Source organism: Paenibacillus ferrarius (assembly GCF_002027705.1).
Taxonomy (GTDB): Bacteria; Bacillota; Bacilli; order Paenibacillales; family NBRC-103111; genus Paenibacillus_E; species Paenibacillus_E ferrarius.
This window is the reverse complement of the sequence record NZ_MBTG01000003.1, coordinates 115344-170829: the sequence shown is the minus strand read 5'-3', so window position 1 is coordinate 170829 and position 55486 is coordinate 115344. Positions and strand designations below refer to the sequence as shown.

The window sequence follows — 55486 nt, the reverse complement described above, 5'->3', positions numbered from 1 at the left end:
GCTTGCCGGCAGGAATTTCAACCTGGCTTTTCTCAAGCGGCTTGCGATACTGCTCGACAACAATCATTTTATCTCCGAGAAGCGGGATGACAGCAACAGCGCCTGGATGCTTTACAATTTCACGTGTTGCCATCTCCCCATTAGGCAAACGGACATGGTCCACTTGCAGCGAAATAACTTTCCCTTTGAAAATTTGTTCAGACGTTACGGTTACTTCTTCGAATTTATTGTGTAATGACATTACTAACACCTCATCCTGATTAATTGGTCTATCTTGTCCCATTCGCGCATATCGTTCATTATATCAAAATTTAACCTGAAAAGAGGAAATTGGATATGAAGAGCTATGTTACCGATCGCCAAATTAGGCTTGTAGGCAAAGCTTGGGAAGTCAAACGCCAACTGCAGCTGATGCTCCAGCAAGGCGGAAACCAAATTACTCTTGTCGATTATGTAACTGATATACATACTCAGCAGCCGCACAAACGGCTTGGAAATAAGCGGGGTCCTGAAATAATCCCCTTCCCATCGAGGTAATGAATTCCGGGTATTCCCCGAGAGCCTTATCTATCTCCTCTTGGGCAATAGCCGGCATATAGACAACTTGATGCCGCTTAAGACTTTGCGCCTGCTCTTGGACGAGTGCATATTCTTCTCCCAGCAGGCGCGGCAAGGGGACGATCGCAGGGCAGCTGGCAGCTATTTGCAGCGCTGTTAGCGTATGATGGCTTATGCCTCGATGCCGTGACCGTGAATCTGCGAAGGAGATGCGCGGAATTACAATTGGCGTCCCGCCAAGGGCATGAACGGCGTTAACAAGCTCTCCTGTTTCTATCCCCGAATAACCATAGAGAGTTCCCGTGCCAACGATTCCCGGACCCATCGAAACGATACTAAGATCAGCTTTGCCAACATGTTTCGCTGCGACTAATGCGCTGAACTTATTCACAGCCTCTATTTTACCCCCATAAGCTTGACCATAAGTAATCGTAGTCTCCAGCCACCCAAGCGCCTCAAGAAGCGCCGCATGATGACTCCAAGCGAGCGGCAGCGCGCCTCCATCCGACATGATGTAAGCTACCTTCCTTGCCTCCTCAATGCCATCCTTTAACTCTCGGTAACGCAGCCAACACATAGCAATAGGCAGCATGCTGTGCAATTCTCCCAGCAATACAGGCATTCCCGATAGATGCTTTTGCTCCAAAAAAGTGGCATGATAGCTGCTTTGCGGTTCTTCGACGGCTAACACACTCCGCTGCATAGGGGTGTATTTGAGCTTCATGATATGCCCTTCCACTGTTGCTGGCACGCACTGGAGACCAGCTCGCCAGCCGCGTGCACCGATAACCAAATGATAACCTCCAGAGCCTAGCCCCAGATTCATCGCCGTTACATTCAAATCAACCACCTCACCAGCCGCCAATAGCGGGGCACTGTCCGTGTAATGCACCGCGCGTTCAAGCTCCCCGCTTCGCATCCGGACACGAACGATCTGCACGCCTTCACGAACCGCTTCAACGCTTTCTACCGTCCCTATATCTCTTCTCAACATTGTGGCAATCCCCCCGCTTGGACGCATCTTACTCGAAGCATATGTGGACTGCCGCAGTTTTACCCCTTTTCAAAGCAAAAAACCTCAATTCCACCTAAGTAGAAAATGAGGTTTTCAGTTCATTTATTAGACGTTTGCCGCTTCTTTGACAAGGGCAACAAGCAATTCAGCCGTTTTGACCAGATCGCTGATGGCGATGTGTTCTTTGGTTGTATGAATTTCGTGATAACCAACAGCCAAATTCACCGTAGGAATGCCCATGCCATTGAAGATGTTAGCATCGCTTCCACCACCGGAGTGGAAAGTCCGAGCTGTCAGTCCAAGCGTCGCGAGCGCTCTGCTCGTCAGCTGCACGATTGGCGCTGAATCGTCATGCATGTAGGATGCATACACGATATCCGCATGAAATTCACAAGTTGTGCCCGCATCTGCCGCAGCGGATTCACAAGCTTGCTTCATCGCAGCAATTTGCGCCTCCAGCTTATGCTGAACGATACTGCGAGCTTCTGCTTCCATTTTCACTTTATCGCAGACCACGTTCAAGGGACCTACACCGGAGAAACTGCCGATATTCGCTGTTGTTTCACTGTCGATACGTCCCAGCGACATGCGGGACACCGCTTTACTGGCAACTTGGATGGCACTGATGCCATCTTCCGGATTCACGCCGGCATGCGCAGATTTGCCATGGAAAATAATTTCAATTTCCGCACGGCCAGGAGCAGCCGTTGCGATGTCTCCGATACTGCCGTTGGAATCAAGCGCAAAGCCAAACTCCGCTTCCATCACGCTGCGATCCATGGCGCGAGCGCCTTTCAGACCGCTTTCTTCGCCAGCGGTAATAACGAATTGAATGCGGCCATGCGGAATATTGTTTTCCTTCAACACTTGGATGCCTTCAAGCATCGCGGCAATACCTGCTTTGTCATCGCTGCCCAGAATCGTGGTCCCGTTGCTGCGAATATAGCCATCTTCACCAATTTGCGGCTTGATCCCCTTGCCTGGTGCTACGGTATCCATGTGAGAGGTAAAGAAGATCGTTGGAATCGCAGCATTGCTGTCCGTCGCTTCCAATGTACAAATCAGGTTTCCGGAGCCGTGACCACTTTTGGCCATGGAATCATCTTCCACCACGTGTAAGCCTAAACGACTGAACTTCTCTTTCAGAACGACACAGATGTCTTGCTCGAAGCGGGTCTCGCTGTCAACTTGCACAAGTGCTATAAATTCTTCCACTAAACGGTTTTGTTGAATCATGTACTTTCCTCCGATACTTACTTTGAGTTACAATATAACGGTACAAGCTTTTACGACAAAGGAGTGAGTATTCATTGTTACAAAATAAACGCTGGTTTAAAGTCGTGATCTATATTATGTTGATCGTCATGGTATTATCAAGCCTATTGTTTACTGCGGGATTATTTTTTACTTCTTAATTTTAATAAATCTTCGTATCCGCATTATAACTTTCTAGATTTTCTTTCACTCGCTGCAGGAACCTTCCGCAAATGACACCATCGAGAATTCGGTGATCCAGTGATAAACAGAGGTTGACCATCGAGCGAACGGCAATCATATCTTGAATAACGACAGGCTTCTTCACAATCGATTCAAAGGTCACAATCGCTGCTTGCGGATAATTGATGATCGGATAAGACAGAATCGAACCAAAGGAGCCTGTATTATTTACCGTAAACGTTCCGCCCACCATATCGTTCAGCGATAATTTCCCCGCGCGTGTTTTCTTCGTTAATTCATCAATCTCTCTAGCCAAACCTGCGATATTTTTCTGATCCGCTTTTTTGATCACCGGCGTCATGACGGAATCTTCCGTTCCGACAGACAAGGAAATGTTAATATCGCGCTTCACGATAATTTTATCAACAGCCCATACCGAGTTGATGATCGGATAATCTTTGATCGCATTCACAACGGCTTTCAGCATGAAGGCCAAATACGTCAAATTAATGCCCTCGCGGCGCATAAACTCATCCTTCACCTTATTCCGCAGAACGACAAGATTCGTAACATCGACTTCAATCATGGTCCAAGCATGTGGAATTTCGGTTACGCTTTGACGCATACGGGATGCAATCGCATTCCGGATTGGCGTTACATCAATGAAATGCTCATTACGCGAGTCGAGCGAATGACCTTCCGCCTCGATCAGCGGAGTCTGGGGATTCGCCGACAGATGAATCCCTGAGCTGCGTACAGGCATGTTCGCAGCTTGAGGCTGTTCCGCAGCGATCGCAGAGGAAACTGCCGCTTGCTGCTGCGGTTGTACAGCAGCAGGCTGAGCTGGGGCAGCATTAGCGCCGCCGGAGCCGATGAATTGTTCAACATCCTTGCGCGTAATGCGTCCGCCAAGTCCTGTTCCTGCAACACGCGCCAAGTCAACACCGTTGTCTTGCGCGATACGCTGCACAGCCGGCGAGTAACGGCCGCGCATGCTTTGGTCCGTATCGGCGGACAGCGCAGTTCCCACTGGGCTAACAGCTTCTGTATGTGAGACAGCCGACGCATCTACCTTCTCTTCAATCAAACAAATCGCTTCGCCGACAGCCGCGGTTTCACCGTCTCCGACGATGATTTTCACCAGCTTGCCTTCAATGGGGGAAGGCATTTCAGTATTTACTTTTTCTGTGAAAAGCTCACAAAGAACGTCATATTGCTCGATATAATCGCCAGGCTTTTTCAGCCATTTGCCGATGGTCGCCGAGACGAGACTTTCCGCCAGATGCGGAACAGTAACCTCTGTCAGACGGCTGTTGGTTTGATTCATAGGTGTACCTCCTAAGTTCAGGAACTGATCAATGATAGAAATAAGCGGTTGGAATTAGACCTTTATACGATTTAGAATATAGCAAGCTGACGCATAGCATCCTTCAGCTTATCTGCATTGAGCAGGAAGAACTTCTCCATCGGAGGGTTGCTGCCCACTGCCGGGACGTCAGGACCGCATAGTCTTGCGATCGGCGCATCAAGCTCGAAGAAGATTTCTTCGGCAATGATGGCAGAAACTTCAGCGCCTACTCCGCCTGTTTTGTTATCTTCATGGGCAATCAGCACCTTGCCTGTCTTCCTCACCGCTTCCAGAATCGCCTCTTTATCGAGTGGCTGCAGCGTGCGCAGATCAAGCACGTGTGCGGAAATGCCTTCCTTGGCGAGCTCCTCCGCTGCTTGCAGCGCGTAGTTGACGACCATCCCATAAGCGATTACGGTGATGTCCGTTCCTTGGCGCTTCACGTCAGCCTTGCCGATCGGAACGATATAATCGTCGTCAGGCACGTCAGCAGAAAGCGCCAAATAACATTTCTTGTGCTCGAAGTAGAGCACGGGGTCAGCATCACGGATAGCCGCTTTCAGCAGCCCTTTGGCATCGTAAGGGTTGGAAGGCGCTACGATCTTCACACCTGGCGTGCCGAAGAAAACAGACTCTGGACATTGGGAATGATACAAAGCCCCTGCTCCTGTCGCCCCGTAAGGCGCACGAATGACAATCGGGCACGTCCAGTCATTATTAGAGCGATAGCGGATTTTCGCGGCTTCGCTCAGAATTTGATTCGTTGCCGGGAAAATGAAATCGGCGAACTGAATCTCGGCAATTGGCTTCATCCCATACATCGCTGCGCCAATGGCTACCCCTACAATTGCCGACTCCGCCAGCGGAGTGTCAAGCACGCGGTCTTCGCCGAATAGGTCGCGAAGTCCTTTGGTTGTGTTCAAGACTCCGCCTTTCCCTACGTCTTCTCCTAGAACGAAGACATTATCATCAAGCTTCATTTCCTCCTGCATCGCAGAGCGGATTGCTTCCAAATAAGTAATAACTGCCATAATTAGTTGCCATCTCCTTCTGCGTAAACGTGGAGAAGCGTATCTTCCGGCTTCGGATAAGGCGCAAGATCCGCATACTTTGTCGCTTCATTGATCTCTTGCTTTTGAAGTTCCTGAAGCTCGCTATCCAGCTCATCATTCCAAAGTCCGCATTCCATCAAATATTCTTTGAATTTCACGATCCCGTCTTTCTGACGGTTCTGTTCAACTTCTTCTTTGGTGCGGTAGAGCATATCATCATCCGATGTCGAATGCGGCATAAGACGGTACGATACCATCTCGATCAGCGTTGGACCTTCGCCGCGAACGGCCCGCTCTCTTGCTTCTTTCGTCACACGGTACATTTCCAGAACATCGCTCCCATCGACTTGAATGCCAGGGAAGCCATAGCCTAATGCACGATCCGAAATTTTGCCTGCCACTTGTTTATGTAGGGGAACGGAAATCGCATATTGATTATTTTCGCAAACGAAAATAACCGGCAGCTTGTGAACCCCTGCAAAGTTACAGCCTTCATGGAAGTCTCCTTGGTTGCTGGAGCCTTCTCCAAAAGAAACGAACGTGACGAAATCCTGCTTCTTCATCTTGGCCGCCAGCGCAATGCCTGCGGCGTGAGGAACTTGCGTCGTTACCGGAGAGGAACCCGTGACGATATGATTTTTCTTATCGCCAAAATGTCCAGCCATTTGCCGTCCACCGCTGTTCACATCTTCTGCTTTGCAGAATACGGCAAGCATAAGATCCTTCACGGTCATGCCAACGGAAAGAACGAAAGCATAATCACGGTAATAAGGAAGGAAATAATCCTTTTGCGCTTCCATCGCGAAAGCCATCCCTACTTGACCAGCATATTGCCCCATACCGGACACATGGAAAGGGATTTTCCCTGCGCGCTGCAGCATAAAAGCCCGCTCATCATATTTCTGAGCAAGGTTCATCACTTTATACATACGAATGACTTCATCATCTGATAAATCTAATTGTTGGTGCTTATAAAGTTGACTAACGGACATGGAGTTTGCCTCCTTAAGAAATTTTAATGACCAAAACTTAATACCTGGTCCTAAGACTTGACTCTATAAGCTTATTATAAACGCAAATGTTTATGATTACAATTTTTATCCGCTAATTGCAATCCCATCCACGGCGAGCATCGCTTCGCCTAAAGCTTCCGATAATGTTGGATGTGGATGAATCGTTTGGCCAACTTCCCATGGTGTCGCATTCAGCACTTGCGCCAAAGCAGCTTCCGTAATGCTGTTTGTCACACTTGGCCCAATCATATGAACACCTAGAATATCGTTCGTTTCACTGTCTGCTATGACTTTAACAAATCCATCCGTATCTCCATAAACGAGAGCTTTCCCTATCGCTTTAAAGCTGAACTTGCCAATTTTGAGTTTATGTCCTTGCTCTATAGCTTGCTGCTCCGTCCATCCGACGCTGGCAATTTCAGGTCTTGTGTACGTACATTTGGCGACAAGATGAGCTTGCAGCTCATGAGGGGTTTGACCGGCAATATGTTCTGCCGCCAGAATTCCTTCATGTCCGGCCATATGGGCTAACATCAGTCCGCCAATCACATCGCCAACTGCATAAATATGAGATTCCGTCGTTTGCATGAAGGCATTTACACGAATGACACCTTTATCAATCTTGACGTCGGTATTCTCGAGTCCAATTCCTTCAACATTCGCCATACGGCCAACAGAAACAAGCACCTTGTCAGCTTTTAATTCAATGATTTCCCCTTGCTTGTCCGCTTGCAGGGTAACAGCACCTTCTTCAATCTTCACCGAATCCGCAAGAACCTTAGCACCTGTGACTAGGTTAATGCCACGCTTCTTGAATAAGCGTTCCAGCTCCTTCGAAATATCTGCGTCTTCCAACGCAACCAACCGCTTGTCAAGCTCTACTATGGTCACCTCTACGCCGAAATCACGCAGCATGGATGCCCATTCCACCCCGATGACACCGCCGCCTACGATAATAATTGACTTCGGCAGCTCGTCCATTCGCAGCGCATCTTCACTTGTCAGAATGTGCGTGCCGTCAATCGCAAGACCTGGCAGGCTGCGCGGTCTGGAGCCGGTAGCAATGATCAAATTGCTCGAGAGAAGCGTTTCGATATCTCCGTCTTCTTTCTCAACAGAAACAGCGCCGCTGCGCGGAGAAAAGATCGAAGGTCCAATAATCCGGCCATTGCCTGCATGCACCGTGATTTTATTTTTCTTCATCAGAAATTGCAAGCCTTGGTGCAGTTGATCCACAATGCGCTGCTTGCGTGCCAGAACACGATCAAAATTCAGTTCAACGGATTGTGCCGTGATCCCGTATTCCTCACTTTTTTGCATGGTTGCATAAACTTCTGCACTGCGCAGCAATGCCTTGCTTGGAATACAGCCTTGATGCAAACAGGTGCCACCCAGTTTCTCTCTTTCCACAATTGCTACTGTCTTGCCAAGCTGTGCAGCCCTGATTGCAGCGGTGTAGCCACCAATTCCTCCGCCTAAGACAACGACATCATATCTATGTTCACTCATTCGTAATTCCTCCTTATTTGGCATTCGCTTTCCACATATGTAACCATTACTCTCTATTATATTACCCTTTTTTGACTTCGAAATCATAGTCTTATTTGTGAAATAGACACACTAACAGATTCAGAGTATGATGATAGAAATAACATGAGACCAAACAGTAAGGAGCAGCTATGAGAGCCCCATTTTATCGATTTATTGCCATTTTACTCCTCGTTATTCCTGGTTTGACAGCCACTTATGGGTTTCTAGCCATGAAAGATGCTTTTTTTGCCCAGTTTAATCTGGATGGTCACTTCCTTTGGGGGAAATTTTTTCTAGGCTTGATTTTATTTCTATTAGGCGTTGCTTTTATCGGCGGCTGGACCTTTTTTCGCGACCGCAAACGCAATTATCTTGCACCGCGTTTTAAACCCAAACGCCGCAAATAGACCGAACCTTCAAGTCCGGCCTAATCGGTCTAACCAATTCAAGAAACGGTTCCGCTCAATAAGTTTCGTCAGGGAGCTTGCCTCGGCAAGCTGATGCAGGAAGATGAGTCCTATCATCATCACACATTGCGCCAGCCATGGAAAAGATAGAATCACCCCGTAGCCAAGGGTAAAACCGAGCAAATTAGCGCCCGCATCACCCAGCATCCCGCGTCCTCCAATATCGGATTTGTACAATAGCAGCGCACCTATACAAACAGGCATCGCTGGCAGCAAGCCAATCATCGGGATCGTCATCCCGAGCAAACCAACAACCACGACCAATAAAGCAATGCCCACATACACTTTTAACGAACGTCCCGGCCTAACATCCATTAAGTTCAGGGCGTTCGTCATCAGAGCGAGCAAAAGAAGCTGCACCCCCATCTGCCAGATGGGGGTTTCTCCGTTTCGGAGCGAAATCACAAGCCAGATTGCAGCAGCTAGTGTCCCTATTGCTTTGACCGCCCCCATAGACACGGTTTTACTTTCAATCCAGTACTTGAAGTGACCTCTTAGCCCTTTTACCGTTTTGCTGCCAATGACATCATCCGTCCACCCAAGCAAGAAAATGATCGTCGCCGCCAGCGCATACGTGCGATTAGTTGCTTCCCAATCAGGCAGTTGACTTCCTAAATTGCCTAAATTGGCTGACCACATCCACTTATTACTCTGCAGCACCCAAGCTGCCACCTGCAGCATCAGCTCCTGAAGCCACAGAAGCAGCCAAAGCACGATCCCCATCCCTCTTGGAATCATCAGGCCAGCATAATTGGGTTCCAGTTGCCCATGAGCCGTCAGAAACCTGTATACGTGCGGCAGCAGCCATCGCCCTGCGGCAGCAAGCACAATCAGATCGAGGATTGATCCGATGAGACCCATACCCGCTTCCTCCCCTTCCAGCGAGCCAGCAGCGTGAACCCTACCGCGGCGAACTGCTTGCCGCGGTGAAGGAAGCCGTGCCAATCCCGCCCCGTTTCCCGGTGCGTGATGGGCACGTTCAGCTCCACAATGCGCAGGCCGCTGCGCGCCGCATCAATGGTCAGCGCGACTTCGACGCCGAAGCCGCGAGCGAACTTCCCCAGCTCCCGCAGCCGATCAGCGCGCACCGCGCGCTGTCCGGACAAGGGAGCTTCGGTTGCGTAGCCGCTGAGCCGGTAAATGCCGCGGCGGGCTAAGCCCTTCACCAAGCCGAAGCCAGCTTTGCCGCCGGACGGCGGCAGCTTCGCTATCGCCATGTCCGCTTCGCGCCGCAGCAGCGGCTCGATGAGGACGAACGCCTCTGCCGCCGTAGCCCGCAGATCGGCGTCCAGAAAGAGCAGCAGGTCGCCGCGCGCCTTGGCGACGCCAGACTGCAGCGCCGCTCCTTTGCCGCGGCGCCGCGAATGCTTCACCAGCTTGTCCACCCATGGCCAAGCCGCTTCATACGTGTTGTCCCGACTCCCGTCATCCACGACAATCACTTCAATCCTGAGTTTTTCTCGCGAAGCAACATTCACTTGCCTCTGGATATGCTCCAGCGTTTCCTCAATGACATCCGCTTCATTCCAGGCCGGAATAATAATCGATACGAAAGGTTTCATCAGTCTCCCCCTAAACGCCACACGACATGGGCGATGCGTCCCAAAATCCAGTGCATTTGCAAAAAACCAATCGCAATAAAGAAGAGCGAGAGCACTATGGTCGTAACTGCTTCTCTTCTCCAGAAATGAGGCTTCTTATATAGAACCCCAATACTTTTAATATCCACCAGTCTGGCTCCAATCTTCATTCTCACCAGCAGCGTGCTGCCCATTCCCTCTCGGCCTTTTTCCAGAAAATCAATCATGTGCGTGTGCGCTCCCACCGTAACCAACCACTGCGCTCCATGCTCATTGGCTAACAACAAGGCAGCGTCTTCACTTGTGCCAAAACAGGGCAATACGTGAGCAAACAGTCCGAGTGAATTCGTGCGGACGAGTCCCGGAGATGTACCATCAGGGTAAGCATGCACAACGATTTCCGCTCCGCAAAGCAGCGCTTCATCCGTCACACTATCCATATCGCCCACAATGAAATGTGGCTGATAGCCTAATTCAAGCAGCGCGTCAGCTCCCCCATCAACTCCGATAAGAATAGGTTTGACTTCAGCAATGAATGCTTTGGCAGCCAGTAGGTCCTTCTTGTAGCCTTTTCCTCTGGAAACAATAAGCACATGTTTCTCTGTCATCTCGGTTTGCAGCGGCAACAATGGCAGCGGCTCCAGAACAGCTTTTTTTTCACGCATCGCATAGGTCAAGGAATTTTCAATAAATTGCTCAAGCAGTTGACTTGATTGCGCATGCGCGAGCTGCTGGAAATGGAGCCATTTCTCCTTGGTGAAAGACGCGCAGGCCATATGAAAGTGACCTATCCGAACCTCATTTTCGTATATAGCTATTTCCGAGTTCGCTGTAAAAATATCGAACATCGAGCTGTCTACTTCCCAAATCGGAATTTGCGCCTGCAGCAGCATGAGCGGTCCTTGGGTCGGATAGGCGCCGCTCATCGTCGTCAGGCAATTAATAACAGCTTTTACTTTATGGTCAATAAGCTCTTGAGCCACGACTTCATCCAGGTCGCGATGCTGAAGAACGACGATTCTACCAGGCGGTAAATCACGCAGCAATACTTTCGTAATCGCGCCTACGCTTATCTTTCCTTTGCAAAGAGGCAGCGGTTTTGAAGTAAACAAAGACAGTGAGGACCAGTTCATGGCAGACCGACTTCCCTTTCGTTGCAGGATGCCGTTATTTTAACCTTAACTACAAACTTCTATGTATAAATTGCCAATTAGATGGCAACTATTGGGTTATATTCTTATGGAAAGGAGATCACGATCCATGGAGCTAAACATGAGCGCAGACGAGGTTTTAGGCCAAATTGTACAGCTTCACAACACCGGGGAATCACTAGCCAAAAAGAATGTGAAGAAGCTGCACCCTGATCTAATGAAAAACGCCCTCTATTACTATCCAAGTTGGGAACATGCCTTGCAGAAGACAGGAGTAGACAACATCGCTCACTAAACATACATAGCTTCCGCAGCAAAAAGAGCTCCGATTGGGATATCCCATCCGGGGCTCTTAGCCATTTATTTATTCCATTCAGCGCTCTATTCGCACTCTATTCCTCGATAACTTCCCATTCCACCTGCACCATCCGATCCATCCATGTCCGAATGTTGACTTCAATCGCACTTTCGATTTCTTCATCCGTCATTTCACCAAGCTTCTGCTCAGCAATCTCAAGCACGTCCTGCTTGACTGTTTCACCGTTGATGGCCAATTGAACTTGAATACGCATAGCATTTCCCCCTAAGCCAACTAAAATAACAACTGATTTTAAGCAATCTTTCCATTGCTGCCGCTGCATTAATTGTTTAAAATAAAGTAGATATAGCGTAAAACAAAACGTATAAGAAGAAAAGAGGTAATCACATGTCCCGAACTCAAGCACAGAAACAAAGGCAGCGCTGTTTACGCGAAGGCAAGCTTGATCCATCCCTTCAACGGCTGCACTGGCATGGTTTAAATCCGGTCTCCAAAGCTACACCTACTTTGAAGGAACTGCAAGCCAAACAACAGCATAAGCACAAATCAAGGAATTTGAACCATTCGCATGGGGACGATTCCTTTTTTCATGAGGATTTAAGTGCTTGAATGACAATTCCATGCTCGCTTGCATAGTGAATTAAAGCTTCAATTTCATCGGGACGAAACGTATATTTGCAATCAAACCCATTAAAAAACAACTTCCATTCTGTCACATAACCATCATCCCCTACAGCTAACTGTGCTACATACAAGGAGTCAGGCTCATCTTCGAATTGAAGTCCTATATGGACCTGCACCATTTCTTCCAAAATTTCCTGTTCACAATAGTCCATGATCACGTTATAGGACCTCCTATTGAATAAAATCTTTTTTATTTATATAATATACTAACGCGCCCAAGCGAACAAAGACATGGGCATGCAAGTTTATGCTTAAGCTGACGTAACAAGTTTTGCTGAAGCAAAACTCTTAGGAGGAATTTCATATGGCATATGATCCGCAAGTAGTAGATGCAACAATCGTTAGTGACAATAAAAAAAATGGCCTTTTCGAGGTCGTCGTTTCGTTGAAAGACCGCAATAAATGCCGTCTGTTCTTCGAGAGAGATTCCGAAACAGGCATCGGCAAAGTAACTGATTTGAATAGACTGATGAAAGAACCTTGCCCGATTTGCCGCAAAGATTACCTTTGCAACTGTCTTGACCGCTACAAACAATCCATTGCGGACCAAGCTTTGACTTTCATAAAATAATGCCTCACGCAAACCGAAACCCCCTAGCTGACTAGCTAAGGGGTTTCATTGTTAATTGCGCTTTCGTTGATAGTTTACACACGCTTCCAGCCAAGCGCTCACGATATGGGGATTAGATGCAAAATGCAAATGGGTATAGCCAGCAACCAAATTACTGAGCAAGTACCCCTCCGCTTTGGTTCCCAACCTGCCTTTGGATTGAAAGGCCGCCTGCCCGTCTGCCTGCTCATTCAGTTGAATGGTCGAATAATGAAATTCATGACCGCGGGCTTGTGCGCCGGACGAAAGCAAGAAATTCCCCTCAGCTCCTGTAACCTCCCGATATCCTAACGCAGCCAGCTTCTTCTGCATCGTGACTTTACCTGGAACGATGCCAACCATCGGATAGTCATTTCCGGCCGTATCGGCAATCGACTCCGTCAGATACATATAACCTCCGCACTCCGCAAGGGTAGGAATGCCGTCAAGAATTCGGTTTCTGACAGATGACTTAACGCTTTCATCCGCTGCAAGTCGTTCCGCAAACTCTTCGGGAAACCCGCCGCCGATATATAACCCGTCCGCTTCAAGCGGAACTGCTTCACCTGCCAGTGGAGAAAAGTAAATGCACTCTGCCCCGCTTGCTTCTAACAGCTCCAAATTTTCGGGATAATAGAAATGAAAGGCTGCATCTTTGGCAATCGCGATTTTGACACGCTTTGATTGTGGACGATCTCCAGCTGAGAATAAGTGCGACCCACTTTCGATCGGTTCAGCCACCGCAGCTTCAAGCAGCCGATCCAGATCTATATGACCAGCTACCTTATCTGCTAATTGGTCAAAAAATGGCTGCAGCTCTCCACGCCCAATGGAGGGAACAAGACCCAAATGCCGTTCAGGGAGCTCCATGCCGGCATCGTTTGGCAAGTAGCCGAACACAGGAATTCCGCATTCCTGTTCAATCGCTAGTTTCACCATCTTATAATGCCCCTCGCTGCCTGCCCGGTTAGCAATTACGCCAACAATCCGATCGCCTTGACCAAACTGCTGAAACCCTCGCACGATCGCGGCAACACTTCTTGCCATGCTCGCAATATTGACAACAAGGATAACCGGCGCTCCAAGAAGTCGCCCGATATCTGCTGTGCTTCCTTCATCGGACAAGGGGTCCTTGCCATCAAACATGCCCATGACGCCTTCGATTAGCGAAATATCAGCGCCGCTGCTGCCGCGTTGAAATATTTCTTTCACCGCTTCACGCGGGACCATCCAAGAATCCAAATTGCGGGAAGGTCTTCCTGTCACAGCTGTATGATATGTTGGATCAATATAATCCGGGCCGCATTTAAACCCTTGAACAGCAAGTCCTCGCTTCTGTAAAGCAGCCATAATACCAATCGTCAACGTTGTCTTCCCGACACCGCTGCCTGTACCGGCAACTACAAGCCTGCGATCCATTACAAGCCACCTCGCTCATCCTCTTTGGCAGCACCAAATTCGAGCAAGCCTACAGAAATGGTGACATTCCCTGTTTTTTTCTTAATTAAAGCCAGCTTATTATGGCCGGTGTATAACTTCACAGCCGGTTCACTCACACCATAAGCTCCTGTGAACTTAAATACTATTTCAGAAGGTGCTTCTACGCTTACTGTGTTCAGCATCTCGGGCGTGTAATAGTTGAACTCCCAGCCATATTTACGCGTCACCTCAAGCAAGCCTGCTTCATCCTGCTTCAAATCAATGGTGCAGACGGCTTTAACACTACGTATTGAAAAAGACAGCTCATCCAGTGTCTCACGAATAACTTGTTCAATTTCCTCGGCAGAAGTTCCGCGATTGCATCCGATACCTAACACGATCACTTTAGGTCGATACAAGACGCCGTTCGTGAGAATACTCATCTCTTCCTGCTGGAGCAGACGATGCGTGACGAGCAGCACCGCATTGGGGCTGCTAGCCCGTCCTTCTTCAACAGAGCTGAATTTCTGTATATTCGGCGGGATCGGCCGGTCATGCGTCCACCAGTTAGGCTCGCCTGATTCTTGGATCACCGCAATCTTTTCTTCATTCACAACTGCCGCGCTGACCGGTGTCAGCTTATCGGCTGATTCCCATACCCATCCGAAACGACGGCCAAAGAGATCGACAGGAATCGTTTTTTGGACATCGGAAGCTGTTGTGATGACGGCTTTGGCGTTAATCGCTGCGGCAACTTCATGCGTTAACTCATTGGCTCCGCCCAAATGACCGGAGAGAACACTTATAACGTGCTCCCCATTATCGTCAATCACAACAACCCCTGGATCTTTCTTCTTATCCTTGAGCAAGGGGGCAATCATTCGAACAACTGCACCCAGCGAAATAATGATGATAAGTCCTTGATAAGCAGGGAAAAGAGCAGGAAACAACATGCGCACACTACCCTCAAACAGTTGAATTGAGCGCTGCTCTTCATCACCTTTGGTAAACTTGCTCATGTAATAAACATCCGTGCCGCTCATCTGCTCATTCAGCTTGCGCGCAATTTCAACACCATGCTTCGTGATAGCCACAACCGCATAATCATTCTGTTGACGAATTTCCGGGACTACTCCCTCTTTGAGGCTTATCGTCATGGTTTAACACCTCTGCGGAAGCGGTGTGTGAATGATTTGTCGTACAATTTGGAGCGATACTCTTCTTTCCCATGAATTTCCGGGTCCAGCGCCCATCCCGCCAGAATCATCGCATGAGAGCGAATACCATGTGTTCGCATATCTGCTTCTAGTTGTCCTACTGTGGTGCGAACAATAAGCTGATCCGGCCATGTAGCACGCTGTACGACTGCAACAGGCGTATCTTCACTCCATCCCGCTTCCATAAACTCGCTCACTACCTTCTTGATCAGGGTCGCACTCAAGAACAAAGCGATCGTACAATGATGTGCGGCAAGATCGCGCAATTTCTCAAGCTCAGGAACCGGCGTACGTCCTTCGGCACGCGTTAGGATCACTGTCTGAGTTAGATCGGGGATGGTTAATTCCGCGCCAACAGCCGCGGCAGAGGCGAAAACAGAACTGACGCCGGGAATAATCTCATATCCAATATCTTCTTTACGCAGCAAAGCAATCTGCTCCATCGTAGCACCGAACATAGCCGGATCACCCGTATGAACACGAACAACCATTTTGCCTTGCTTCAAGCGATCGACAATGATTGCGACCATTTCTGTCAAATCCATGCCCGAGCTTTTCAGCACTTCCGCCTCAGGCTTTGCTTTGGCAATCAGCTCCTCATTCACAAGCGAATCCGTGTACATGACAACGTCCGCTTCCTGAAGCAGCTTCAAGCCTTTCACCGTAATTAAATCGGGATCGCCAGGACCCGCGCCAATAATATAAAGTTTCATCTATTTTCTCACCACCATCAAAGTTAAATATTCCAATTCCCGTCCTTGCAGCTCGTCCACATTCCGCCAAATCTCTTCCTCGGATGAAGTTACTTTGGTTAACACAGAGGCTTTGTTCACAAGGTTAAGATCACGAAGAACGGACAGCATTAAATCAATGACTTTTGCTACTTTAATAAACACGACACAATCATGCTCTTCAATCGCTTTACGCATCTTGCCATAGTCATCCATCGCCGGAACGATGGCAATTTGTTCATCACCATCCGCCAGCGGGATCCCTAAGCGAGAAGCTGAGGCGTTAATAGACGATATGCCAGGAATAGAAACAGCCTTGACTTCCGGATGACGTTCGTTCATGAGGCGCATCAAATGGATGTAGGTGCTGTAAATCATGGGATCGCCTTCCGTTACAAAAGCAACATCTTTCCCCTGTATCAAATGCGCATAGACACTTTCAACCGTTTTCGTCCACTGCATTTCGAGCGCTTCTTTATCCCTAGTCATCGGAAACGTTAGGCCCATCATCTCTTTTTGCTCTGTATTCACATAAAGCTCAGTAATGGCCAAAGCATAGCTTTTCGCGCCGCGTTTCTTTCTTGGATATGCGATAACCGGGCACTCTTTTAACAACCTGAACGCTTTCACTGTAATCAATTCCGGGTCACCAGGACCAACACCCAAACCATAAAGTGTTCCAAGTTTACTCATCGCTGCTTTCTCCCTCGCTATCTGCCTGCTTGCGCTCTGCGGTAATGATGTAGATGGGGTTCAGGGCATCAAATCGTTTCATATGTAAGATCGGTTTGCTGCGCGAAACCTGGACAAGCGAGATTTGCGTCGTGAAGCCAACTTTGGCAAATGTTTTATCCGCTTCATAAAGCGTCTCTATTGTTGCAGCGTTCAGAACAATACGGCCGTTTGGTTTCAACCTGGAAGCACAAACCGCCAGCAATTCTTCCATTTCTCCGCCACTTCCACCGATAAAGATGGCATCCGGATCTGCGAAGCCTTCCAAGCCCTTCGGCGCTCTGCTGTGTACAGCCGTTAAATCCACGCGGAATTTCGCGCTGTTTTCCAGGCAGTTGCGAAGATCGTCTTCGTTTTTCTCGATGGCAAATACAGCGCCTTCACGGGCAATCCGAGCCGCCTCAATGGCAACAGAGCCTGTACACGTGCCAATATCCCAGACAACGCTATCCGCGCGAAGACCTAGTTGGCTAATGCTTAGGACGCGTATCTCTTTTTTCGTAATAAGCCCCTTATCTGGCTTGCGTTGGGCAAATTGATCATCTTCGATGCCTAGCGGCCATACAGGACCTGTTGATTGTCTTTTCAAGATCACAACATTTAGTGGGGAAAACGAAGCTTCGCGCAGCTGCTCCAGTTCATACCAACCGCATCGTTCTTCGTCTCCCTCCAAGTTCTCCGCAACGAAAGCCCGGTATTCCGTCATGCCATAAGAAAGCAAATACGACGCAATGGCGCTGGGAGAATTGGTTTCATCCGTGAGGAGCGCTATCTTGTCTTTACCGTCAATCCGCTGTGCCAAGCCCTTGATACTGCGACCATGTACACTCGTGATATACGCGTCGTGCCAGCTTTCCCCCATGCGGGCAAACGCCAATTGAATCGAGCTGACAGCTGGGTAAAACTGTACGCCTTCCAGCTTCTTCGCCACATAACCGCCTATGCCATAAAACAGCGGGTCGCCCGACGCCAAAATAACGACCGAGCGTTCCTCCGCCTGAAGTTTTTGTATAAGCTCAGGCAAGCTGCCTTTAATCACGATTTTCTCCCCGGAAAAGTTCGGGAAAAAAGCCAGGTTGCGCTCACCGCCAACCAAAACGTCACATTCGTTGATCCACTTGCTATATAAAGGGATTAGGCTCCCTTGACCGTTATCTCCGATTCCTATCACTTTCACATTTGTACTCATTCGTATCCCATCTCTCCATTCCCACTGCTTTTCACCATGGCCGATTTCCCCAAAAGCTCGGCTTTCATTGAAATAATGACCGTTTCTATGCGATCGAACCCGTCTCGACCTACCTCTTCAAGTCCAGCCAAATTGCAGCGCTCGCACAATCGTTCAAAATATCGCAAATAGCCTTGCGCAGCCATCATATCCCCAACCTGCGAGGCCGTGTTCGCACCTCTTACTTCTGCAACAAGCTCATCTGGCGCCTCTGATTCAATCGCCACTTGGGCAAGAAATTCGAAATCCACAGCTGCCGACTTCGAATGTACCATCATGACGCCTTGGGCCACTTTCGAAAATTTCCCCATCATGCCAACGAGAGTAATTTTGCGAATGCCTTGGCGCTGCGCTTGCGTTAAAGCAAATCCAACAAAATCCCCCATCTCGATGAAGGCTTCCTCCGGAAGTTCCGGATACATTTGAATACCGTAAATTTCCGTCCGGCCGCCGGTCGACAGCACCAGCTGCTCGCAGCCGCATTTCACCGCAACGCGGATCGCCTGCGCGACGCTCGCCTTGTAGGCGGCGGTCGAGAATGGCACTACGGTGCCGCGAGTGCCCAGAATCGAGATCCCGCCGAGGATGCCTAGACGCCCATTGAGCGTCTTCTTGGCGATCTCTTCGCCGGCGGGAACAGAAACGAGCACGTCTACACCGTGCTCGATCTCGTATTGGTCAAGCACCTCTTGCACGGTTTCGCGGATCATTTTCCGCGGGACCGGATTAATCGCAGCTTGACCGACTTCTACCGGCAGGCCGGGCTTCGTCACGCGCCCCACGCCAACGCCGCCATCTATGCCGACGCCGGGCTCGGCACGGAAGCTCACGCGCACGATAATTTCCGCACCGTGCGTCGCATCGGGATCATCGCCACCGTCCTTAATCACGGTGGCCTCACCCCACAGCGGCGTAAAGTTGCAGCTGTGGAGGACAAATTCGACCGTTTCCCCGATGGGGATACGGATGTGCACGAGCGTTTGCGGCGCTTGCTCGATGAGCGCCAGCAGAGCAGCCTTCGCTCCTGCGGTTGCGCAGGAGCCGGTGGTATAGCCGTGACGCAGCGGCTTGTCCGGTACTTCCTGCATAGGCGCTACTCCTTACGCGCCGCCATGATCGACAGCGCATTGACTGCCGCCACGGCAACAGGACTGCCGCCCTTACGGCCAATATTCGTGATAAACGGAATATCCAGCTTGGCCAATTCGTCCTTGGACTCCGCTGCGGATACGAATCCTACCGGCACGCCGACGATCAGCCCAGGTTTGGCAATTCCTTCTTTGACAAGACGAATTAATTCCAGCAATGCCGTAGGTGCATTTCCAATCGCATAGATGGCTCCGTCCGCTTCTTTGATCGCTTTGCGAATGGAGATAATGGCCCGCGTCGTATTTAAGCGCTTCGCTTCCTCCATCACATCTTTATCGGAGATATACACTCTGACATCGCCGCCGAATTGCTCAATACGAGGCTTGCTGATACCGACTTGGACCATTTGAACGTCGGCCACAACAATTTTACCTGCGCGAATCGCAGCAATACCTGCCTCAATGGCTCGCGGATGAAAAACGAGACTGCGTCCCAATTCAAAGTCCGCGGATGCGTGAATAACCCGTTGAACAACCGGATATTGCTCCGCTGTAAAGGGATGCTCGCCCAGTTCCTCTGTAATCATTTCAAAGCTTTTCTCTTCAATTTCCTGTGGTTGAACGGTTAGTGGTTTAAATTCTGTATGAAAATCCATGCGAGTTAGTCCTCCTTTTGAGTACGATCATTAATAAATTGAATGACACCGTTGAAATCCGAATACAGCGTTCCATATTCAAGCTCAGGTCTGCCGATTACAATGCTCGGTATGCCCATCTCCAAAGCTGCTTCCAGTTTCTCATCCACAGCTCCGACTTTTCCGCTTTCTTTGGTGATCATCAAAGTCACTTTGTAGTGATCATAGAGTGCTTTATTCAACTCTTTGGAGAATGGTCCCTGCATAGCGATAATATTTTTTTGCTCGATCCCTAGCTCTTCACACTTCTCCATATTGTCCTGACGAGGCAGCATCCGAGCAATAAGTCTAGTATCCGGAAGTCCGATCAGACGATCAGCAAAGATTTTTAATGTTTTGCTGCCAGTTGTGAGCATAATATTCCCACGTTTATCAGCTGCCAGCTCAGCAGCTTGTTTATAGTCGTCTACCGTTGTGACAAGAGCGCCTTGCTCAATCGACAAGCTTTGACGTTCGAAGCGCACATAGGGGACGACAGCAAGCTTAGCAGCGGCCATAGCATTCTTCGAAGCTTCTTCCGCAAAAGGATGTGTCGCATCAACAACAATGCGAATCCCCTTTTGTTCGATGAGCTGTTTCATGTCTTCAGACGTCAAGCGTCCTGTCAGGACAGGCAAGCTTTCTGTCTCCATGCTCTTCGCAGCACTTTCCGTTACGACCGTGGTCAATACTTCATAACCCGCTGCACGAATTCCCAAAGCCAGCTCCCTGGCATCGCTTGTACCTGCAAGTACGAGAATCATCATTTGCCGCCTCCAGTGTGAGCGTGGTCGTGGTCATGATGGTGATCGTGATTGTGGTCATGGTCGTGTCCATGATCGTGGTGATGATCGTGGTCGTGGTCATGGTCATGGTCGTGATGATGGTGATGATCATCATGGTCGTGATGGTGATGGTGGTCGATATGCTTCATAGCTTCCAGACGATATTGGCACATATCACAATTCATCTTCACTTCATCCTGAAGCGCTTCTTGTGCCCGGCCGATCAGAATATCTTGCAGCAGCGGATGGAAGCCAAAATATGGCGCTAACTGGAATTGCTTATCTGGATACGCAACTCTATATCCTTCAACCATCTTTTCCATCCGTTGGATCAATACACCTGTAAACAAGAAATACGGCAGTACGATTACCTTCTTAGCTCCGAGCAGCAAGCATCGTTCTACACCATCATCCATCAAAGGCGCGGTTACGCCAATAAAAGCCGTTTCGACCCATTTCACTTGAAGCTTTTCCCAAAACAAACGTGAAATTTTAAAGAGATCGCTATTGGCATCAGCGTCACTGCTTCCCCGGCCTACGATTAATAGCGCCGTTTCTGCTAATTCCTCCTTCACATGTATACCAAGATCTTCTACTCTCGATGTTAAAATATCAAGAATTTGCTCATGAACGCCAATCGGTCTTCCATATGTAAATTTCACTAACGGATATTTCTGCTTGGCATCATCAATCGCTGACGGGATATGGATTTTGGCGTGGCCTGCTGCAAATAAAATAATCGGGATCACCACAACATGCGTTGCGCCTAATTCAATACAACGGTCAATGCCTTGCATAATCGTTGGCTGTACAAATTCAAGAAAACAAGTTTCTACAATTTGTTCCTTCATCTTGCTTGCAATCTCCGAAACGAAGAGACGTACTTCTTCATTCCCGCCTTCTTCCCGACTTCCATGACCCACAAATAAAACTGCATTCATCCCTATTTCCTCCTCTACTTAATCCCCGCAAAGCGCATTTTCGATGACAAAACCAACCGCCTCTTGATGACGATACCCTTCAATCTCTTTGACACGCTTGAAAAATTTATGAAAACGCTCATTCGGATGTCCTTCTTTTTGATACCGTTCAACAATTCGTGTCACTAGTTCAACCAGTTCTTCCGGGTCTATGCCCTCGGCTACAGGCTGAGCCGCATGTGCATTTCTTCCGACTGTCTTTCCGCCAAGAAATAAATCAAATTTCTCTTTGCGGTACACGATGCCGATATCTTGTTGCACCGCGCCGTAACAAGCCATTCCACACCCATTAAACCCAATTTTCAATTCTTTGGGCACTTCCAGATGACCAATTCGGTTGTGGATCGCTTCCGCATAAGGAATTGAATCCCCTTTTTCCAAATTGCAGAAATCACACGCTTTAATTTGTGCTACGTCGCCAATTGGTGAAAGCAGCAAGCCTAGAGCGCTTAACTCTGTAGTGATTTGCTGCGGATTATCGGTTTGAACCCGCACAATCAATTGGTGATGAGGCGAGTATTCAATATCTCCGCGCTCTCCGACAATCTCACCGATGGCAATTAACTGAACGGCGGATAACTTTTTATTCGCGATACCCGGGCTAACGGCAAACTCAAAGATAGATTGCGTTGCGGTCAGATGAGTATTAAATTCTACGGCAGTGTTGCTTCCAGTTCCCTGAGAAACTAACTGTAATGCTTCCATTGCTAATTCTAGTGAATTACGTGTAGATGGACTCGGTGAGGATTTCAGCAGGACCGGTTCTTCGATTCCCGCAGCTTCTTCATCCTCTTCATCAATGAACTCGTTTTCCTCATCGTACGCATCATGAGATTCTGTGAATTGTTCTTCTTCCAATTGCTCGAGAGCCCAAGGCTCTGCTTCTGATTTCAGACGTTGATGCGGTTTCAGCGGTTGTGTTTCCGCTCCTAGCGTATATTTGCGCTGATAGCCGCGAGGTGTAATCATAAGTCCCTCATACAGCTTGGTGGCCGAATTCCCAATAATAATCGTCGTCAGCATGCCAATATCATGATTCAGCATATCTTCGAGCGTAGTCACCACGATGTGTTGACGGTCCCGATAGGCGCTTTTCACAATACCGACCGGCGTTAACGGAGATCTATATTTGAGTAGTATCTTTTGTGTTTCAACAATTTGTCTCGTTCTTCTCCCGCTGCGCGGGTTATACAAGGCGATGACGAAATCCGCCATCCCCGCGGCTTCCACCCGCTTCGCGATCAACTCCCATGGTGTAAGGTGATCGCTCAAACTGATCGTACAAGAATCGTGCATGATTGGCGCTCCAAGCAATGAACCCGTGGAATGAACAGATGAAATGCCAGGCACGACTTCAACCTCAACGCCGCCCTCGCGCTTCCACCCTTGCTCCATTAGTACCTCATACACGAGACCAGCCATCCCATAGACACCTGCGTCTCCACTTGAAATGACCGCCACTTTCTTACCTAGCTTGGCTTGTCTAACAGCCTCTTGCGCTCTGCTTACTTCCTCGGTCATTCCCGTTCTCACAATTTGCTGATCTGAAAGCAGACCTGCAATCAAATCAACATAAGTGTTGTAGCCGATAATTACTTCGCTTTCTTGAATGGCTTCACGCGCGCGCTTCGTAATATGTTCGTAGCTCCCTGGGCCAAAGCCAATAATGAGCAATTTTCCTGCCAATTCGGATCACCCTTTCCCGTTAATAAACAAACAAAAAAAGCACGTCCAACATGAGATATGTTAGAAATGCTTCGTAAATTACTACACGTTAATATAACTGGAGTAACCGATCTCTAACACTCCCTAATTCCTCGTAGGGTTATTGTGTTGTTGATCTAGGCAGGTCTCCTGACTTTAATCTCCCTTCGCGTCTTCCCAGGTTCACACCCAGTGACATCTTGCTAAGAGTTGCCGTCTTCATGCGGCGTGATTATTACAGTGGCGGGTCCGTGCCGGTTTCTCACCGGTCTTCCCATTTAACTATATCACTTTCATATATATAGCACCTAGAACCTTTGATATGCAATTAGGATCATCCTATCATCTATGAAGAGGCTTTGTCACGTTTTTATTCATAGATAGCACGATATAGCCCCTCTATTAAACTTTGATAATTTGCCCGGTCATAGGTGATTTCCCCAAAGGAAACATGAATGAGCTTGTTGCTCGTTTTTACGACAAAAAAACTTAGCTCCTCATGCTCCGGATCAATATAAGTAAAGCATTCCAGCAAGCTGCTGCCTGTCTTTTGACGTAAAAAAGCGGTCGCTTCCGCACTCGCATTCACAAATTTGGGCATATTCAAAATCCTTTCTAATTTAAGCCTGATTCTTCTTTCTATTATACACGATCTCATAACCTAGGATTCAATATCAATCACAAAAGAATCTCTTTAATTATCTGAATTTTCATACTATAATAGAGATATCAAGATATCGCTTTCATTATGTGAAGGAGGAATTGATATGAGTCGTCCTGACAATGGATTGGTGTTTGTTTTTACCGGTACAAGCGGTTCGGGTCGCAAAACCATCGCCCACCGTATTGCCCAAGAGCTTGGCTTCTCCTCCGTTGTTTCCTATACAACACGCACACCAAGACCAAAAGAAGTCAACGGCAAGGATTATACGTTCATTACTCGCAAAGCCTTTATTGATAGTGATATCGCCGGAGAATTTTTTCAAACTGCTGAAATTGATGGTCATTTTTACGGTATCAAAAAAGCCGATATTGACGACGCCCTTAGCAAAAATGGTTTCATCTACGTCATTGTCAATCGCTACGCAGCCAACCGTTTCAAATACATTTATGGAGAAAACGCCGTTCGATTGTTCATCTATGTCAGCAAACAAACGATTATGGAACGCCTGCTGGCGCATAATACCCCTACAGATGTCATCGACCACTACATGAATCACTACATAGAAGAAGTTTCCTATCGCAAAGATTGTGAGCATGTGTTTGAGAACATGGATTTGAATGAAACCATCAGTAAAGTGAAAGCCACCATGCTTGCTCACATCCCTACGACAACAAGCTGAAGAAAAAGACTCGGTTCAGCACCGAGTCTTTTTTCTTTGCTTATTTTAAAGGTGTCTTTTTTCTCTTTAGTGCCACATACCCGCCTAACAATGAAATCGGAATAATCACAACGAAGCCGATTAACTCGAACCATAATGGAATCCCATGATCCGTCAACATCGAATCAAATCCTATTGCTGCGCCGATCACACCTATAATAGCAGCATTGAAATATTCAGCACGTCTTGCGACTTTAGCCGCGATATATCCACCAAAAAATGACCAAAATAAGCCCATAACCATAAGCAGAAGCAATAATCCAACATTTGAATAAATCGCATTAATCGTTTCTTCATTTACCGGTTTTCCTGCGAAATAAACACTGCCAAATAACGCAGTCGATATATAAGTTCCTATGTTATCAACAGCTACACCTAGCAGTACACCCAGAAAATGAAACTTTCTTTCCCTTTTTTGTTCATCCATAGCTTCTTCTTCTCTCCTGATCCATCGAACTTCCAACCTAATCCATAATACCATGAGGTTGACTCAGTATCCAGTTCTCAACCTCTGCATCCTTAACTCCACCAAGGCGCTTGTGGATATTCAGCTGCATGTACATGAATCGTTTGGCCCATTCTCGGCGTTGCAATAGCTACCTCGTTGGCATACGCGGCTCTTACAACACGCGAAACCGAATCATTCCAATCGTGAACCGCCAAGGTGAATGCTCCCCAGTGAATCGGAATCATGAGCTTGCCTTTGACATCTAAATGAGCTTGAACCGTTTCTTCCGGCATCATATGAATATCCGACCAACGATCATCATATTGCCCGCACTCCATAAGTGTCAGATCAAAAGGTCCGTACTTCTCGCCAATGGCTTTGAAATGAGGAGTGTATCCGCTATCCCCGCTGAAAAAGATCTTAGAATTCAACCCTTCAATCACCCAAGAACACCATAGTGTAGCTCCACGATCCGTTAAGCTTCTCCCCGAGAAATGAGTTGCCGGCGTACAAGCGAGTGTTAGCCCTTCGAACGTAAACTCGTCCCACCAATCATGCTCTTCAATTTTCCCTGGCTGGATGCCCCATCGAATCAAATGACTGCCAACCCCGAGAGGAACAATGAATTTTCCTACTTTATCCTTTATTTTCATTATCGTCCCATAGTCCAAGTGATCATAATGATCATGTGACAATAGAACAGCATCTATCTCAGGCAGTTCGGCAATTTCAAAAGGCAAGCCTCCACTATATCTTCCCTTACCGAACCATGGAAATGGCGAAGGTGCTTTGCCAAACATAGGATCTAAGAGCAAGGACTTCCCATCCAACGTTAAAAGAGACGCCGAGTGGCCAAACCACGTAACCTTCGTTTCCTTATCTTTGCTGAAAGAAGGCACATCCATGACCGGCGGACTTGACGGACGTCGATTAGGGCTGCTTTTGATAAAATCACGTAAAATGCTTACCGTTGTTTTGAAGCTCGTATCCATCATCGTTGGAACAACATTCTCAAACTTCCCATTCACATACTGGGCCGAACGAGAAAGCTCCTGTATCTTGGCTTTCGATGGTTTTCGCCCAAAGTGCGGATAAACATTCATAAAAAGTACAACTACACCTGCAAGTACGACAATAATGCCTATCCATATCAGTAACAACTTCGCGGCCTCCAAGCTTATTTCTTCAGAATTGGTCCTTTCATTTTCCCATTGAAAATAGATGACTAGATGTATAACGTAAATGTTCATCGTAAGGTTCCAAGATTTTATGAGATCTTATAATTATCGGTGAAAGCTACCTATGCAAAAAGAACGCCCAGCTCTAGCAGCGCCCTCTCATTTCTCATATGATCTTCATTTGGATTTAAATTAATTCATACAACTGCTTCACATCACAGCTTAACGCGCTGGCAATATGGATGGCCGACTTCAACGGCATGATTCTTTTATTCTCGATGAAATCATTTATCTTTTCTGGCTTGTAGTTTAGAATATGCGCAAGATCCTGAACGGTCATGCCACATTCACGCAACCGTTCATTCAACAAGCACCGACCGAGCTCGAACTTCATTGCGTCGCAGTCCTCCTATCAAAGATATGTCTCAAAAAAGGCTTTGACCAACAAAAAAGGCAATGCACCAATTGAAACAAAAGCAAAAAAGAATCCTTGAAGAAAATTTCTGAACAGCTTCACAAAGATCACTCCTATCTATTTTTGTCCAATTTGTGAATAACCCCATTGTACTCCTTTATCCATAGTGTTACATGAAAATAAGATTAAAATTCCGAAGGTTTGTCCAATAGGGACATTAGCACAATCATCCCATTTGCCCAAACATCCTTAAGCATATGACATACATTAATCTTGTAGTACACAGACGAATTCCTTATGAAAGGGTGATTTAAATGGCTTATTTAGGCGGAGTTGGCGGTGTAGGTGGAGTTGGTGGAGTTGGTGGAGTTGGTTGTGGAACTGGAGTAGGTTATAACTCTTCTGCTGCAATTTTGGTTCTTTTCATTTTGTTGGTTATCATCACTAGCGCATTCGTATGGTAGTTCTTCATAAATAAAAGAAAAGCTACCTTCGAGCCTTGGCTCAGGTAGCTTTTTCTTCTGAATATGGCTTACTTTTCACACGCTACACCATCTTGATCCCGGTCAAGCTTGGAGCTGTAGCCTGGCTCGCCCTTTTTAATATTGTACGCACCCGCTGCTTTCGCTTCTGTACAATTATTGTAGTACACTTCGGAATGCTCCTTCGTCTCAGTCTTAGGGACTGGGGATGAACTAGGTTTCAGGCTTGCTTTTGGTTGAGCGGTGGGAGCAGGGCTAGTTATGGTCTTCACAGCTTTTTCATGAAAACCATCCTCTTGCGCATAATTCTCTACACTCCATATATTGATCCCTTTTAATTGTGCCGTCTTTTGGATCTCCCGAAATTGATCTACGTACTTCACATTAGGCGGATATACATAGGCAACGCGGGCATAGCCATTTTCAAGCAGCATCTCGTTAAACATCTTATCCCCAATATAAAGATAACAAAGCAATCTGCCATACTTATCACGCTCAGACACATCTAATTCCAGCTTGACGTCCTTATTCGTTAAAATATCCTTAGCATACTTTGAAGCTTCCAAGGCAAAAGGCTGAACAGGCTTATCTGGAGCTACACTCTCAGGTGTATCCACCAGAAGCAATCGAATCGTCTCCTCTTTAACTTTCCCAGATTCCGTGAACGACACCTTCATCGTGTCCCCATCAACAACCCTCACTATTTTGGCCGGGATGAGTCGCTTGTTGAAATCTGTCGGAGTCGGCGACGCCAGCGCTGTTTCCACTGGCAGTGATGCAACAGAACCTGCTGCAGGTTTTGCTGTTGCTTGTGCACAGCCCGCTGCCGCGAATAGAACGAATAGACTTAATGCTGCATGTAAGTATTTCTTGGTCGTGTTTGCGCGAAACATTTAGAAGCCTCCAGTATTTCTAGTTGATAAATCAAGTTTTCAAAATAATCGATATGACCTCACTAGCAAACTAGCTGATCCTCGTAAATTATATACCTATTTATTCCTATTGTGCCAGTTGAATTACCTTTGCGAGATTTTTGCTGCAAATAGCGTTCAGGAGGTGGGAATTGCAGTAGCATTCATTTGAAAAGGAACTACGATCCTCTATTTGACTTAAAATCCGAATTTTCCAGCTGAAAGGGAACTAAGATCCTTTATTCTACTTCTCGAGGGTGAAATTCCGGCAAATTAGACAAAATAGCGTATCGTAGTTCCGTCTGACTAGCCAAATGGCTGTTTGGGCTATGAATAAGGGAACATAGTTCCCACTCGGGGGTATGATAATGAAAATACGCAAGATTAAAAACCCAATAAACCATAAGGTTTATTGGGCAAGATGGAAAAGCTAGATATCAAACAAAGTCAATGATCTTCAAATCCTAACTAGATATTACTTCCATCCCTTCAGCATACATTCGTCTCAAAGCTCCTAACCCTCTCAAGAAACCTTATGCTCAATGCGCAGCTTATCAGCCACCATCGCGATAAATTCGCTATTCGTTGGTTTGGACTTGGAGATGTTGATCGTGTATCCGAAGATAAATGAAATCGAATCAATGTTGCCGCGCGTCCAAGCGACTTCAATCGCATGACGGATCGCACGCTCGACGCGGCTAGGCGTCGTTTTGTACTTCTCAGCGATAGCTGGGTACAGGGTTTTGGTGATCGCACCGAGGATCTCAATGTTGTTGTACACCATCGTAATCGCTTCACGGAGATACTGATATCCTTTAATATGCGCAGGAACGCCGATTTCATGTATGATGCTCGTGATGTTTGCGTCCAAATTTTTACCTTTTGGCATATGTACGACATTGGCACGTGTAGTTGAAGTTGTTGACGACGCTTGATTGCTTCCAACAAGCTGACGAATCCGATTCGTTAACGTTTCCATATCAAAAGGTTTTAGTATGTAATAAGATGCTCCAAGTTGTACAGCCTTCTGTGTTATGTTTTCTTGGCCAAAGGCAGTCAGCATAATGATTTTCGGTTGGGATGGAAGATTCATTTCACGCATTTTTTCAAGTACACCCAGACCATCCAAATGAGGCATGATAATATCTAAAATGAGTACGTCCGGCAACTCACGCTGTTGTTCAAGAAAGCGAAGAACTTCATTACCGTTGTACGCAACGCCTGCAATTTCCATGTCCTCTTGCTCACTGATGAACTCAGATAATAAATGGGTAAACTCACGATTATCATCGGCTAGTAATACTTGGATTTTTTGCAACTTTAAATCCTCCTTTAGGCTATTGAACAAGTTAGTGATTTCTCTCTTAGGTAAAGGTATTCGACACCCCAACTTAAATTCCTTCTGTCGAATATTATTTTTCTTTTCTTTTATTTCACTTTCTTATATAATAGTATATTTATCTTGTTGATACTACATTTTTCGACAACTTGGATCTAAACCATGTATCGCTATGTAGAATAAGGTTAAAATACAATAAAGAATCAAAGGCGTCTAGCTCGCCTTTGATTCTTTATCTGGGGCTCCAGTGGAAGGTCTAAGGACAATTCCGGAATCCTGCAGCATCCATTCGATAAAACAGCCATAGCCGCTTGTAGGGTCGTTAACGAATACGTGTGTGACGGCACCAATTAGTTTCCCATTTTGTATGATGGGGCTGCCGCTCATTCCTTGCACAATACCACCGGTTTTATCCAATAGACGCGGATCCGTAATTTTGATGACCATTCCTTTGGTACCTGGGAAATCTTGTTTAGAGACATGGATAACTTGAATGTCAAATTTCTCGACTTTCTGTCCTTCCACAACCGTATAGATTTGTGCGGGGCCTTCTTTCACTTCTTCAGCAAAAGCCACTGGAATAGCTTCCTTATCTAAGCTATGGTCTGGGGCTGCATACATTTTGCCAAATATACCGAACGCTGTATTTCTTTCGATATTGCCGATGACTTTGCTGTCTTTGTACAATGTAGCATGTTTTTCACCAGGGTCACCATTATGGCTCTTGGAAATGGATGTTACATTCGAGTACACGATATCCCCATCGCCTACAATTATAGGGGTTTGTGTATCCATATCCGTGATGACATGTCCCAAAGCTCCGTATACGCCCTGATCGGGTGCATAGAAGGTTAAGGTGCCAACGCCTGCCGCGGAATCACGAATATATAACCCTAGGCGGTAGGACTTGTCTACAACGTCATAGACGGGCTGCAGCTTAACAGAAATTTCTTCATTGTTGCGAAGGATTTTGAGATCAAGCGGTGTTTTGCTCTCGCCGGATTTGGCAACTAGATCTGCGACCTTGCTTACATCCTTGGAATCTTTGCCGTTAATCTTCGTGATCAAATCGCCGACTTGAATTTTGGCTTCTTCCCCAGGTGAAACTTTTTGATCTTGGGCAACAGTCACCAAATGGTGACCTACGACCAAAATGCCGGCAGACTTAATTTTCACACCGATGGTTTGACCTCCGGGAATCACTTTCAAGTCTGGAACAACATTCACTTTCACCGTCTTGATTGGGATCGCACCGAAAAGCTTAAGCTTCATTTCTGTTTGCCCAGAGTGATCGGATTGCAAAGAGATAGGTTCATTCAGATTAACTTGAAATGAGTGCTCGGCATTGCCATTTACTTTCACAATGTCCGTATCCTTGACCGTCACTTGCGCGTTCACCGGCATTGTTAACTGTAGCTGCTTCCCTTGGCCGCTGAATAAGCGAAGTTCTTGGGGGAAGGAGGCAAAGCTTTGAAAAGGCGGAGACAAACTTACCATACAAACGAAGAAGACGAGCAGGAGTCCGAACAATCTTTTCCTTTTGCTGGATTGCAATATCTTCACGCTCCTTCACACATCCTTGAGCCCTGACGAACTTTCGTCGTCAATTGCGTACCTATAAGTTAACCCCACTCCCCATGTTTTATAACTGAAAATGATGACTATCTATACTTTTATACCCTTGATTTCTTATTTCTTGCCATGGCAAGCATTTCCCCAGCGTGATGAAGCGTGGTTTCAGTGACTTCTACGCCGCCAAGCATACGCGCTAATTCTTCAATGCGTCCAGAATCAGGCATGTCTTGAACACGCGTGAATGTCCGCTCATGATCAACTTCTTTGCGAATATAGAAATGAACATCCGCGAAACTCGCCACTTGAGGCAAATGGGTAATGGAGAACACTTGGCAGTTCGTAGACAGCACAGACATCTTCTCCGCGATCGCTTGGGCTGCGCGGCCGCTTACCCCTGTATCAACCTCATCGAATACAAGAACAGGAATTTGATCAATGCGGGCAAAAATCGTTTTCATGGCAAGCATAATCCTCGAAAGCTCTCCCCCGGAAGCAATCTTGCTCAAGCCTCGCAAAGGTTCGCCTGGATTGGGGGCCATGAGAAATTCCACTTGATCGATGCCTTGACGCGAAAAGCGAACCTTTTTGCCTTCTACCTCAATCCCGTTGCGCTCATCCAGCGTCTGCTCCACTTGCACGCGGAATTGCGTCCGTTCCATCTGCAAATCACGCAGTTCATGCTCAATTTGCACGCCAAGCTGCTGGGCAATCCCTTTGCGAAGATTAGAAAGGTCTAATGCAGCAACACTTAGCTGCTTCTCTAAGACAGCCAGCTTATCTTCAATTTTACGAATATGCTCATCTTTATTCTCAATGGTATCGACTTCGGTTTTAATTTTTTCTAAATACGTGAGGATCTCTTTTATATTCTCTCCATATTTTCGGCGAAGAGACGTGATGGTATCCAATCTTTGCTCAATAAAATCCAAACGCGAGGAATTGAACTCAATTCCATCCCGGTAATCTCGAAGTTGATAAGCTGCATCTTCGAGCTGATAGTAAGCCGATTGCGCTTGTTCTAGAAGAGGAGTCAACTGAGCAGGGTCAAGCTGTACGATATCTTGTATTCTAGAAACAGCCTTGCCGGCTGCATCTAGCCCACGATTCGTCGCATATAGGAAATCATAGGCCTCCGAAGTACTCTGATATAATTTCTCGGCATTAGCCAACTTGCGTTTCTCTTCAGCCAACGTCTCATCTTCGCCTAATTTAAGCTTAGCGGCGGAAATTTCATCAATTTGAAAACGATAAAGATCCAGCATTTGAAGAGCTTGTTTGCTCGTTTCTTGAAGATCACGCAAATCTTTTTGAAGTTTCATATATTCATCATAGGCAGCTTGATAGATTTGCTTCGTGCTCTCAATCTCTGAGTCTCCGAATAAATCGAGAGAATGCAAATGTTCTTCCACATTCAATAACGATTGGTGCTCGTGTTGTCCATGAATATTAACTAACCATTCACCGGTTTTGCGAAGCATCGTCAGATTGACGAGTTGGCCGTTAATTCGGCTTGAGCTTTTGCCAGTTGCAGTAATTTCACGACGAATGAGCAAATGCTCGCCAGGATCAGCCTGTATACCCAGCTCTGTAAGCGTATGCCAAACCGGATGTGCAGCAGGCAGCTCGAACATCGCTTCAATCTCTGCTTTATCAGCCCCATAACGGACTAATTCAGAAGAACCTCTGCCGCCCACAATTAGCGTAAGCGCATCAATAATAATCGATTTCCCCGCGCCAGTTTCCCCAGTCAGCACATGAAAACCTGCTTTGAACCGAATATGTACATGTTCTATTACTGCCAAATTACGTATCGAAAGTTCTGTAAGCATATGCGCCTCCTGGCATTAAGATAGTAAAGACATCACTTCATTCACAAACGTACCACTATTGTCCTTGCCGCGGCAAATCACGAGAATCGTATCATCCCCGCAAATGGTGCCCATGACCCCATTCCACTCCAAATTATCAATCAGTGCACAGATCGTGTTCGCCGTTCCTGGCAGGCATTTCATAACAACCAAATTGTCGGTGTAATCAATGCTTACAAAATGATCGCTTAGCGCCCTGCGCAACCTCTGCATCGGATTAAACCGTTGATCAGCGGGCATTGAGTATTTATAACGGCCATCATCCAACGGAATCTTGATCAGATGCAATTCCTTAATATCACGGGAGACAGTCGCCTGGGTGACATGAAAACCGGCAGCCCGTAAAGATTCCACCAATTCATCCTGCGTTTCGATCTCGTTGTTGGTAATGATCTCTCTGATTTTTACATGCCTTTGACCTTTCATGCTTGCACCTCTATGGTAAAAGTGATTTTTTTGATTTTGTTCAGTGTCATATCGACATATAGAATGCCCGCAGCCTCCGGATAAATCAAACTATATGGGAGAAGCATATCGCGAACAGAGCTTCCTGTCATTTCCAATGGTTTGCGTTCTTTGGCTACTTTCACCAGGTAAATATCTTCTTCCTTTTGGACAAAATAGTCGATAAACAGTCGGCTTTCCAGCTGTTCTCTCTGGTTTATGGTCATGGTGATGGGAATTTTGGTTTTACCGGCAAGCACATGGAAACCCGCGCTTTCCAGCAGCTCAACTACGTCATCTTGTGGAATATCCGAATGTCTAGGAATTCTTCTCCGCCTAGTCCCAGTTCCGTCAAGCCATCTCTGAATACGCCAAATGAGATAGCCAACCAACAGGATCAGTATTATTAAAATGACTGTGACATCGCCCTTCTCCATGTCCCTCACCTCGCCATAGTATTCGCGGATTTACTCCGAAAACCCTTTTTATGAAGTGAAAAAACCCATCTCTGGGCCGCAAAAGGCGTTCGCAAAGATGAGTTTATTTACCATGCAATTTTTGGGCTTCTTTCACGATGTCTGCAATAAAACCCTTCATTGACGATGCGTCAACGCAAGAAACATCTGTGACCGAATTACTTGACCAGTAAGCCAAGAATTCAATATTTCCTTCGCCGCCCGTAATCGGAGAATAGGTCAGCCCTTTCAAACGAAAACCAAGTTCCTCCGCAAAGGACAACACGGTGGTCAGAACTTCCGTATGAACATCAGGATCGCGAACAACCCCCGATTTGCCTACTTTTTCTCGGCCTGCTTCGAATTGAGGTTTAATTAATGCAACAACATGACCTTGATCCAGTAAGATCTCCTTCAAGGGAGGTAAAATAATCCGCAGCGAAATGAACGACACATCAATACTTGCAAAAGTTGGACGCGGACCGTTCAAATCTTCCATTTTGGTATACCGGAAATTCGTTCTCTCCATGACATGAACACGTTCATCATTGCGAAGGGACCAGTCTAGCTGATTGTACCCCACATCAACCGCGTATACAGAGGAGGCACCATTTTGCAAAGCACAGTCCGTAAAGCCGCCTGTCGAAGCACCGATATCGAGCATAACAGCCCCGTTCAAATCAATACCGAATTGTTTCAGCGCTTTCTCCAGCTTAAGTCCGCCCCTGCTCACATAAGGATGCAGCGCTCCTTTTACTTTGAGAACAGCCTTTCGACTGATTTTCATTCCAGCTTTATCAACAGGTTCTTCATCTGCAAAAACAAGGCCTGCCATTATGGCGGCCTTTGCTTTTTCTCTGCTTTCGAAATACCCTTGCTCAAGAAGCAATATATCTAATCGTTCTTTATCCGAAGATGACATTATGTGTGTATGACTCCTATTCGTATCGTTCCAAGGCTTATGCCCGTTGTCGTTTACGTGGTACTAGCTTCTTAACTTCAGCCATCAAGCTTAACGCGGTTAGTCCGACTTCCTCACGTTGTTCCTTCACGCTTCCGTGTTCCACGAAGTAATCCGGAATTCCCATCACATGGACGTGCAGGCCAACTATACCTTTGCCTGCATAGAATTCCATGACAGCACTTCCGAAACCGCCTTGGATACAACCCTCTTCCATCGTAATGATTGGAATGGACTCGCTTGCCAGCTGCAGCAAGTAAGCTTCGTCCAATGGTTTGATGAAACGAGCATTCACAACACGAAGATGAATGCCTTCCTTGGCTAATTGCTCCGCAGCGTCTTCAGCAACTTGCACCATCGGGCCTGCTGCCAGCACAGCAGCATAATCACCTTCGCGCAGCGTTTCCCAAGTTCCGATCGGAATAGCTGTTGGTGTCTCATCTAGACTGGATCCTGTACCGCTGCTCCGTGGATAACGGTAAGCAATCGGACCCTCTTCATATTCAAGCGCCGTTTGCATCATATTGCGAAGCTCTTTCTCATCCTTCGGCATCATCAATACCATATTCGGCAGCGTACGCATGAAGGAAATATCGTATACCCCTTGATGCGTTTCGCCGTCTGGACCTACAAAACCGGCGCGGTCAATCGCAAAGGTTACATTTAACTTAGGGCGACAAATATCATGAACGACTTGATCGTAGGCTCTTTGCAAGAATGTCGAGTACACGGCAAAAACCGGTTTCAATCCTTCGCTGGCAAGACCTGCACATAACGTAGCCGCATGCTGCTCAGCAATCCCAACATCAATCATTCGATCAGGGAAATGCTTAGCGAACTTCAACAAGCCAGAACCTCCAGGCATCGCAGGGGTCACAGCAACAATGCGTGAATCCTTCTCCGCCAATTCAATTAACGTGTTGCCGAATACTTCGGTATACATCGGCGGACCCACTGATTTAAGCACTTGACCGGATTCGATCTTGTAAGGCCCTGGTCCATGCCAGCTATGTGAATCCTGCTCGGCAGGCGTGTAGCCTTTGCCTTTGGTCGTAACCACATGCACAAGAACAGGACCATTCACTTTCTCAGCTTGCTTCAGCGTATCTAGAAGAACCGGCAGATTATGTCCATCAACAGGTCCAATATACGTGAAGCCCAGCTCTTCAAACCAAACACCGTTCAGAACAAAGTATTTGAGACTGTCCTTCAGCTTTTCCGCAGTTTTCGCCAGCGTACCGCCGATGGCAGGAATTTTCTTCAGTAAATGTTCGACTTCTTCTTTGGCTTTCAAATAATGACGGTCTGAACGAATTTTGCTCAAATAATTATGAATCGCCCCCACATTGGGCGCAATGGACATTTCATTGTCATTCAGAATGACCATTATATTCTTTTTCTCGTGACCAATATGATTCATGGCTTCCAAAGCCATACCGCCTGTAATCGCACCGTCTCCGATGATTGCAACAACTTTGTTGTGCTCGCCTTTGAGGTCACGGGCCATGGCCATTCCCATTGCAGCAGATAGAGAGGTTGAGCTGTGTCCGGCTTCCCAGACGTCATGTTCGCTTTCGGAACGCTTGATAAATCCGCAAAGTCCTTTATATTTACGCAAAGTATCAAATTTGTCCTTGCGTCCCGTCAAAATTTTGTGAACATAAGCTTGATGACCCACATCAAAAAGCAATTTATCATAGGGGCTGTGGAACAAGGTATGTAAAGCGATGGTGAGCTCAACCACACCTAAGTTCGAGGAGAGGTGTCCACCGGTGACAGACAGCTTCTCAATCAGAAATTGACGGATTTCACCAGCCAATGTCTCAAGCTCCGTCAAGGATAACCGTTTCAAGTCCTCAGGTCGATTGATTTGTTCGAGCAGCACGCTTGTTTCCTCACTTTCAATGTGAAAATGCTAAGATTCCACCATTATATCATAGATTTGGGTAAATCGAGTAAAACCGTCCAAGCACAGGGCACAAATAAGTTCCATATGGCTTAGTGATCCCGCTGCATCAAGTAATCAGCCAGCTGAAGCAACCGGTCCGGATTCGGCAAATTCGCTTGGATAAGCGCCGTTTTGGCTTGTTTGGTCAATTCCTTCACTTTCTGCTCCGACGCTTCAAGCCCAATAAAATAGGGGTAGGTCACTTTCTGCTGCTTCTCATCACTTTTCACCGGCTTGCCCAGCTTCTGCTCATCTCCGATAATATCCAAAATATCATCTTGAATTTGAAAAGCAAGTCCCAGTGCATAGCCAAACTCCGTTAATGCGTTAAGCTGAGCTTCCGTAGCTCCCGCGATATGTCCGCCGGCACGCAATGAAAATACAATCAGATCACTGGTTTTGTGAAGGTGAATGAACTCTAACTCCTCCAGCTTCGTAATACCTTGCTCGCCGAGCATATCAGCCGCTTGACCACCCACCATGCCGCGTGCCCCTGCGTAAAAGGAAAGTTCTTCGGTAATAGCCAGAACTCGCTCTGCCGGAATGCCGAAACCTCTGTGAGCCTGCGTGACACTATAAAATGCCTGTGTTAATAGTGCGTCGCCAGCCAAAATTGCCATCGCCTCGCCATAAACCTTATGGTTTGTGAGCTTGCCCCGGCGATAATCATCATTATCCATCGCAGGCAGGTCATCATGCACCAAGGAATACGTATGAACCATTTCGATTGCCAGCGCTACAGGCAGTGCAGCAGCCTGCGAGCCCCCAAGGGCTTCGGCGGCTTCCAATACCATAATAGGGCGCAGTCGTTTGCCCCCGGCCATCAACGAATAGTTCATGGACTCACGAAGCGAACCGGGAACATCCCAGCTCGCTGGCAATGCTTCTATTAACGCTGCTTCTACCCGCTCGGCTTGAGAAGCAATATACTCACCAAATGTAGATGTCGTCTTCAACCTAATTCCCCTTATCTTCCAAGACAGGTTGGAAAGGCTTTCTGGTGACGCCCGCTTCCCCTTCAACCAACATCTCAATTTTCTTTTCGACCTGTTCAAGCTTCACACCACATAGATGGGACAGTCTAACGCCTTCTTGATAAAGCTCAATGGCTTTCTCCAGCGGCACGTCCCCGCTTTCCAATTGTGCGACAATGCGCTCAAGCTGCTCGATTGCCTGCTCGAAGCTAACTTCTGTTTCACTTGTAGACATCTTTGTTTGCCTCCATCCCCGATACTTCACAATTCAATCTTCCATCTTTGAGGCGAATCCTCACGGTATCTCCCACTTTCACTTGGGAAACGGAACGAATGAGCTGCTGATCTTGGTCATCATAGGTCAAGCTGTAGCCCCGCTGCATAACCTTCAGCGGGCTGAGAGCGTCCAAGTGACGGACGCTGGACTGCCACTCCTGCTTCTTCGTACGCAGGAGGGTCTGCATCGCCGTGCTCATCTGCCGCCCCGCTGTATCCAAGCGGCGTTTGGCGGACACGGCCTGCTCTTTGGGATTGAAGCTGGATAAGCTGCGCTCCAGCCTCATATGCCGCTCCGCCAGCTTGCTTACGCGCTGGCGCATCCGGTAACCGAGCTGCTCCGCGAGCCGGTCAAGCCGCTCTGCAGGCTGCATAAGCAGCTGCCTGCGGGGGTTCGTCAGGAACGGGGAGCGCTTCGCGCGCTCCAGCCGTTCCTGCTTGCGGCGCAGCTGCTGAAGCAGCCCGTAATGCAGCCGCTGCGACTGCTGCGCCAGCTGTTGCTTCAGCTCGAGGTGATTAGGCACCGCGAGCTCTGCCGCCGCCGTAGGCGTCGGCGCTCTAAGATCGGCGACGAAGTCCGCGATCGTGAAGTCCGTCTCATGCCCGACGGCCGAGATGACAGGAATCGCGGAGGCGTAAATCGCCCGCGCAACGATTTCCTCGTTGAACGCCCACAGCTCCTCGAGAGAGCCGCCGCCGCGGCCTACGATGAGCACGTCGGCTTCACCAAGCCTGTTCATCGCTTCGATCGCCTTGACGATCGAAGGACCTGCCTGAGCACCCTGTACCAGTACGGGGTACAGGAGAATCTGAACCGACGGGAAGCGCCGCTGCAGCGTGATGATCACATCACGTATGGCAGCCCCCGTCGGTGAAGTGATCACGCCGATGGCGCGTGGAAACCGAGGAATCGGTTTCTTGCGCTCCGCCGCGAACAACCCTTCGCCTTCGAGCTTCTTTTTCAGCTGCTCGAAGGCCAAGTACAAACTGCCAATGCCGTCCGGCTGCATCGCCGTCACATAGAACTGGTAAGCTCCGTCTCTTTCATATACGGAGATATTGCCGCGAGCGATCACTTTCGTTCCCTCTTTGGGAATAAAACCAAGCTTCTGGTTATGAGAAGCAAACATAATGCTTTTCAATCTGCCTTCGGCATCTTTAATCGTGAAATACATATGACCGCTGGAGTGATGAGTGAAATTGGAGATTTCACCGCGGACCCAAACATCCTGAAGCCGCGAATCGCCCTCCAGCAATAGTTTGATGTATCGATTTAATTCCTTGACCGATAAGATCTTCGTATCATTTCTCGCCATAGGCCTGATTAAACACTCACATTCGTTCGGGCTGCACGCGCTGCTGCATCAACCGTGTTGCGAAGCAGCATCGTGATCGTCATTGGACCTACACAACCTGGTACAGGTGTGATTGCACTTGCAATTTCTTTGACAGCTTCGAAATCGACATCCCCTGTCAGCTTGCCGTCAGCCGGACGATTCATCCCGACATCAATAACGACTGCGCCTGGTTTCACGTGTTGAGCTTTAATCAAGTGAGCTTTACCAACGGCTACAACGAGAATATCAGCTTGCTTTGTTATTTCTTCCATGTTCGGTGTACGCGAATGAACGACCGAAACGGTTGCATGCTCGCGCAAGAGCAGCATCGCCATCGGCTTGCCAACGATATTGCTTCTGCCTACGACAACTGCATGCTTGCCAGCAATTTGCACGCCTGTGCGCTTCAAAATTTCTATAACGCCATGCGGCGTACAAGGCTTCATGCCCTCTTTCCCAATCATGAGGTTCCCAACATTAATCGGGTGGAAGCAATCCACGTCTTTCAACGGATCGATTTCATCAACAACAGCTTCTTCATTAATATGCTTAGGCAGCGGCGATTGAACGAGAATTCCGTTAATTTTGCTATTCTGATTAAATGTATGAATAAGTTCAATTAATTCTTGCTGCGTCGTTTGCTCAGGCAGTTGGTGTACTTCGGAATAAATGCCTACATCCTCGCATGCTTTTGCTTTATTGCGCACATAGACCTGCGAAGCTGCATCTTCCCCTACAATAACGACAACAAGACCAGGTTGGTGACCGTCAGCTGTGAGCGCTGCAGCATCCTTCCTGATCTCCTCACGAATGGAACTAACCAATTCTTTACCATTAATAACTTGTCCAGACATGCTATTTCCCCCTCATTATTTTCGTAGAAAATATGACCGCTATAGGTGACTTGACGATTTCAACAACCGCTATATCAAAATGGTTCGAATAGTCAAATGGAATTAAGACGGCGACACTTTGCTTTTCAAGTCGTCAACTTCCTTAATCATTTTACCGAGAACGCCGTTAACAAACTTGCCGGACTCATCCGTTCCGTAGTGTTTGGCCAAATCAATCGCTTCGTTCACGACAACTTTCGGTGGAACATCATCTCGGTACAGCATTTCATAAACAGCCAAACGCAATACTTCACGATCCACGCGTGAGAGCCTGTCCATGGCCCAACCTTTTAAATACTCCTCCAACAGCTCGTCAATACTCACTTTATGACTGTAGGTTCCTTCAACTAATTCAACAATGTAAACTGGATCAATTTTCTCGCCTTTGAAATCCAATTCGGTTTCATTGTCATGCTCTGCTTCATGAATCGCGACCTGAACCGCTTCTTGAGGGGTTGCCTCGTTCATCTGGATTTGGTAAAGACTCTGTACAGCAATTTCTCGTGCCACTCTGCGTTTCATTATGGTCCTCCTAAAAGTTTGCTTCAGCAAAACTGACTTCGCAAGCAATGATTTTGTGTTTTGCTTTAGCCTTACTGACATCTATCCTTCGTCCTTTAAAGCTCTTTTCTTAGTATACGTCATATTAGATTGAATCCAAACAAAAAAATCCATGGTTGAACCAGGGATTTTAGCGAAACATTCTCCATTTTTGCGTGAGATAGCGCCAAATGTCTTCCAGCATAGCGAAACTTTCCTTGCGATCCAGCTTGTTTCCGATATATAAACCAAGGAAGACAATGAATCCGAAGATCAACATATCCCAAAAACCAAAAAACAAATAAATAAAACCAAAAAAAATGCCTGCTGCCACTCCGATCACTTTGCCCCTATGGGACGCCCAAAGCTCATTCCACATGAGTGGGTTCACCTCTATTCGACTCGGCTTTTAAAAGTTGGGGCTGATTGCACGATATTTGCTACGAATACGGTTACGGAAGCAACTGGAATGCCGGTAATGTCTTCAATATAACTTTTCACAGTACTTTGCATCTCTTCAGTTAGTTCGGGAATCGAACCTTCACCATCGACAATGGTTCTGATTGTAATCTCTAACCCTGATTGGTTGACACGGACTCGCGCGCGAAGATCTTTGGCGCCTTTGGTTCGACCGGCAGCCTTCAGCGATAAGTTCTCAACCGTTTCAATTGAAATACGAATGTCGCCAAAATCGGTTCTCTGATCGATAGACGGTGCTTGCGAGCGGCCTCGGCGAAGGGTCAAAACAAGAAAGCGCACGGAAATTAACAGCATGATCAAGCTGATGGCAATCGCTGGGTACGCATAGTTTTTGTCAAAATAGAAACTATTCAGCGTTTGACCTGCTTGTTCTAACGGGATCCAGCTTGAAGCTGTGAACAATACAACGATAGAAGCAACTAGAATGATTAGGCTATAAAGAAGCAGCAAGAGCCTGTCCACAATTTTACCCACGTAAGCTTGTCCCCTTCCTATAGTTAGAGGAAACCCCCTGCAACCTGTAGGGGGTTTCAATTGGTCCATATGGATACAGCAATTCCGCCTATTTCACTCGATGTGCAGCTGCTGTTTCTTCTTCGATCGGTTTATCTGCCTGTTTAAAATGAACGTCATGAATGTGTACGTTGACTTCAACCACATTTAAGCCTGTCATCGATTCGATGGCATTCTTCACATTTTGTTGAATGTCGCTAGCAACTTCAGGAATACGATTTCCATATTCAATAATGATGGAGACGTCAATGGCAGCTTCACGTTGTCCGACTTCTACCTTTACGCCTTTGGACAAATTTTTGCGTCCAAGCAATTCAGCAATACCGCCAGCTAATCCACCACTCATCCCCGCTACACCTTGTACTTCTACCGTTGCCAAACCGGCAATGATCTCAATAACTTCGGGGGCAATCTGGATGCTGCCTATATCTGTTTTGACGTAATCCGGAGCGATTGTGCTCATTGGGGCACCTCCTTAGAGTTTATGAAGCATTTTTTGGCGTTTTGCGCCCGTATAAATAGTGTCGAAAGCTTGCGCTTGAGAATACGCTTCAACCTTAGGTTGGATAAGCTATCTTAATTTATAACTATACCATTTGGCAAAAAATATGACAAATGTTTGTCTACGAGTCTGCGTCGTTCACATCGTGCTCTTCCAAGAATTTAATATCATGGTCGCCCTTGATAAAACGCTTGTGTTCAAGCAGCTTCAGATGGAATGGAATCGTTGTGTTTACTCCGTCTACAGCGAATTCTGTGAGCGCTCTTTTCATACGGGCAATCGCTTCATCACGCGTGCTTCCCCATACGATAAGTTTCGCGATCATAGAATCATAGTGAGGAGGTATCGTATAGCCCGGATACACCGCGCTATCCACGCGAACACCGAAACCGCCAGGTGGCAAGTAAAACTTCACTTGTCCGGCCGAAGGCATGAAGTTCCGATTCGGATCCTCAGCATTGACACGACATTCAATCGCCCAACCGTTAATGCGAACATCGTCTTGCGTAAAGGAGAGCGGGTTCCCTTCGGCTACACGAATCATTTCTTGAATAATATCAATCCCTGTAATCATTTCGGTTACCGGGTGCTCAACCTGAATTCTCGTATTCATTTCCATGAAATAGAAATTGCCGTCAGGACCCAAGAGGAATTCCAATGTTCCAGCGCCTGAGTAGTTGACTGCTTTGGCCGCGCGAACGGCTGCCTGCCCCATGGCTGTACGCGTTTCTTCCGTCAGAATCGGACAAGGTGCTTCCTCAACAAGCTTCTGTCTACGACGCTGCACGGAACAGTCACGCTCGCCTAAGTGAACCACATTGCCGTGTTTATCCGCTAAAATTTGAATTTCAACATGCTTCATGCCTGTTAAATATTTCTCCAAATAAATACCGGCATTACCGAACGCATTTTGCGCTTCTTGTTGCGCAGCCGTAATTTGCTGAACGAGCGTATCCTCATTCTCAGCAATCCGAATGCCTTTGCCTCCGCCGCCTGCCGTTGCTTTGATAATAATCGGATAACCGATATCTCTCGCAATGACAATCGCGTCTTCCACGTTCTCAACCAAACCGTCAGAACCCGGAATAATTGGCACACGTGCTTCTTTCATCGTTTGCTTGGCAACAGCTTTATCTCCCATGCGGCTAATGGCATCAGGCGATGGACCAATAAACGTAATATTGCAGCTTTCGCAAATTTCAGCGAAGTCTGCATTTTCTGCTAGAAACCCGTAACCTGGATGAATGGCGTCACACTCAGTCAGCGTAGCTACACTCATCAGATTCGTAAAGTTCAAATAGCTGTCCTTGGAGGCAGTCGGTCCAATACAATAGGCTTCATCAGCTAATCGCACATGCAGCGCATCACGATCTGCTTCCGAATACACAGCCACGCTGTAAATGCCAAGCTCACGACAAGCCCGGATAATACGAACAGCTATTTCTCCTCGGTTCGCTATTAGGATTTTGTGAAAGTTCATTGTTTTTCCTCCTAAGAGTTTTCCGCCTAAGTTAAAACAAATGGCTTACTCCGGTTTTACCAGAAATAAAGGTTGTCCGTATTCCACGAGCTGGCCGTTTTCAACCAGAATTTCAACGATTTCACCTTTGATTTCCGCTTCAATCTCATTCATTAATTTCATAGCTTCAATGATGCAAACAACCGATTTATCGCCTACTTTGCTGCCAACGCTCGTGAAAGGAGCTGAGCCAGGAGAAGCAGATTCATAGAACGTTCCTACCATCGGTGAAACTATCTTATGTAAAGATGAGTCTTCTTGCTTAACATGTCCAGCAGTCGCAGTCACGGAAGCATCCAATGCGGCTGCAGGTGCCGTGTTTGCAACGCTCGCTTGACCAATTGGGGCATATGTGTGTTGAATGGGAGCCGATACGTAGACAGGCTCTGATTTGTTCGGTTTACGAATAGCAAGGCGTGCGCCTTCATTTTCGATTTCAAGTTCTTGTAAAGAGGATTGATCCACGAGTTTGATCAACTCTTTGATTTCACTCAATTTGAACATTCATGTCACTCCTTTAGACGTTGGTGAACCAGTAAAAAATGCGGTTTCATAGCCGCAACGTATGTATTATACCTATAAACGCAACAAATGGAAAGAGTCCAGTTTGTCCGGACCCTTTCCAATGACATCCCAATCAAGCTTATTTCCACTCTAATCCTATGGACGAACGTATTGAATCTTGATGTTTTCCGGCGCTGCGCCCAGCTCTTTGACGACCATATCCACAATCGTAACACCTTGGCTTTTCTCCAATTTATCGCTTTGCACCGTTACTTTCCACTTGTTTCCATCTTGATTCACAATGGCTTGCGGGAAATCTTTCATGAGTACATCTTGCAGATTTTCTACTTTTTCTTGAACATCGGTTAACTTGGATAAATCGTTCGTTGCTTTGGCTACAGCTTCTGGCGTCTTCTTCCCGTCGATAATAATTTCCATTAGGTCAGAGGAAGTTTTTCTGAAGTATTCGCTTTGTTTCATTTGTTCGTTTGTGAAAAAGTCACTGGCGGAGGTCGTTTTCGCTTGTTCTTCCACTTGCTTTAACACTTGATCGTCTGTTTTGGCTGTATTGGATTGCGGCGTTGTTTTCGAAGCATCTGCTTTTGTCGTAGTTTTGGCATCTGTTTTGGCGTCTGTTTTAGCATCTGTTTTAGCGTCTGTTTTGACTTCCGTCTTCACGTCAGTTTTTGTTGCATTTTGCGGAGTTGCCGCTTTTGTCGCGTCGACTTTTGTATCTGTGCCTGTTGTTGCTTTTACATCTGTTTTAGCCCCAGTCGCTGGGTCAACTTGACTCATATCAATCTTCACTTCTTGCGCTGTTTGCACTTTGCCTGTGGTGGCTAGATCCAGCTTGTTGACGTCCTCTGTGAACAAATAATATGCGGAAAGCACCACCATTAAGCTAAGCATCGATACGAGCCAAATTGTTTGTCTTTTTGCGTTCATTGAATATTCCTCCTCATAATTTGAATGATAATGGCTATTTATTCGCCGGTTTTACGGGGTAAAATCGAAATGCGGCGTGCTTCAACATCAAGACCTCTTTCGACCGCTTCTGTGATCATTTTCTTTACGGTGAGATTCTCGGCGCCTTTGGCGACAACGATAACCCCTCTGATCTTCGGTTTAATGTATTTGAGCACAAGCGGCTTCTGGTCACCGGACACTTGATAGATCACCACTTCACCGCTCCGCGTTACCTGGGATATATTTCGGGTTGCCCCGCCATTGTCGCGTTCTGTCGTCATTTGCTGATTATCGTTATAGTTTTTGTCGACATTCATTTCTTCCGTCGATTCAATTGTAACGAGTACTTCGACATCGCCGACACCGACAATTTTTTGTAAAATCTCTTTCAACTGGGATTGATAGGCCGCTTCATAGTCATGAAAGGCAGAATTTTCCTTGGGTGTACTACCGAGAAATGTTTCTTTACTTGGCGGCGGAGAAGCTCTGCCCGCATTGATGGGATCAACATCTTTTACAGTCATAAATGCATTGATAATCATCAGCGCAGCTCCCAAAAGTCCAATCATAATGACCCATAGCAGCGTGTTTTTACGTTTGGGTCCTCCTGGACCTCCGCCGAATTTGTGCTCCATCCATTGCAGCAATGTTCCCATCGATTCACCTCGCAATCCTTCCGTTCCTTTGATCAACTTGAATATCAATCTGGGCAGGTTCCACCAGCCAATTGCGTGCAATTCCTTGCTTGAGCCGATCTACTTCCTGCTCTAACCGGGCAGGCAGCCCAGGCGCAGCCGCAGCTGGTTGATCCGTTGTGCTGTTAGTCTGCTTGCTTGTTGTCGGTTCGATCCGTATCGGATCAACGGGCTTAACGGGCTCCATCGCAGCAATGCTTTTGGCAGTACCTGAGGCTTGAGCCTGCTTCTTCGCGTCTATATCATCAAGGGTTACCCTGACTTTCATAATCACGGGTTTCCCATTATTGTCGATTTGTGCAGCCACTTGAACGTCTCTGATAACCAAGTCGGTTTGCTTCTGCAAGTCCTCTTTCATCATGCCGGCCAATTGGGTTTGCAGCATTTGCTGCGACTGCTTTTGGCCTTCAGCTTGCAGCTTCTGCGCATCCTTGGTAATGACTTCGAGCGATTTCATCCGTTGATCTCCTTGGCCACTGCTGGCATACATCGTTTTTTCATTTTGCTTCTGCTCCGCCTGACCGATCAATTGATCCATGTCCCAATCCTTCTGGAACAGCTGCAGGACCGGGGATAAGAGCGTAAGGAGAATGAACAGGCTCATCACGGTTTTGACATAGCGCTGCATGGTATTGCTGGGAAGAAGCAGATCCACGAAGGTGGCCAGCATAATGACCATGATGACGGTTTTCAGCCAACCGGCTAACCATTCCATAGCTTGGCTCCTTTCACCGCATCATGACGGAAACATTGCTGATCGTGATCATTATGGTTAAAGCAAGAAAGAACATTAAGCTTACAGCGGCTAGTGCCGCAAAAACATAAATCAAACTCTTTCCAATGGTTTGCAGGCAAGCGATCATCGGACTGTCGCCCAAGGGCTGCATTATCGCTGCGGATAAGTTGTAGATAAAAGCGAGTATGATGATTTTGATCGCCGGAAACGCACAAAGCATTATCAAAATCACTACGCCTACAAGTCCAATCGCATTCTTCACTAGCAAGGAAGCCCCAATCACCGTCTCTGTCGCATCGGAGAACAATCGACCCACAACAGGCACGAAGTTGCCAGTAATGTACTTTGCCGTTCGAATCGCTACGCCGTCTCGCACGGCCCCCGCCGTCCCTTGAATCGATATCACCCCAAGAAAAACGGTCACAAATATTCCGAGCATGCTAAGCGCTATCGTTCGAAGCAGATTAGCCAGTTGAGTCACTTTATACTTCTCACTGAGCGAGCTCACAATGTGCAAGACTGCTGAGAAAAACAATAATGGAAAAACAAACACATAAATCGCCGTTCCTACGGAGTGAATCATAAATACGATAAGCGGATGCAAAATAGCGACGGAAGTCACATTGCCCATTGAAGCAAGCAGTGTTAAGAGCAAGGGCACGATTGCAATCATGAATTGAATCATGGCTGTTATCGCCGATTTGGCATAACCGATTGCTACACTGAAACTATTGATAGCAATAATGATCATCACCATGTAGGTAATGGAATAACCAAGCTTGCTTACGGTATTTCGTTCAAAGGAGCTTTGGAGCGTTTCGAGAATCATGCTGAATATCGTGAGAATAACGATGGAAGCGAGCAGCTTGCCATTGACAATGATTTCGTGGAACACATAGCTGAGCAGCCCTTTGAAAATGCTTTTTAAGCTGATCCCTTTGGTCCCAAGCAGCAGCTCCATGAAGGTTGGCGGCTTGCTTTCCGGGAAATATCCGCCGTAATCTTTCATGAGCTTATCCCAATATTGTTCAACAGGTTCCGTGTTCAAATGACTGGCCTGCTCTTGGATAATCGCATCGGTTGGCGACGCAGCGTCAGTAGAGCCTGTCAGACCAAGCCAGCACCCTGCGATGAGTATAATCAAGATGATCCAGCGGTTGTTCAGCTTCTGGTGCGAATAAAGTAGGTTCATTCCTGTCACTCCTAAATGAATCATCTAAGCCGGAAGCAGCTTAACGACGGTTTCGATAATGACGGTAATGATCGGAATTGCCATCACCATAATGAGCACTTTGCCTGAAAGCTCAATTTTGGAGGCAATTGATTCTTGTCCGGCATCACGAACGATCTGGGCGCCAAACTCAGCAATGTACGCTACGCCAATGATTTTGAGAATGGTTTTAAGAAAAACCATATTGATACTCGATTTCTGCGCCAAATCCTCCAGCACCTGGATGACCGTAGATATTTTGCCGATCAGGAACAAAAAAATCATAATACCTGCAAAGGTTGCCAGCAGGAAAGCGAACATCGGCTTCTGCTCTTTGATGATGAGGGTCAGTATCGTAACAATAAGTCCGAGGCCTACAATCTGGATGATTTCCATAAGGCCCACCTCATTGGAATAGGAAAATCGTTTTGATTTCTTTGAACAAATGATCGAGCATACTGACGACCATAAAAAGAACGACCACGAAGCCAATGACCGTAACCCAGTGAGCCATATCCTCTTTGCCCATTTGCTTGAGCACCGAATGGATCATCGCGATGATGATACCGATGCCGGCGATCTGGAAAATGGCATTCACATCTACATTCATTCCAGGCACCTCACTCTGTTCACAAGGAGCGTTTGCCACCTCGGCATTTCCCTTGTTACCCTTAATACATCAAAATCACGATCAATGCGCCGATTAGGACTCCAAGGCTTTTCCACATTTTCTCGTAACGGCGCTGCTCTTCTCTGGATTCGGTTTCTTCGGTTTGTAGCTGACTCATGGCCAGCCGCAGATGTTTGATCTGATCGCTTCGATCTGATAAGCCCAGCACAGCACCCAGTTGAAGCACTACTTCTTGTTCAGCTTGTTTCATAGATGTTCGCGTCCAGACATCCTTCACACTCATCTGCCAGATCTCACGGGTCGAGATGCCGTCACTTGCTGCGAGCCGTTCTGCGGTTATGCGAAACAAGGAAGAAAGAGGATCAGCCACCTGCTTGCTAAGCGATAGGAAGGCTTCCGGAAGTGGGGTGAGCGCATAGGTGATTTCCGTCTCCATTCGTCCCAAAGCGCTAATCATCGCTCTAATCTGTTTGGGACGCCTCACATAATGGGCAGCCTTCAGGAAACCAAATAAAGTGGCCGCACTTATGATCAGAACCCCGCCAACGAATTTAAGCATCCTTCATCCTCCTCATCTAACAGGAATGGCATCTACTGCTTTGCCGTAACGATCCATAACGCGGTAGGAAGATGGCGCTCCCTTTCTTCGCTGCAGGATGACATATCTGGCAAACACGCCTTCTTCCAAAAGCTGCTTCAGAACCGGACGCTTTCGCACATCCTCGTAGTCGGCTCCATGCGCAGTCGCTACAACTCGTATCCCTGTATGGACAGCCTCATGAATAGCTTGGGCATCTTCGGGGCGCCCAATCTCATCCACAATCAGCACATCCGGCGACAACGACCGAATCATCATCATCATCCCTTCCGCCTTCGGGCATCCATCCATTACATCTGTGCGCGGCCCAAGATCGAATCGGGGGACCCCTTTGACGCACGCGGCCAGCTCTGACCGCTCATCCACAACCCCCACTTTCTTACCGGATGCTGCGATAGCGCCAATCCCCCACTCTCCACGGCTGATCAAACGGGCCAAATCCCGAATCAAGGTCGTTTTCCCTTGCTGCGGCGGCGAAATGATCAGCGTGTGATGAACGCTTCCCAGAAGCGGATCATACAGTTGCGGCAGCAGCGCTTGACCGACCCCCGGCAGTTCACGCGCAATACGAATGTTGAAGGAGCTCACATCACGAATTTGCCGGACATGCCCTTGTTCTAGCACGGTGCGCCCTGCTAGTCCTACACGATGGCCGCCGACAATGGTGATATACCCTCGCCGGAGCTCCTCCTCAAACGTGTATAACGAATGATTCGTTAGCATTTCCAGCAAGGACAGACAATCCTGACGGGTTGGCTTATAGGCCATAGCTTCCTGCGTTACCATCTGCCCCCGCTGATCCAGAAAAGCGTAGCGCTCTCCCCAGCTAATCTCGAAGGGCCGCGACTCTCTCACCCTAATTTCCTCAACACTAGCTTGTACTTCTGCCGGCATTTCAGTTAACAGAAAGCGGAGAGTCTGGGGGAGTAGTGGCAAGATTGATCTGAGCATAGGCTGACATCCCTCCAAGTTGTCCAGTCTTCTATATTCATTTCTATGCTTAATAGAAAGAAATATGACCGATTACTTTTTTAAAATACCAATAAATAGACAGCTTACACCCGCAATCACCCACAGCATCTTGCCATAGGAGAGCTTCTCAGCGATTCCTACCAAACCAATGGTAGTTGTCGCTAATAGTACTAGAGGACCTACTAGAGCCAGCCCAGAGTTCACTAGAAGCGCCTTCTCCACCGTTGCCAGCCTCAACATGAGAATAGCCGCAATAATCTCAATACTTCCCGACATCATCCTCAGCGAGGCCATCGTTAGGACAATTTTGTTCATTTGTTTTTACTACCTCCTTTAAAAAGAAACAGCTCTTTTGAACCTGGACATCGTTACTAGCGGAGCAGTCTTATAAAAGGCCGGAAGCGACTTTTGCAAAACGGTTCCTTCCACCCAAAGGCCAATTAAATCAAAGGAACCGTTTTGCAATGGAGTCTGAAGGTTTTTATAAGATTGTGGAGCACTCGAATGTAACTTTGAACAGGATCAACTGCAGCTCACTCTTTTTACCCTACCTTATGCGGGCTCGTCTCATTTTAGGCATGCTGGGCACCACCATTTATCCAGATGCATATGCTGTACACATAATTGATCCTTCAAAGGACAGTGAGGAGAAATACCGATGAAAGTGACCTCATATTTAAATTGGAACCCCGTTCTTGCCGACCCCACAGGACAAAGGCAGGCCAAACCAAGGACGCTGGGCAAAACGATGGTGATGGATAAAGGATTAGGCCTGTTTGCTTTTCAAGATTTGCTTAGCACATCCAGCAGCCATCTGGACATGATCAAAATAGGCTTTGGAACATCTCCCCTCTATCCGCAAGAGGTACTGAAAAGCAAAATAAGCTTAGCTAAGGAAAGTGGGATTTGCATTTATCCGGGCGGCACCTTCCTAGAAGTCGCCTTGACTCAGCAAGCGGTAGACTCCTTTTTCGACATGATTGTTGCCCTCGGCTTTAATGGCGTTGAAATTTCCAACGGTACCATTGATATAGACCGCACAACAAGAACTGAGCTTATCGCCAGAGGTCTGGAAGAGGGGTTAGAGGTCATCACCGAATATGGCAAAAAAGGCTGGGGTTCCACCATTGAATTAGAGGAGCTTATTGAAACCGTCATGATCGACACGGAAATCGGAGCGACCTTAGTGACGATTGAAGCGCGGGAATCTGGCGTAGGGGTTGGAATTTTTGATCATTCAGGAAAATGCAAAGACGAAGAATTGCAACAGGTGCTGTCGGCCGTGAATGGGCAGAAGCTCTTATGGGAAGCGCCGCTCAAAAGTCAACAGGTGCATTTGATCAGCATGCTAGGACCAGAGATCCACTTGGGAAATATCTCACCGGATGAATTGATCGCGCTGGAAGCATTGCGAAGAGGACTTCGTTCCGATACGTTGTCCTTAGGTACCAGAAAGGATTAGAAGATGCATATCGAGGTTGTCGCCAACATCGGCGAAGCGAGAAGTGACGATTTTCTTCATAAAACCGTCATCGTCGTTGATGTTTTACGTGCAACTAGCACGATCATCACCGCGCTCATTAACGGTTGCAAAGGCATTATTCCTGTAGAAACCGTGCTGAAAGCCAAGGAACAATATCAAGAGGGCGATCTACTGGGGGGAGAACGATTCTGCAAAAAAATTCCCGGCTTCGATTTGGGAAATTCTCCTGCGGAATACACCTGGGAGTCTGTTCATGGGAAGCGGATCATTCTGACGACAACGAATGGAACCCGCGGGATTCAGAAAGCGATGAAAGCTGACCACATCTTGGCGGGCGCATTATTAAACAGCCGTGCATGTGCGCAGGCTGCCGTTGATTTGAAAAGGGATACGGTGATCTTATGCGCTGGCACCCAGGATGTTTTTTCATTAGAAGATGGGCTCTGCGCCGGACTTATTCTGGAGGAGCTGGCTAATGAGCTGGGGGAAAGAAATATCCTCACCAATGATTTTGGGCTAGCGATGCGAGGTTGTTATCTCCAAACCAAAGATACCTTATACGAGGCCATTCTTGCCTCAGCAAATGGTAAAAAAATGAGTAAATCCGGTTTCCATGACGATCTGATCCAATGTTCCAGGCCAAATGTAGCGAATCGTGTCCCTATTCTGGAGCGCGATCAGCTGGTGCTGCTGCCGCAAAGCCTGACTCGCTCAGCGTTCTAAATACAAGCCCTCCTCATAAACTAGGATGGAAGTTATTTGGGTGAGGGGTTATGTCTATGAATGGCGATTTACTGTTAGTAATTCTAATTATTATTGGACTTATCGGCCGTTCTCCTATTATTACAACTGCGGCTTGCCTTCTGCTTGCGGTTAAACTCATCGGATTAGATCGCTTCTTCCCTACCATGGAACGAAGAGGCTTGGAGCTAGGCCTTCTGTTCCTTACAATTGGCGTGCTCGTGCCCTTTGCCAGCGAACGAATTTCCATGAAAGATATCCTTTCTGTCTTCACAACTTGGCCTGGCATTATTGCATTGCTGGGCGGAGCTATTGCTACTTATATGAATGGCAAAGGTTTGGAGCTGCTAAAAATAGACCCACAATTAATTGTGGGTCTTGTTATCGGTTCTATCTTCGGTATTGTCTTCCTGCGAGGCATTCCGGTCGGCCCCTTGATGGCAGCCGGCATAACAGCCTTCTTATTGAAGCTCGCTTACTTTATTTCGGATAAAATCAGGTAAGATTTCGATTATCTGCGATCTTCCGGCCCACCCACGAAGGCTTGCTCCGTTGTGTCCAAGCCATAGGCCGTGTGCAAGGCGCTGATAACATCCGTCAAGTTCGAGTTGTCAATGACGCAAGACATTTTGATTTCGGACGTGCTTACGAGTGAAATCGAAATTCCGAGATCGGAAATCACTTTAAACATCGTTGCCGCTACACCTGGCGTACTTACCATACCAGCGCCAACAATCGACACCTTCACAAGATTGACTTCGGAAGTCACTTCACGGTACCCAATTTCGCCGCGAATTTGCTCGATAACAGCCAATGCCCGCTCGCGATCGGCAAGTGTCGTTGTGAAAGAGAAATCAGCGGAACCGTTAATCACACCGCTTTGTACGATAATGTCGACATCAATTTGCACTTCGGCAAGTGAAATGAAAACTTTAGCCAGTTGTCCTGGTTTCTCAGGAACACCTAGAATACTAATTCTTGCCACATTCTTATCATAAGCGATGCCGCGAACGACGATTCCTTGCTCCATCACTGCTTCCTCCTTCACGTTGGTACCTTCATTGTTAGTAAAGCTTGAACGCACCACAAGGGTCACGTTGTAGTTTTTGGCATATTCTACAGCCCTAGGGTGAAGAACAGCAGCCCCTAAATTAGCCAGCTCCAGCATTTCATCATAGGAAATTTCATTCAGCTTTCTGGCTACTTTCACGATACGCGGATCGGTTGAATAAATCCCGTCAACATCCGTGTAAATCTCGCAAAGATCGGCTTTAATTGCTGCAGCAAGTGCTACAGCAGTCGTATCAGAACCGCCGCGGCCAAGTGTCGTAATCTCGCCTGCTTCTGTCATACCTTGGAAACCGGCTACGATAACGACGTTGCCCTGTTCAATCGCGTTCAGAACGCGCTGTGGCTGAATATCGGATATTCTCGCTTTTCCGTGAACAGCTTCGGTGTAAATTCCGCTTTGCCAGCCGGTATAAGAAACAGCCTGCTCGCCTAAATTATGTATCGCCATAGATAACAATGCGACAGACACTTGCTCCCCTGTCGTTAACAGCATATCCATTTCACGAGCCGGTGGGGCTCCATCGTAAATTTGCTTAGACAAGTCAATCAAATCATCTGTTGTATCACCCATCGCCGAAACGACAACGACGCAGCTGTGTCCTGCTTGTTTTCGCTCGACAATCCTTTTTGCAACACGTTTCATTCGCTCCGCATCACCGACAGAGCTACCGCCAAATTTCATCACGATTAGAGACAAAGCTGACCCACTCCTAACGCATACTAGTGCATAACAATTCAATATTATAGCATAAAACTGTACAGCTGTGGTAAGAAATACTGGATAATTAAAAAGCCTCTCTAACTCATCCGAGTCAGAGAGGCTTGTCCTAATTAAGATTGTGCACGAGAGATGTATCTGCCATCTTCCGTATCTACAGTAAGAACATCGCCTTCATTGATGAAAAGCGGAACTTGAACGGAAAGTCCTGTTTCCACTTTAGCACTTTTGAGAGCGCCTTGCGCCGTGTTGCCTTTGATGCCCGGCTCAGTTTCAACAACTTTCAAATCAACGCTTTTCGGCAGGTTAATCCCGAGGATTTCACCTTGGTAGCTCAAAATTTTGATGTTCATGTTTTCGAGCAGGAAGTTCAGTTCCCATTTCAATTGTTCACGGGAAAGAGCGAACTGATCGTAAGTTTCTGTGTCCATGAACGTAAATTCATCGCCGCCGGAATAAAGGAATTGCACTTCACGGTTGTCGATGTGTGCGCGGCCAACGTTCTCGCCAGCGCGGAACGTACGTTCAACTGTGTTTCCGTTGCGCAGGTTTTTAAGCTTGGAGCGTACGAATGCTGCACCTTTACCTGGCTTCACGTGTTGGAAATCCAGAACTGTAAAAATATCGTGCTCTACTGTAATCGTAAGACCTGTTTTGAAATCGTTAACTGATATCACTTGTAAATCCCTCCGCTAGTCAATAATAAGAAAATCTTTGGTAGAATGTGTAAGTATTTTAATGCCGGTGTCAGTAATTACTGCATCGTCCTCAATTCGAACTCCACCAAAGTCAGGGAGATAAATGCCGGGTTCAACGGTAACCACCATACCAGGTGTTAAAATCATATCTTCGGTTTTCGACAAGCGCGGAGATTCGTGAACCTCCATACCTAATCCATGTCCGGTACCGTGACCGAAATAATCGCCATAGCCATGTTTCACGATGACATCTCGTGCAAAAGCATCGCCTTCTCTGCCAGTAATCCCTGGTTTCAGGTTGGCTAGACAATTCAATTGAGCCTCAAGCACAATATCATAAATCTCTTTATGTTTGTCTGTCGGCTTTCCAAGCATAACTGTTCTAGTGATGTCGGAGCAATACCCTTTATAATACGCTCCAAAATCCAATTTGACAAACTCGTTTAATTGTAGCACGCGATCGCTCGCTTTACCATGCGGAAGTGCAGAACGTTCACCGGAAGCAACGATCGTTTCGAATGAAGTTGATGTTCCGCCATTCTTGCGAATAAACATCTCAATCTCAAGCGCGATATCCTTCTCCTTCACGCCAGGCTTGATGAAAGACAGAATATGCGAGAACGTTTGATCCGCTAAGTCAGCAGCTTCCTGCATAACTTGCAGTTCCGCGTCATCTTTGATGATTCGAATTGATTCCACTGCGCGTGAGGTTGGCACTAATT

Annotated in this window: 66 protein-coding genes, 1 pseudogene and 1 riboswitch (2 of these 68 only partly in view); of the genes and pseudogenes, 11 read left to right on the top strand and 56 right to left on the bottom strand. The window is 47.1% G+C overall.

Annotation, left to right across the window (positions count from 1 at the left end; all coding sequences use genetic code 11):
• Positions 1 to 241, bottom strand: partial view of an NUDIX domain-containing protein gene (locus tag BC351_RS04875; RefSeq protein WP_079409593.1) — the 5' end (the start) only. The gene continues 317 nt to the left of window position 1, outside the view; the window shows 241 of its 558 coding nt (coding positions 1-241); its start codon is at positions 239 to 241; its stop codon lies beyond the left edge, outside the window.
• 95 nt (positions 242 to 336) lie between these two features.
• Here BC351_RS04875 and mciZ point away from each other — a divergent pair.
• Positions 337 to 402, top strand: a pseudogene (gene mciZ, locus BC351_RS44260) (Z-ring formation inhibitor MciZ); the annotation flags it as partial.
• A 34-nt stretch (positions 403 to 436) separates the two neighbouring features.
• Here mciZ and BC351_RS04865 read toward each other — a convergent pair.
• Positions 437 to 1552, bottom strand: coding sequence for a DUF3866 family protein (locus tag BC351_RS04865; RefSeq protein WP_158081982.1), 1116 nt, complete (start codon positions 1550 to 1552; stop codon positions 437 to 439).
• 126 nt (positions 1553 to 1678) lie between these two features.
• Entirely contained in the window at positions 1679 to 2809 is a 1131-nt protein-coding gene (locus BC351_RS04860) for a M20/M25/M40 family metallo-hydrolase (protein ID WP_079409590.1), read from the bottom strand.
• A 74-nt stretch (positions 2810 to 2883) separates the two neighbouring features.
• Here BC351_RS04860 and prli42 point away from each other — a divergent pair, with 74 nt between their 5' ends.
• Positions 2884 to 2988, top strand: a complete 105-nt coding sequence (gene prli42, locus BC351_RS43820; RefSeq protein WP_158081981.1) for a stressosome-associated protein Prli42 — start codon at positions 2884 to 2886, stop codon at positions 2986 to 2988.
• A gap of 2 nt (positions 2989 to 2990) precedes the next feature.
• On the opposite strand, the gene BC351_RS04855 is transcribed toward prli42, so the two are convergent.
• The 4 genes from BC351_RS04855 to lpdA form a co-directional block, all read right to left on the bottom strand.
• A complete protein-coding gene (locus BC351_RS04855) occupies positions 2991 to 4337 on the bottom strand; it encodes a dihydrolipoamide acetyltransferase family protein (RefSeq protein WP_079409589.1) in 1347 nt (448 codons plus the stop codon).
• A gap of 71 nt (positions 4338 to 4408) precedes the next feature.
• Positions 4409 to 5389 (bottom strand): alpha-ketoacid dehydrogenase subunit beta, encoded by a 981-nt coding sequence (locus tag BC351_RS04850; RefSeq protein WP_079409588.1) that lies wholly within the window; start codon positions 5387 to 5389, stop codon positions 4409 to 4411.
• Between the two features lie 2 nt (positions 5390 to 5391).
• A complete protein-coding gene (locus BC351_RS04845) occupies positions 5392 to 6402 on the bottom strand; it encodes a thiamine pyrophosphate-dependent dehydrogenase E1 component subunit alpha (protein WP_079409587.1) in 1011 nt (336 codons plus the stop codon).
• Positions 6403 to 6507: 105 nt separating this feature from the next.
• Positions 6508 to 7932, bottom strand: coding sequence for a dihydrolipoyl dehydrogenase (gene lpdA / locus BC351_RS04840; protein WP_079409586.1), 1425 nt, complete (start codon positions 7930 to 7932; stop codon positions 6508 to 6510).
• A gap of 170 nt (positions 7933 to 8102) precedes the next feature.
• Between lpdA and BC351_RS04835 the strand changes: the two genes are divergently transcribed.
• Positions 8103 to 8360, top strand: a complete 258-nt coding sequence (locus BC351_RS04835) for a DUF2627 domain-containing protein (protein WP_079409585.1) — start codon at positions 8103 to 8105, stop codon at positions 8358 to 8360.
• Positions 8361 to 8369: 9 nt separating this feature from the next.
• Here BC351_RS04835 and BC351_RS04830 read toward each other — a convergent pair whose 3' ends face one another.
• Genes BC351_RS04830 through steA form a run of 3 tightly spaced genes read right to left on the bottom strand, consistent with a single transcriptional unit; the run spans position 8370 to position 11133 of the window.
• Positions 8370 to 9281 (bottom strand): hypothetical protein, encoded by a 912-nt coding sequence (locus BC351_RS04830; protein WP_079409584.1) that lies wholly within the window; start codon positions 9279 to 9281, stop codon positions 8370 to 8372.
• Positions 9251 to 9982 (bottom strand): glycosyltransferase family 2 protein, encoded by a 732-nt coding sequence (locus BC351_RS04825; RefSeq protein WP_079409583.1) that lies wholly within the window; start codon positions 9980 to 9982, stop codon positions 9251 to 9253. The genes BC351_RS04830 and BC351_RS04825 overlap by 31 nt, the downstream gene beginning before the upstream one ends.
• Complete coding sequence (steA, locus tag BC351_RS04820) at positions 9982 to 11133, bottom strand: putative cytokinetic ring protein SteA (RefSeq protein WP_079409582.1); 1152 nt, start codon at positions 11131 to 11133, stop codon at positions 9982 to 9984. Before steA ends, BC351_RS04825 begins: the two co-directional genes overlap by 1 nt.
• A 127-nt stretch (positions 11134 to 11260) precedes the next feature.
• On the opposite strand from steA, the gene BC351_RS04815 reads away from it, so the two are divergent.
• Complete coding sequence (locus BC351_RS04815; protein ID WP_079409581.1) at positions 11261 to 11446, top strand: hypothetical protein; 186 nt, start codon at positions 11261 to 11263, stop codon at positions 11444 to 11446.
• Between the two features lie 97 nt (positions 11447 to 11543).
• Here BC351_RS04815 and BC351_RS04810 read toward each other — a convergent pair whose 3' ends face one another.
• Positions 11544 to 11723: a hypothetical protein gene (locus tag BC351_RS04810; RefSeq protein ID WP_079409580.1), complete on the bottom strand. Its 180-nt coding sequence runs from the start codon at positions 11721 to 11723 to the stop codon at positions 11544 to 11546.
• A 134-nt stretch (positions 11724 to 11857) separates the two neighbouring features.
• Between BC351_RS04810 and BC351_RS04805 the strand changes: the two genes are divergently transcribed.
• Entirely contained in the window at positions 11858 to 12079 is a 222-nt protein-coding gene (locus BC351_RS04805) for a hypothetical protein (protein ID WP_079409579.1), read from the top strand.
• On the opposite strand, the gene BC351_RS04800 is transcribed toward BC351_RS04805, so the two are convergent.
• The gene (locus tag BC351_RS04800; RefSeq protein WP_079409578.1) at positions 12058 to 12312 is read right to left on the bottom strand and encodes a hypothetical protein; all 255 of its coding nucleotides are present in this window, start codon (positions 12310 to 12312) and stop codon (positions 12058 to 12060) included. The two genes, BC351_RS04805 and BC351_RS04800, sit on opposite strands and share 22 nt — an antisense overlap.
• Before the next feature lie 146 nt (positions 12313 to 12458).
• On the opposite strand from BC351_RS04800, the gene BC351_RS04795 reads away from it, so the two are divergent.
• Positions 12459 to 12725, top strand: coding sequence for a hypothetical protein (locus BC351_RS04795; RefSeq protein WP_079409577.1), 267 nt, complete (start codon positions 12459 to 12461; stop codon positions 12723 to 12725).
• A 51-nt stretch (positions 12726 to 12776) separates the two neighbouring features.
• On the opposite strand, the gene BC351_RS04790 is transcribed toward BC351_RS04795, so the two are convergent.
• The 11 genes from BC351_RS04790 to BC351_RS04740 form a co-directional block, all read right to left on the bottom strand.
• Entirely contained in the window at positions 12777 to 14162 is a 1386-nt protein-coding gene (locus BC351_RS04790; protein ID WP_079409576.1) for a cobyrinic acid a,c-diamide synthase CobB, read from the bottom strand.
• On the bottom strand, positions 14162 to 15319 hold the full coding sequence (locus BC351_RS04785) for a cobalt-precorrin 5A hydrolase (RefSeq protein ID WP_079409575.1): 1158 nt from the start codon (positions 15317 to 15319) through the stop codon (positions 14162 to 14164). Before BC351_RS04785 ends, BC351_RS04790 begins: the two co-directional genes overlap by 1 nt.
• Positions 15316 to 16092 (bottom strand): precorrin-4 C(11)-methyltransferase, encoded by a 777-nt coding sequence (cobM, locus tag BC351_RS04780; protein WP_079409574.1) that lies wholly within the window; start codon positions 16090 to 16092, stop codon positions 15316 to 15318. The genes BC351_RS04785 and cobM overlap by 4 nt, the downstream gene beginning before the upstream one ends.
• Positions 16093 to 16803 carry a precorrin-2 C(20)-methyltransferase gene (gene cobI, locus BC351_RS04775; protein WP_079409573.1) on the bottom strand — a complete coding sequence of 237 codons (711 nt, stop codon included), beginning with the start codon at positions 16801 to 16803 and terminating at the stop codon, positions 16093 to 16095. It lies immediately after the preceding gene.
• Entirely contained in the window at positions 16796 to 18031 is a 1236-nt protein-coding gene (cbiE, locus tag BC351_RS04770; protein ID WP_079409572.1) for a precorrin-6y C5,15-methyltransferase (decarboxylating) subunit CbiE, read from the bottom strand. The genes cobI and cbiE overlap by 8 nt, the downstream gene beginning before the upstream one ends.
• The gene (locus BC351_RS04765; protein WP_079409571.1) at positions 18028 to 19158 is read right to left on the bottom strand and encodes a cobalt-precorrin-5B (C(1))-methyltransferase; all 1131 of its coding nucleotides are present in this window, start codon (positions 19156 to 19158) and stop codon (positions 18028 to 18030) included. Before BC351_RS04765 ends, cbiE begins: the two co-directional genes overlap by 4 nt.
• Before the next feature lie 5 nt (positions 19159 to 19163).
• Positions 19164 to 19814, bottom strand: coding sequence for a precorrin-8X methylmutase (locus BC351_RS04760; RefSeq protein ID WP_079409570.1), 651 nt, complete (start codon positions 19812 to 19814; stop codon positions 19164 to 19166).
• A 5-nt stretch (positions 19815 to 19819) separates the two neighbouring features.
• Positions 19820 to 20596 (bottom strand): precorrin-6A reductase, encoded by a 777-nt coding sequence (gene cobK / locus BC351_RS04755; protein ID WP_079409691.1) that lies wholly within the window; start codon positions 20594 to 20596, stop codon positions 19820 to 19822.
• Positions 20596 to 21558 carry a sirohydrochlorin chelatase gene (locus tag BC351_RS04750; RefSeq protein ID WP_079409569.1) on the bottom strand — a complete coding sequence of 321 codons (963 nt, stop codon included), beginning with the start codon at positions 21556 to 21558 and terminating at the stop codon, positions 20596 to 20598. The genes cobK and BC351_RS04750 overlap by 1 nt, the downstream gene beginning before the upstream one ends.
• An 18-nt stretch (positions 21559 to 21576) precedes the next feature.
• A complete protein-coding gene (gene cobJ / locus BC351_RS04745) occupies positions 21577 to 23283 on the bottom strand; it encodes a precorrin-3B C(17)-methyltransferase (protein WP_079409568.1) in 1707 nt (568 codons plus the stop codon).
• 141 nt (positions 23284 to 23424) lie between these two features.
• Positions 23425 to 23628: riboswitch (cobalamin riboswitch) on the bottom strand.
• 43 nt (positions 23629 to 23671) lie between these two features.
• Entirely contained in the window at positions 23672 to 23902 is a 231-nt protein-coding gene (locus tag BC351_RS04740; protein WP_079409567.1) for a hypothetical protein, read from the bottom strand.
• Between the two features lie 166 nt (positions 23903 to 24068).
• On the opposite strand from BC351_RS04740, the gene BC351_RS04735 reads away from it, so the two are divergent.
• Positions 24069 to 24644 carry a guanylate kinase gene (locus BC351_RS04735; RefSeq protein ID WP_079409566.1) on the top strand — a complete coding sequence of 192 codons (576 nt, stop codon included), beginning with the start codon at positions 24069 to 24071 and terminating at the stop codon, positions 24642 to 24644.
• Positions 24645 to 24684: 40 nt separating this feature from the next.
• On the opposite strand, the gene BC351_RS04730 is transcribed toward BC351_RS04735, so the two are convergent.
• From BC351_RS04730 to BC351_RS04720, 3 genes are all read right to left on the bottom strand, one after another.
• A complete protein-coding gene (locus BC351_RS04730; RefSeq protein WP_079409565.1) occupies positions 24685 to 25110 on the bottom strand; it encodes a hypothetical protein in 426 nt (141 codons plus the stop codon).
• Positions 25111 to 25202: 92 nt separating this feature from the next.
• The gene (locus tag BC351_RS04725) at positions 25203 to 26159 is read right to left on the bottom strand and encodes an MBL fold metallo-hydrolase (protein WP_425270900.1); all 957 of its coding nucleotides are present in this window, start codon (positions 26157 to 26159) and stop codon (positions 25203 to 25205) included.
• Positions 26160 to 26496: 337 nt separating this feature from the next.
• A complete protein-coding gene (locus BC351_RS04720) occupies positions 26497 to 26703 on the bottom strand; it encodes a helix-turn-helix domain-containing protein (protein WP_079409564.1) in 207 nt (68 codons plus the stop codon).
• A 335-nt stretch (positions 26704 to 27038) separates the two neighbouring features.
• On the opposite strand from BC351_RS04720, the gene BC351_RS04715 reads away from it, so the two are divergent.
• Positions 27039 to 27188: a YjcZ family sporulation protein gene (locus BC351_RS04715; protein WP_079409563.1), complete on the top strand. Its 150-nt coding sequence runs from the start codon at positions 27039 to 27041 to the stop codon at positions 27186 to 27188.
• 68 nt (positions 27189 to 27256) lie between these two features.
• Here the strand turns inward: BC351_RS04715 and BC351_RS04710 are convergent, their stop codons facing one another.
• The 27 genes from BC351_RS04710 to BC351_RS04580 form a co-directional block, all read right to left on the bottom strand.
• Positions 27257 to 28099 carry a thermonuclease family protein gene (locus BC351_RS04710; RefSeq protein WP_079409562.1) on the bottom strand — a complete coding sequence of 281 codons (843 nt, stop codon included), beginning with the start codon at positions 28097 to 28099 and terminating at the stop codon, positions 27257 to 27259.
• Positions 28100 to 28640: 541 nt separating this feature from the next.
• Positions 28641 to 29435, bottom strand: coding sequence for a sporulation transcription factor Spo0A (gene spo0A / locus BC351_RS04705; RefSeq protein ID WP_079409561.1), 795 nt, complete (start codon positions 29433 to 29435; stop codon positions 28641 to 28643).
• Between the two features lie 234 nt (positions 29436 to 29669).
• Positions 29670 to 31010, bottom strand: a complete 1341-nt coding sequence (gene spoIVB, locus BC351_RS04700) for a SpoIVB peptidase (protein ID WP_079409560.1) — start codon at positions 31008 to 31010, stop codon at positions 29670 to 29672.
• A gap of 119 nt (positions 31011 to 31129) precedes the next feature.
• Positions 31130 to 32860 (bottom strand): DNA repair protein RecN, encoded by a 1731-nt coding sequence (gene recN / locus BC351_RS04695; protein WP_079409559.1) that lies wholly within the window; start codon positions 32858 to 32860, stop codon positions 31130 to 31132.
• A gap of 15 nt (positions 32861 to 32875) precedes the next feature.
• A complete protein-coding gene (gene ahrC, locus BC351_RS04690; protein ID WP_079409558.1) occupies positions 32876 to 33325 on the bottom strand; it encodes a transcriptional regulator AhrC/ArgR in 450 nt (149 codons plus the stop codon).
• Positions 33322 to 33780 carry a hypothetical protein gene (locus BC351_RS04685; RefSeq protein WP_079409557.1) on the bottom strand — a complete coding sequence of 153 codons (459 nt, stop codon included), beginning with the start codon at positions 33778 to 33780 and terminating at the stop codon, positions 33322 to 33324. Before BC351_RS04685 ends, ahrC begins: the two co-directional genes overlap by 4 nt.
• Positions 33781 to 33883: 103 nt before the next feature.
• The gene (locus BC351_RS04680) at positions 33884 to 34720 is read right to left on the bottom strand and encodes a TlyA family RNA methyltransferase (RefSeq protein ID WP_079409556.1); all 837 of its coding nucleotides are present in this window, start codon (positions 34718 to 34720) and stop codon (positions 33884 to 33886) included.
• 37 nt (positions 34721 to 34757) lie between these two features.
• A complete protein-coding gene (dxs, locus tag BC351_RS04675) occupies positions 34758 to 36644 on the bottom strand; it encodes a 1-deoxy-D-xylulose-5-phosphate synthase (protein ID WP_079409555.1) in 1887 nt (628 codons plus the stop codon).
• A 113-nt stretch (positions 36645 to 36757) separates the two neighbouring features.
• Entirely contained in the window at positions 36758 to 37663 is a 906-nt protein-coding gene (locus BC351_RS04670; RefSeq protein ID WP_079409554.1) for a polyprenyl synthetase family protein, read from the bottom strand.
• A gap of 1 nt (position 37664) precedes the next feature.
• Positions 37665 to 37916, bottom strand: a complete 252-nt coding sequence (gene xseB / locus BC351_RS04665) for an exodeoxyribonuclease VII small subunit (RefSeq protein ID WP_079409553.1) — start codon at positions 37914 to 37916, stop codon at positions 37665 to 37667.
• Positions 37903 to 39273, bottom strand: coding sequence for an exodeoxyribonuclease VII large subunit (xseA, locus tag BC351_RS04660; RefSeq protein WP_079409552.1), 1371 nt, complete (start codon positions 39271 to 39273; stop codon positions 37903 to 37905). Before xseA ends, xseB begins: the two co-directional genes overlap by 14 nt.
• 8 nt (positions 39274 to 39281) lie before the next feature.
• On the bottom strand, positions 39282 to 40148 hold the full coding sequence (gene folD / locus BC351_RS04655) for a bifunctional methylenetetrahydrofolate dehydrogenase/methenyltetrahydrofolate cyclohydrolase FolD (protein WP_079409551.1): 867 nt from the start codon (positions 40146 to 40148) through the stop codon (positions 39282 to 39284).
• Between the two features lie 102 nt (positions 40149 to 40250).
• Positions 40251 to 40709: a transcription antitermination factor NusB gene (gene nusB, locus BC351_RS04650; protein WP_079409550.1), complete on the bottom strand. Its 459-nt coding sequence runs from the start codon at positions 40707 to 40709 to the stop codon at positions 40251 to 40253.
• A gap of 169 nt (positions 40710 to 40878) precedes the next feature.
• The gene (locus tag BC351_RS04645) at positions 40879 to 41106 is read right to left on the bottom strand and encodes a DUF2273 domain-containing protein (RefSeq protein ID WP_079409549.1); all 228 of its coding nucleotides are present in this window, start codon (positions 41104 to 41106) and stop codon (positions 40879 to 40881) included.
• Positions 41107 to 41120: 14 nt separating this feature from the next.
• Entirely contained in the window at positions 41121 to 41681 is a 561-nt protein-coding gene (gene amaP / locus BC351_RS04640; RefSeq protein ID WP_079409548.1) for an alkaline shock response membrane anchor protein AmaP, read from the bottom strand.
• 88 nt (positions 41682 to 41769) lie between these two features.
• A complete protein-coding gene (locus BC351_RS04635; protein ID WP_079409547.1) occupies positions 41770 to 42183 on the bottom strand; it encodes an Asp23/Gls24 family envelope stress response protein in 414 nt (137 codons plus the stop codon).
• A 160-nt stretch (positions 42184 to 42343) separates the two neighbouring features.
• Positions 42344 to 43702 (bottom strand): acetyl-CoA carboxylase biotin carboxylase subunit, encoded by a 1359-nt coding sequence (gene accC, locus BC351_RS04630; protein WP_079409546.1) that lies wholly within the window; start codon positions 43700 to 43702, stop codon positions 42344 to 42346.
• 45 nt (positions 43703 to 43747) lie between these two features.
• Positions 43748 to 44245 carry an acetyl-CoA carboxylase biotin carboxyl carrier protein gene (gene accB / locus BC351_RS04625; RefSeq protein ID WP_079409545.1) on the bottom strand — a complete coding sequence of 166 codons (498 nt, stop codon included), beginning with the start codon at positions 44243 to 44245 and terminating at the stop codon, positions 43748 to 43750.
• Between the two features lie 156 nt (positions 44246 to 44401).
• Positions 44402 to 45190 (bottom strand): SpoIIIAH-like family protein, encoded by a 789-nt coding sequence (locus BC351_RS04620; RefSeq protein ID WP_079409544.1) that lies wholly within the window; start codon positions 45188 to 45190, stop codon positions 44402 to 44404.
• A 38-nt stretch (positions 45191 to 45228) separates the two neighbouring features.
• Positions 45229 to 45867: a stage III sporulation protein AG gene (gene spoIIIAG, locus BC351_RS04615; RefSeq protein WP_079409689.1), complete on the bottom strand. Its 639-nt coding sequence runs from the start codon at positions 45865 to 45867 to the stop codon at positions 45229 to 45231.
• A 4-nt stretch (positions 45868 to 45871) separates the two neighbouring features.
• Positions 45872 to 46621: a stage III sporulation protein AF gene (gene spoIIIAF / locus BC351_RS04610; protein ID WP_079409543.1), complete on the bottom strand. Its 750-nt coding sequence runs from the start codon at positions 46619 to 46621 to the stop codon at positions 45872 to 45874.
• A gap of 13 nt (positions 46622 to 46634) precedes the next feature.
• A complete protein-coding gene (gene spoIIIAE / locus BC351_RS04605; protein WP_079409542.1) occupies positions 46635 to 47834 on the bottom strand; it encodes a stage III sporulation protein AE in 1200 nt (399 codons plus the stop codon).
• A gap of 24 nt (positions 47835 to 47858) precedes the next feature.
• Positions 47859 to 48248, bottom strand: a complete 390-nt coding sequence (gene spoIIIAD, locus BC351_RS04600; protein WP_079409541.1) for a stage III sporulation protein AD — start codon at positions 48246 to 48248, stop codon at positions 47859 to 47861.
• 10 nt (positions 48249 to 48258) lie between these two features.
• On the bottom strand, positions 48259 to 48462 hold the full coding sequence (spoIIIAC, locus tag BC351_RS04595) for a stage III sporulation protein AC (RefSeq protein WP_029197158.1): 204 nt from the start codon (positions 48460 to 48462) through the stop codon (positions 48259 to 48261).
• Between the two features lie 61 nt (positions 48463 to 48523).
• Positions 48524 to 49042, bottom strand: coding sequence for a stage III sporulation protein SpoIIIAB (gene spoIIIAB, locus BC351_RS04590; RefSeq protein ID WP_079409540.1), 519 nt, complete (start codon positions 49040 to 49042; stop codon positions 48524 to 48526).
• 12 nt (positions 49043 to 49054) lie between these two features.
• Complete coding sequence (gene spoIIIAA / locus BC351_RS04585; RefSeq protein WP_079409539.1) at positions 49055 to 50032, bottom strand: stage III sporulation protein AA; 978 nt, start codon at positions 50030 to 50032, stop codon at positions 49055 to 49057.
• Positions 50033 to 50104: 72 nt separating this feature from the next.
• Positions 50105 to 50368 (bottom strand): YqhV family protein, encoded by a 264-nt coding sequence (locus tag BC351_RS04580; protein ID WP_079409538.1) that lies wholly within the window; start codon positions 50366 to 50368, stop codon positions 50105 to 50107.
• Positions 50369 to 50711: 343 nt separating this feature from the next.
• On the opposite strand from BC351_RS04580, the gene comA reads away from it, so the two are divergent.
• The 3 genes from comA to BC351_RS04560 are packed head-to-tail and all read left to right on the top strand — an operon-like array spanning position 50712 to position 52780.
• A complete protein-coding gene (gene comA / locus BC351_RS04570; protein WP_079409536.1) occupies positions 50712 to 51515 on the top strand; it encodes a phosphosulfolactate synthase in 804 nt (267 codons plus the stop codon).
• A gap of 3 nt (positions 51516 to 51518) precedes the next feature.
• Positions 51519 to 52259, top strand: a complete 741-nt coding sequence (locus tag BC351_RS04565) for a 2-phosphosulfolactate phosphatase (protein WP_079409535.1) — start codon at positions 51519 to 51521, stop codon at positions 52257 to 52259.
• Between the two features lie 56 nt (positions 52260 to 52315).
• Positions 52316 to 52780: a DUF441 domain-containing protein gene (locus BC351_RS04560; protein ID WP_079409534.1), complete on the top strand. Its 465-nt coding sequence runs from the start codon at positions 52316 to 52318 to the stop codon at positions 52778 to 52780.
• An 8-nt stretch (positions 52781 to 52788) separates the two neighbouring features.
• On the opposite strand, the gene BC351_RS04555 is transcribed toward BC351_RS04560, so the two are convergent.
• From BC351_RS04555 to BC351_RS04545, 3 genes are all read right to left on the bottom strand, one after another.
• On the bottom strand, positions 52789 to 54045 hold the full coding sequence (locus BC351_RS04555; protein ID WP_079409533.1) for an aspartate kinase: 1257 nt from the start codon (positions 54043 to 54045) through the stop codon (positions 52789 to 52791).
• A 134-nt stretch (positions 54046 to 54179) separates the two neighbouring features.
• Positions 54180 to 54743, bottom strand: coding sequence for an elongation factor P (gene efp / locus BC351_RS04550; RefSeq protein ID WP_079409532.1), 564 nt, complete (start codon positions 54741 to 54743; stop codon positions 54180 to 54182).
• A gap of 15 nt (positions 54744 to 54758) precedes the next feature.
• Positions 54759 to 55486: the 3' portion of a M24 family metallopeptidase gene (locus BC351_RS04545; protein ID WP_079409531.1), read on the bottom strand. 346 nt of this gene lie beyond the right edge of the window; only the last 728 of its 1074 coding nucleotides appear in the window; its start codon lies beyond the right edge, outside the window; it ends in the stop codon at positions 54759 to 54761.

Coding starts and splice junctions, on each gene's coding strand:
- BC351_RS04580 (WP_079409538.1), bottom strand. CDS start 50,368: ATGAACAAAATTGTCCTAACGATGGCCTCGCTGAGGATGATGTCGGGA.
- BC351_RS04760 (WP_079409570.1), bottom strand. CDS start 19,814: ATGGATTTTCATACAGAATTTAAACCACTAACCGTTCAACCACAGGAA.
- BC351_RS04750 (WP_079409569.1), bottom strand. CDS start 21,558: ATGAATGCAGTTTTATTTGTGGGTCATGGAAGTCGGGAAGAAGGCGGG.
- BC351_RS04680 (WP_079409556.1), bottom strand. CDS start 34,720: ATGTCATCTTCGGATAAAGAACGATTAGATATATTGCTTCTTGAGCAA.
- BC351_RS04815 (WP_079409581.1), top strand. CDS start 11,261: ATGGAGCTAAACATGAGCGCAGACGAGGTTTTAGGCCAAATTGTACAG.
- BC351_RS04830 (WP_079409584.1), bottom strand. CDS start 9,281: ATGGGTCTCATCGGATCAATCCTCGATCTGATTGTGCTTGCTGCCGCA.
- spoIIIAC (WP_029197158.1), bottom strand. CDS start 48,462: ATGAATGTAGATGTGAATGCCATTTTCCAGATCGCCGGCATCGGTATC.
- BC351_RS04565 (WP_079409535.1), top strand. CDS start 51,519: ATGCATATCGAGGTTGTCGCCAACATCGGCGAAGCGAGAAGTGACGAT.
- BC351_RS04850 (WP_079409588.1), bottom strand. CDS start 5,389: ATGGCAGTTATTACTTATTTGGAAGCAATCCGCTCTGCGATGCAGGAG.
- BC351_RS04685 (WP_079409557.1), bottom strand. CDS start 33,780: ATGGAGAAGGGCGATGTCACAGTCATTTTAATAATACTGATCCTGTTG.
- cbiE (WP_079409572.1), bottom strand. CDS start 18,031: ATGAGTACAAATGTGAAAGTGATAGGAATCGGAGATAACGGTCAAGGG.
- spoIIIAA (WP_079409539.1), bottom strand. CDS start 50,032: ATGCTCAGATCAATCTTGCCACTACTCCCCCAGACTCTCCGCTTTCTG.
- steA (WP_079409582.1), bottom strand. CDS start 11,133: ATGAACTGGTCCTCACTGTCTTTGTTTACTTCAAAACCGCTGCCTCTT.
- BC351_RS04810 (WP_079409580.1), bottom strand. CDS start 11,723: ATGCGTATTCAAGTTCAATTGGCCATCAACGGTGAAACAGTCAAGCAG.
- accC (WP_079409546.1), bottom strand. CDS start 43,702: ATGAACTTTCACAAAATCCTAATAGCGAACCGAGGAGAAATAGCTGTT.
- BC351_RS04835 (WP_079409585.1), top strand. CDS start 8,103: ATGAGAGCCCCATTTTATCGATTTATTGCCATTTTACTCCTCGTTATT.
- BC351_RS04825 (WP_079409583.1), bottom strand. CDS start 9,982: ATGAAACCTTTCGTATCGATTATTATTCCGGCCTGGAATGAAGCGGAT.
- BC351_RS04805 (WP_079409579.1), top strand. CDS start 11,858: ATGTCCCGAACTCAAGCACAGAAACAAAGGCAGCGCTGTTTACGCGAA.
- BC351_RS04790 (WP_079409576.1), bottom strand. CDS start 14,162: ATGGATCGCAGGCTTGTAGTTGCCGGTACAGGCAGCGGTGTCGGGAAG.
- spoIIIAF (WP_079409543.1), bottom strand. CDS start 46,621: ATGGAATGGTTAGCCGGTTGGCTGAAAACCGTCATCATGGTCATTATG.
- cobI (WP_079409573.1), bottom strand. CDS start 16,803: ATGAGTAAACTTGGAACACTTTATGGTTTGGGTGTTGGTCCTGGTGAC.
- BC351_RS04845 (WP_079409587.1), bottom strand. CDS start 6,402: ATGTCCGTTAGTCAACTTTATAAGCACCAACAATTAGATTTATCAGAT.
- xseB (WP_079409553.1), bottom strand. CDS start 37,916: ATGTCTACAAGTGAAACAGAAGTTAGCTTCGAGCAGGCAATCGAGCAG.
- BC351_RS04735 (WP_079409566.1), top strand. CDS start 24,069: ATGAGTCGTCCTGACAATGGATTGGTGTTTGTTTTTACCGGTACAAGC.
- folD (WP_079409551.1), bottom strand. CDS start 40,148: ATGTCTGGACAAGTTATTAATGGTAAAGAATTGGTTAGTTCCATTCGT.
- BC351_RS04710 (WP_079409562.1), bottom strand. CDS start 28,099: ATGTTTCGCGCAAACACGACCAAGAAATACTTACATGCAGCATTAAGT.
- BC351_RS04795 (WP_079409577.1), top strand. CDS start 12,459: ATGGCATATGATCCGCAAGTAGTAGATGCAACAATCGTTAGTGACAAT.
- nusB (WP_079409550.1), bottom strand. CDS start 40,709: ATGAAACGCAGAGTGGCACGAGAAATTGCTGTACAGAGTCTTTACCAA.
- cobM (WP_079409574.1), bottom strand. CDS start 16,092: ATGAAACTTTATATTATTGGCGCGGGTCCTGGCGATCCCGATTTAATT.
- BC351_RS04715 (WP_079409563.1), top strand. CDS start 27,039: ATGGCTTATTTAGGCGGAGTTGGCGGTGTAGGTGGAGTTGGTGGAGTT.
- BC351_RS04730 (WP_079409565.1), bottom strand. CDS start 25,110: ATGGATGAACAAAAAAGGGAAAGAAAGTTTCATTTTCTGGGTGTACTG.
- BC351_RS04865 (WP_158081982.1), bottom strand. CDS start 1,552: ATGTTGAGAAGAGATATAGGGACGGTAGAAAGCGTTGAAGCGGTTCGT.
- BC351_RS04740 (WP_079409567.1), bottom strand. CDS start 23,902: ATGCCCAAATTTGTGAATGCGAGTGCGGAAGCGACCGCTTTTTTACGT.
- spoIIIAG (WP_079409689.1), bottom strand. CDS start 45,867: ATGGGAACATTGCTGCAATGGATGGAGCACAAATTCGGCGGAGGTCCA.
- ahrC (WP_079409558.1), bottom strand. CDS start 33,325: ATGAAAGGTCAAAGGCATGTAAAAATCAGAGAGATCATTACCAACAAC.
- xseA (WP_079409552.1), bottom strand. CDS start 39,273: ATGGCGAGAAATGATACGAAGATCTTATCGGTCAAGGAATTAAATCGA.
- BC351_RS04860 (WP_079409590.1), bottom strand. CDS start 2,809: ATGATTCAACAAAACCGTTTAGTGGAAGAATTTATAGCACTTGTGCAA.
- spoIIIAE (WP_079409542.1), bottom strand. CDS start 47,834: ATGAACCTACTTTATTCGCACCAGAAGCTGAACAACCGCTGGATCATC.
- BC351_RS04765 (WP_079409571.1), bottom strand. CDS start 19,158: ATGCAGGAAGTACCGGACAAGCCGCTGCGTCACGGCTATACCACCGGC.
- comA (WP_079409536.1), top strand. CDS start 50,712: ATGAAAGTGACCTCATATTTAAATTGGAACCCCGTTCTTGCCGACCCC.
- BC351_RS04645 (WP_079409549.1), bottom strand. CDS start 41,106: ATGTGGAATGAGCTTTGGGCGTCCCATAGGGGCAAAGTGATCGGAGTG.
- BC351_RS04560 (WP_079409534.1), top strand. CDS start 52,316: ATGAATGGCGATTTACTGTTAGTAATTCTAATTATTATTGGACTTATC.
- spoIIIAB (WP_079409540.1), bottom strand. CDS start 49,042: ATGCTTAAATTCGTTGGCGGGGTTCTGATCATAAGTGCGGCCACTTTA.
- cobK (WP_079409691.1), bottom strand. CDS start 20,596: ATGATTCTCGTACTTGCAGGTACAAGCGATGCCAGGGAGCTGGCTTTG.
- BC351_RS04635 (WP_079409547.1), bottom strand. CDS start 42,183: ATGAGCACAATCGCTCCGGATTACGTCAAAACAGATATAGGCAGCATC.
- lpdA (WP_079409586.1), bottom strand. CDS start 7,932: ATGAGTGAACATAGATATGATGTCGTTGTCTTAGGCGGAGGAATTGGT.
- recN (WP_079409559.1), bottom strand. CDS start 32,860: ATGCTTACAGAACTTTCGATACGTAATTTGGCAGTAATAGAACATGTA.
- BC351_RS04620 (WP_079409544.1), bottom strand. CDS start 45,190: ATGAACGCAAAAAGACAAACAATTTGGCTCGTATCGATGCTTAGCTTA.
- BC351_RS04720 (WP_079409564.1), bottom strand. CDS start 26,703: ATGAAGTTCGAGCTCGGTCGGTGCTTGTTGAATGAACGGTTGCGTGAA.
- spoIIIAD (WP_079409541.1), bottom strand. CDS start 48,248: ATGGAAATCATCCAGATTGTAGGCCTCGGACTTATTGTTACGATACTG.
- BC351_RS04855 (WP_079409589.1), bottom strand. CDS start 4,337: ATGAATCAAACCAACAGCCGTCTGACAGAGGTTACTGTTCCGCATCTG.
- accB (WP_079409545.1), bottom strand. CDS start 44,245: ATGTTCAAATTGAGTGAAATCAAAGAGTTGATCAAACTCGTGGATCAA.
- BC351_RS04785 (WP_079409575.1), bottom strand. CDS start 15,319: ATGACGATAAGCCTCAAAGAGGGAGTAGTCCCGGAAATTCGTCAACAG.